The sequence below is a fragment of the Mycobacterium sp. 852002-51961_SCH5331710 genome (genome assembly GCF_001665535.1).
In the GTDB taxonomy this organism is placed as follows: domain Bacteria; phylum Actinomycetota; class Actinomycetes; order Mycobacteriales; family Mycobacteriaceae; genus Mycobacterium.
On the sequence record NZ_LZSQ01000120.1, the window covers coordinates 1 to 51354 of the forward strand.

Consider the following 51354-nt stretch of genomic DNA (forward strand, 5'->3'; position numbering starts at 1 on the left):
TTATCCTCTTCGTCGCACGGGTCTGATGTTTATATGATACTGTAACGGGGGGGGGGGTGGTGGGGGCTCGTCGTGGGCGAAGGCGAACGCCCCCGGCGCTGTCTCCCACAGGAGGTTGTCATCGTCCGCGGTCACATCGACCGGCACGTCATGCAACTCCCCATCCGAGGTACGCACGGTGGCGATGCCCTTGTATTCATTCCCTGACTTGTGAACCAACCTCACCTTTGTGACTTTCAAGCTGGGCAGATCGGGGTTGGAGTCGAGATCCTTCTGCATCGAAGACTGAACTGCTTCGGCGACGGCCTCGGCGGATTGCGGCGCTGACGTGGGGTTGGCTGGCTGCGGTGCTGTCGCAATCGTCGGCGGGGCGGGCGGGGTCTCCTGTCGCGGCCACAACACCGCCAACGTCACAGCCGAAGCGATACCAGCGGCACCAACGGCCAGGGCTGCGGGGACCACCCAATTTCGCTTGGCCGTGGCCGGTGCTGGCTCAGGCTCGACTGCTGACGTCGGGAAGTCCTCCGCAGGCCGCTGCCAGTGCGCACCCTCAATCGGCGGATACCACCCCGGATCCGACATGTTGCCCCCTGGGAAGTTTCTGTGAGGAACCGTACGCCGCTCCCGGTGGGGCCGTTGTCAAAACAACACGGCCTACCATAGGTCGGTGCGGGGTAGGACATGTTTGGCTCGGTGGTCCGGGTCAGCGCCACCCGTGTCACGCGTTTGACGACCACGGGGTGACCGTATCGGCCGGTGCCGAGCATCCCGGCGGAGATCGGCTCAGCGGCATCGTCGTGGCCGTCACGAGATGAAGTTCACGGTCATCTCGATCATCTGGCCCACGGCATGAAGGCCTTCACGATGAGCGCGATCATCTGACCCACGGCGATGAGGCCGTCCGTCGAGCCGGTGTCGATCACGACGAACACGGAGAACATCAGCACCAGCGCGACGACGGTGATGATCGTTATGGCGAGGTACTTCGAAAATGTATCCACACAGATTCGGGAGCGAAACTGCCTCGGCAACAGGTTTCAGCGGCGAAGGGATATTTCTCCCCGGACTGACCCTGTAATTTCGCCCGCGAGCACCCATATGGGGGCACCCTCTCGTCTGCCTCGCGTAACCCTGGTCCCAGGGGATTGACGGAGTCCGCGCGGCCGGACAACCTCGCCTTCAAGTGGGGCGACTGTGGACGTGTTGACGCCACGCCACCGCGATTAGCTGCTCCCCAAGATAATCAGGGCCACAAGGTACGTCTGCGACCTCGTCTTAGCAGGTCAGAGCATAACGCTAGCTAGTCTAGAATGGCCAGTTCCGTGGGGAACCGGGTGAGCAAGTCTGGAGCGTCGCGGCCGACGACGAGCGTGTCCTCGATTCGGACGCCGCCACGGTCGGGCAGATAGACGCCGGGCTCCACGGTCACCGCGGAGCCAGCAAGCAGTGTACCGACGGACGCGCCGCTGATCCCCGGCGCTTCATGGATCTGCAGGCCGACACCGTGCCCCAGCCCATGGGTGAAGTTCTCGACATAACCGGCGTCCGCGATGACCTGCCGCGACGCGGCGTCCACGTCCTTGCACGCGACGCCGGGGCCGAGCGCTTCGCGGCCGGCCTTCTGCGCGGTGGCCACCAGGTCGTAGATCTCGCGCTGCCAGTCCGCGATCGGCGCCAGCACGAACGTTCTGGTCATGTCGGAGTGATAGCCGCACACCAGCGCGCCGAAGTCGATCTTGACGAAGTCACCCGCGGCCAGCACGGCGTCGGTGGGCCGGTGATGCGGAATCGCCGAGTTCGCCCCGGCCGCCACGATGGTCTCGAACGACGGGCCGTCGGCGCCGTGTTCGAGCATCAGCCACTCGAGTTCGCGGGCGACCTCCTTCTCGCTGCGCCCGGCCCGCAGGCCGCCACGGTCGACGAGATCGCGCAGGGCCGCGTCCGCGGCCTCGCACGCCAACCGCAGCAGCGCGACCTCGCCAGCATCCTTGACCTCGCGGAGCGCCTCGACGGTCCCGGCGGCGCGCACCAATTCGGTCTGCTCGCCGGCCGCCTTCGCCAGGGCCGCGAACGCGTCGACGGTCACCACATGACTCTCGAAGCCGAGCTTGTGCACCCCGTCGGCGGCGGCGCGCCGCGCCAGATACGGGCCGCAGGCCCGCTCGATGACGATCTGAGCGTCGGGGGCCTGCTGCGCGGCCTGCGTGCGGTAGCGCCCGTCGGTGGCCAGCACCGGCGTTTCGTCGTCGGCCTTGATGAGCAGCGCGGCGTTGGAGCCCGTGAACCCGCTCAAATAGCGCACGTTCACCAAGTCCGATACCAACATGGCATCGATCTCGGATTCGGCCAGCCGCTCGCGCAGCCGGTGCCGACGCTGTGAAATAGTCACGGTCGATGACGCTACTCGCTAAGGTGAGGCCCCATGAGTAAGTGGTTGCTGCGCGGACTGGTGTTCGCGACCCTGATGGTGATCGTGCGATTGCTGCAGGGCGCGCTGATCAACGCGTGGGAGACCAAAGCCGGTCTGATCAGCGTCGTGCTGGTGGTTTTGTTCGCCGTCGCGGTGTTCGTGTGGGGACTGGCCGACGGCCGGGCCGACGCCCGGGCCAACCCCGACCCGGACCGCCGGGGTGACCTGGCGATGACCTGGCTGCTGGCCGGCCTGTTCGCCGGGATCGTCAGCGGCGCGGTGGCCTGGTTCATCTCGATCTTCTACAAGGCCCTCTACGTCGAGGCGCTGGTCAACGAGCTCACCACGTTCGCGGCGTTCACCGCGCTGGTGGTGTTCCTGATGGCGCTCGCCGGCGTGGCGCTCGGCCGCTGGCTGGTCGACCGCAGAGCCGACCAGACCCCGCATCTGCATCACGCAGGGGACGACGACCGTGCGGACACCGACGTGTTCGCCGCGGTCAGCCAGCCGGGCGCCGAGGAGACCACCACCGAGAGCGCGCCCCGCGAGGACCGGGCCTAGCCCTAGGCACAGCGTTCCGTGAACCCGGACGAGTTCTGCACGTCCGATCAGTGGAGCGTGCTGTCGTCCGCGGCATCGAATTCCCAACTGGCCGGGGTGCTCGGCGGCTTCCTGATCACCGCGATCGCGCTGCTGTTCGACAAGAACAGTCGCGAAGGCGTGCACACGCTCGCGCTGTTCTCCTCCGCCGTTCTGGTTCTCATGCTCGACAGCTTCCTGTTCAGCTTGATCACCGGCACGCAGGTGCCCGATGGCGCGCGGCGGGCGACGTGCGCGATCGCCTGGACTCAGGGAGCGGTGTCGACCGGGATGCTGGCCGCCGGGGCGACGGCCCTGTTCGGCGGGCTCGGGTGGATGCTGGCCAGCCACGCCGTCAACAAGGTGAGCGATCAGGACCCCGCCGACGTCCGCGCGTACTGCTTTTTGGCCGAACTCGGCGGCTGGCTGACCTTCGCGGCCGCGATGACGGCGACGCTGATCGTGTCCGAGACGTCGATCGATTATCTGCGGTTCATGTGGGGCCACCGACCCGAGGTGTGGATCGAGGGCACCATCGTCGTCGCGGCCGCGGCCTTCGTCATCACCGATTTCGCGCTGGTGTATCTGCGCACCCGAACGTTGCGGAAATCGTTGGCCGACACCGGCGAACCGACGCTGCTCGAGTTGCGCTCGATCAAGTTCGCGACGGTGGGCACGGTGGTGCTCGCCATTGCCGGGTCATGGCTCGCGGTCAGCCTGGCACGCATCCCCGAGGCCTGGCTCACCGCGCCTAATCCCGCGATCGTGCTTTTCGTGCTGATGCTGACGCTGGTGCTGCCGACGGTGATCTCGACCGCGATCTGCTACTCGGTCGCCAGTACCGGCGATTCGGGTTCCCCGTCGAGGCTGGCCAGGTACCGCAGGGCCAGCAGGTAGCCCTGCACACCGAGGCCGACGATCACGCCGGTGGCCACCGCGCTCAGGTACGAACGGTGCCGAAACTCCTCGCGCGCGTGGACGTTTGAGATGTGCACCTCGATCAGCGGTGCACTCAGCTCACTGCACGCGTCGCGCAGCGCGACCGAGGTGTGGGTCAGCGCGCCCGCGTTGAGGATCACCGGATCCCCCGCGTCGGCGGCCGCGTGAATCCATCCCAGCAGGTCCGCCTCGTTATCGCTCTGACGCACAACGGCTTTGAGCCCCAGGGCGTCGGCCTCGCGTTCGATGAGCGCCACCAGCTCGTCGTGGGTGGTGCTGCCGTACACGTCGGGTTCGCGGCGGCCCAGCCGGCCGAGGTTGGGACCGTTGAGCACCAGCACCGTCTGGGTCATGACGTCACCGCTCCTATTTCTGCGTAGGCCGCCGCCAGAAGTGACGGGTCGGGCCCCTCCAGGCGTCCCGGTTTGGCGAGCCCGTCGAGCACGACGAAGCGCAGTACGCCCGCGCGGGTCTTCTTGTCGCCGGCCATGTTCTCCAGCAACTCGCCGAACGCATCGGGGTCGTAGGTGATGGGCAGCCCCAGCGAGGTCAGCACGGAGCGGTGCCGGTCGGCGGTCTCGTCATCCAGGCGGCCCGCGAGCCGGCCGAGTTCGGCGGCGAACACCAGGCCCACCGAGACGGCGGCGCCGTGGCGCCACTGGTAGCGCTCGCGGCGTTCGATCGCGTGGGCGAGCGTGTGGCCGTAGTTGAGGATCTCGCGCAGTTGCGATTCCTTCTCGTCGGCGGCGACCACCTCGGCCTTGACCGCGATCGCGCGCCGGATCAGCTCGGGCAGCACGGTGCCCGCCGGATCGAGCGCGGCCTCGGGGTCGGCCTCGATCAGGTCGAGGATCCTAGGGTCGGAGATGAACCCGGCCTTGACGATCTCGGCCATGCCCGCCACGAGTTCGTTGCGCGGCAACGTCTCCAGCGTCGCGAGGTCGACGAGCACGGCAGCCGGCTGATGAAACGCGCCGACCAGGTTCTTGCCCGCGTCGGTGTTGATTCCGGTCTTGCCGCCGACCGCGGCGTCGACCATGCCGAGCAGCGTGGTCGGCACGTGCACGATGTCGATCCCGCGCAACCAGGTGGCGGCGGCGAAGCCTGCGACGTCGGTGGCCGCTCCCCCGCCGAGGCTGACGATCGCGTCCTTACGGCCCACCCCGATGCGGCCGAGGACTTCCCAGATGAACCCGACGACGGGCAGGTCCTTACCCTTCTCGGCGTCGGGGATCTCGATGCGGTGTGCGTCGATGCCCTTGTCCGCCAGCGCGGTTCGGATGACCTCGGCGGTCTGCGCCAAGGTCGGCTGGTGCAGGACCGCGACCTTGTGCCGGCCCTCGAGCACGCGCACGAGGTCGCCGAGCAGTCCGGTGCCGACGATCACCGGGTAGGGCGGGTCGACGAGCACCTCGATGGTGACGGGGTTGGCCACGGGTTCAGTCACGGTTGACCTTCGGATTGCGGGCGGCGACCGCCGCCGGTGACGGCGGGGCCTCGGTACTGGGTTCTGCGGTCAGCGACGACGGACTCCTGCGCCACGGCGAGCGGCGTTTGCGCCGCGATGGGTGGGAGCCGTCGGGGTTCTCCAGGCGGGTCACGATGTAGCGCACCACCGCGCCCGGGTTGCGCCGGTTGGTGTTGACCCGGATGGTCGCCACCTGGCGGTAGAGCGGAACGCGTTCGGACATCAGCGCTTTGAACTTCTCGCCGCGGTCGCCGCCCTCGAGCAGCGGACGCACGGTGCTCCCGCCGGTGCGGCGCACACCTTCGGCGGCGCTGATCTCCAGATAGATGACCGTGTGCCCGGTCAATGCCTCGCGCACGCCGGGTGTGGTGACGGCGCCACCACCCAGCGACAGCACACCGTCGTGGGTCTGCAACGCCGCGCGGATCACCTCTTCCTCGATCCGCCGGAACTCCTTCTCACCCTCGGTGGCGAAGATGTCGGCGATCGTGCGGCCCGTGGTCTCCTCGATCGCGGCGTCGGTGTCGAGCAGCGAGAGGTCGAGCGCCTTGGCCAGTCGCCGCCCGATGGTCGACTTGCCCGAGCCGGGCAGCCCCACCAGCACTGCGCGCGGCGCCATCAGCCCGAAGCCTGGACCCGTTGCGTGGCGGGCTCGCGCGCGGCCACCGCCCGCAGATAGTTGTCGATGTTGGCGCGCGTCTCGGTCAACGAGTCGCCGCCGAACTTCTGCAGCGCCGCGCGCGCCAGCACCAGCGCCACCATGGTCTCCACCACCACGCCCGCGGCGGGTACCGCACACACGTCCGAGCGCTGATGGATCGCGACGGCCTCTTCACCGGTGACCATGTCGACCGTGGCCAGGGCCCGCGGCACGGTGGAGATCGGTTTCATCGCGGCGCGCACCCGCAGCGGCTGGCCGTTGGTCATGCCGCCTTCGAGGCCGCCCGCACGGTTGGTCGAGCGCATGACGCCGTCCGGGCCGGGATACATCTCGTCGTGCGCGGCGCTGCCGCGGCGGCGTGCGGTCGTGAAGCCGTCACCGATCTCGACGCCCTTGATGGCCTGGATGCCCATCACCGCCGCGGCGAGTTGGCTGTCGAGCCGGTTGTCGCCGCTGGTGAAGGAGCCCAGCCCGATCGGGAGGCCGTTGGCCACCACCTCGACGACGCCGCCGAGCGTGTCGCCGTCCTTCTTGGCCGCCTCGATCTCGTCGATCATCGATTTCTCGGCGTCCTTGTCGAACGAACGCACCGGGCTGGCGTCGATGTCGGCCAGGTCGCCGGCCTGCGGCGGCGGGCCGTCGTACGGATCGGACGCCCCGATGGAGATGACGTGGGACAGCACCTCGACGCCCAGGGCCTCCTTGAGGAATGCGCGGGCGATGGTGCCGGCGGCGACCCGGGCCGCGGTCTCGCGGGCGCTGGCGCGCTCGAGCACGGGGCGGGCGTCGTCAAAGCCGTACTTGAGCATGCCCGCGTAGTCGGCGTGGCCGGGGCGGGGGCGGGTCAGCGGCGCGTTACGCGCGCTCTCGGCCAGCTCGGCGGGGTCGACCGGATCCGGGGCCATCACCGTCTCCCACTTGGGCCACTCGGTGTTGCCGATCTCGACCGCGATCGGGCCACCGAGCGTGACGCCGTGCCGAACGCCCGCCAGCATCGTGACCTGGTCTTGCTCGAACTTCATCCGGGCGCCGCGGCCGTATCCGAGACGTCGACGCGCCAGCTGCCCGGCGATGTCGTCCGAGGTGACGTGCACGCCCGCGACCATGCCTTCGACCACGGCCACCAGGGCGCGGCCGTGGGATTCACCAGCAGTGGTCCATCGCAACACGCGTCCCATCTTCCCACGTCGGCTGTCTGGCCCCGAATCAGCCGACGACCAGGCCCGCCAGAACCCGGCCGAGCTCGGCCGCGGCGTGGCGGTGCGCCGACCTCTGGTCCCCGGCGCGCGCGACGATCATCGCGGCCTCGCAGAGGGCGCCGAACAGGAAATGCGCCAGCGGCCCGGGTGGACGCTTGGCGATTCGGCCGGCTTCGACGGCGCGGGTGATGGCGAGCTCCATCATGTCGAGCAGCGGGGTCTCCAGGCGGCGCATCTCCTCCCAGCCGAGCGCGGTGAACCCGTCGAGCAGCACGATCCGCTGCACCCCCGGGTCGAGGCATTCGTCGAGGAAGGCCCGACACCCGGCGCCGAACGCGTCCCACGGATCCTTCTTGCGGCTGTACGCACGCTGATACGCCTCGGCCAGCGGCACCGCCATCCGCTCGACCTCGCGGGTGAACACGGCCTCGAACAGGCGGCGCTTTCCCTCGAAATGGTGATAGACCGCGCCCTTGGTCACCTGGGCCCGGGCCGCTACCGCGTCCAGCGAGGTCGCCTCGTACCCGTCATCGGCGAACAACGCCCGCGCGGCCTCGACGAGTGCGGCGGTCGTCGCCTCCGTCCGCTCCGCCTGGGTCCGCCTCGGGGCTCTCGCGCTCTGGTTCACAGCACTCGGTACACGCGGTAGTCGACGTGGTTGGGCGAGAGAATGTTGTAGCCCACCGCGACGACGCCGCCGAGCCACGCGTACCGCTCGTCGGACGTGGCGAACCTCGGCGTGGTACGCACGTAGGTCTCGTCGAAGTCGAGCACCTCTCCTCGCGCCAACCGGTCGAGGCCGTCGGCGGGGACCTTGATGATGCCCGCGCTCTCGACGTGGATGAGCACGCCGTCGTGCGTACGCAGCGTCACGCGGACGTCGACCCGGCCGTACCCGTCGTCGCCGACCAACAGCCAGTCGCCGCCGCCCGGCAGCAGCTCACCGCGAAGCCGCGGTCCGTCGACCGTGCCCCCGGTCGCGACGAACGTCATCCGCATGCCCGTGGTGGTCGGGATCGGTTGCGCCGGAAGCAGATCGACGTGCATGTCGAACAAGTGCTCCACCGGCAGGGCCGCCACGAGCGGCAATTGGTCGATCGCCGCGGCCGCGGTCACGAGCGGCCCCCGATCGCGGCCATCATCTGTGCGGAGTCGATGAACGAGTCCTTGCGGGCGACCAGGCCCTCGGGTGACACCACGACCACGTCGAGGCAGTCGAATCGGACGTCGCCATCGATCAACACCCAGTCGAGCACCCAATGGGCGTCGCCGTAGAGCACCCGGTTGATCTCGAACGCGAAGCCCGGGAACTGTTGAAAGACACCCGCGAACGCGTCTCGCGCGGCATCGCGACCGACGGCGGGCTCGGCGTCCAGGTGGGTCCAGAACCGCGTATCGGTGGTGTGCAGGTCGGCGATCGCATCGGGGTCGCGGGCGGCCCACGCGGCGAAGTACCGCTCGGAAAGGGCCTTCAGGTCATGAGAGTTATTTTGCATACTCGCAGTATGTACTAACATACTCCGGGTATGCAATAGTCTGTCGCCGAGCGGGGGCTAGAGCCGCGGCGGTCTCCGACGTTGTCATGAATCAAACATGGCCGTCACACCGCGGAAACACTTCGGCCTCAGAGTTTCTCCATGGATTCAAGATCGGCATTGACGCTGAGCATCGGTGTGCTCGGCGGACTCGCGGTGGCGCTCACCGCGGAGGTGATCACGGTCCCGATCTGGGTGGTCTTCCTGACGTGGGCCTCGTTCTTCTTCGTCGGTGGCGGAGTCGGCGGCTGGGTGCGGTCGCTGACGAGCAATCTGGCCGGCGTCGTGATCGCGTCGGCCAGCCTGTATGCCGGACATCTGTTGGGCGGCAGCCTGTTGGCGATCGCGGTCGCCGTCGGCATCGGCAGCGCGGTGATGGTGCAGGCGTCCTGGGTTCCGCTGCTGTCGACGACACCGGCGGTGGTGGTCGGGTTCGCGAGCACCGTCTCCACGGTGGCCGGTACGGGCAATGCGATCACCGTGACGTCGATATCGCATCCGGGCCTCGTCGCGGCGATGGCGTGCGTGCTGGGGGCGTCGTTCGGACTGTTGTCCGAATTCGTCGCGAAGGTGTTGACCCGCGAGACCGACCCGGCCCAGGCGAGTCCGGAGAGTTCCCCGACCACGGAAGGCAGCCCCGCGTAATGAAACTGCAGCACTATCTCGGTGGCCTCGAGGGGCTGCCGGAACCGCTCAATTTCGAGAAGCGCGTGTTCGTCGAAGAGTGGGAGAAACGCATCTTCGGAATCCACGTCGCGATGATGGGGCTGTCGAACCACCTCGGTTCGGCGCTTCCGCAGTACGCCATCGACCAAGTGCCCACCGCGTTCAAGGACGAGTGGACGTGGGCCGATCTGCGTACCGGCGCCGAGGCGATGAACCCGTTCGACTACTTCAAGTTCCGCTATTACGAGAAGTGGCTCGGCGGCATCACACAGTTCTTCATCGACAAGGGTTACGTGACCGAGGACGAATTGGCCGCGCGCAAGGAGGAATCGGCGACCGAGAGCGCCACCGCGGTCGATCCAGTGCCGGAGATCGACGACCAGGTCGTCGATTATCTACGCAGGGGTGACAGCCCCCGCCGCGACGTCGCACATCCGAAGTTCGCCGTCGGCGACTCCGTGCGGATCACCAACGTGCCCGCTGCCGCGCATACCCGCCTGCCGGGTTACCTCCGCGGTCGCGTGGGCACCGTGGAACGCATCTTCGAGGGCGACTACGCCTATTTCACGCACACCGGTGACGGCATCGGGGATCCGATGCCGATCTACATCGTCGCGTTCGATCCGCAGGAGCTGTTCGGCGAGCGCGCCGAGGGCGGCCCGCTGACGATCTACGCCGAGTTGTTCGAGGCCTACCTGGAAGGAGCCCGATGAGCGAACAGTTCCACTACCCCGACGACCGCGAGGTGTCCAGCGCCGCGAAAGTCGCTGCGCTGGAGTCGCTGTTGATCGAGAAAGGTGTGATCACCAATCAGACGGTCGACAAGGTGCTGTCGTACTTCGAATCGGAGATGACACCGCTCAACGGCCGCAAGATCGTCGTGAAAGCCTGGACCGACCCGGATTTCGCGGCCCGCCTCGTGGTCGACACGCCCGCCGCGATCGCGGAGCTGGACCTGCCCGAGGGCATGGCCGGTGCCGAGGGTGAGCACCTGCAGGCCGTCGCCAACTCCCCCGGCGTGCACAATCTCGTCATCTGCACGCTGTGCTCGTGTTTCCCCTGGCCGGTGCTCGGTCTGCCGCCGTACTGGTACAAGGATCCGGTGTTCCGCGCCCGCGCGGCGCGCGAGCCGCGCAAGGTTCTCGCCGAGATCGGTGTCGAGCTGCCCGAGGACACCGAGATCAAGGTCTGGGACAGCAGCGGGCACTCCCGCTGGTTCGTGATTCCCGAACGTTCGGCCGGCACCGAGCAATTCACCGACGAGGAGTTGATGGAACTGGTCACGACCGAATCCATGATGGGCGTCGCACTGGCGGGACCGGTCTCATGAGCCTGCACGAGACCTGCACCACCGACCGGGCCGCCCCGCAGTTCGATCACGACTGGCAGCGCCGCGCCTTCGGCCTGGCGCTGGCGTTGTCGGAGTTCCGCCACTTCGACTGGAGCGACTTCCAGCAGAGCCTGATCGAGACGATCGGTCAGTGGGAGGACACACCGCAGGCCGAGCGAGGCGACTGGGAGTACTACGACCACTGGGTCAGCGCCCTGGAGAAGGTGATTCACGATCACCATCTACTGACCGCGCCCGCCCGGATGACCGGAGACAGCCATGACTGACGCGACCGCCACCCGGGTCGAAGCCCGCGGACTGGTTGCGACGGCGTGGCTGACCGGGACGGCGTTCATGGCGTTGCTGATGCTGTATCTCGTCGGCCTCGACCAGGGCGCGACGTCGATCTTCGGATCCGACACCCACATTCACGAGTTCGTGCACGACGCCCGCCACCTGCTCGGGTTCCCCTGCCACTAGATCACCACGAGCGCGGTCGCCGCCGCCGCGGCCAGGCACATCGACAGTCCATGTGGTACAGGGCTATTCGATCGGCACAGCACGGCCCCGACGGCCCACACCGCCGTCACCAGCGGGGCGCCGAGCGCGGAGAGCGCCCACGCATCGACACCGAAAGAACCGGTCAACGCGCCGATGCCGATCGCGAGCTTGACATCGCCGGCGCCCATCGCCGTGGGGGCCACGAGATGCACCGCCAGGTAGACGGCGAACAGGGCCAGGGCGCCCGTCAAGGCCACCAACCCACGGCCCACGACAGACGCGAGAATCAGGATCGCGAGTGCGCCCGGCAGCGTCAGCCAGTTCGGCAGCCGACGCTGTCGGATGTCGAATGCGCTCAACGCCATCAGCCACGCCAGCACTGCGGCGCAGGCCACTCCCCCCACCTACGAAAGGCTAACCGGGATCGAGCGCCGCCCTCATCGCATCTTTGGGCGCTGGCATCCCGGTGAATTGCTCGACCTGGGCGTACGCCTGGTTCAACAACATCTGCAGACCGCCGATCACCCGGCCGCCCGCATCCTGCACCGCGGCGGCCAACGGTGTCGGCCACGGGTCGTAGATGGCGTCGAGCAGCACCGGGATCCGCGCGAAGACCGATGCGTAGACCGCGGCCGCGTCGGCGGGAATGGTGTTGACCATCAGGTCCGCGTCGGCGACCGTCGCGCCGATCTCGGCGCCGTCGATGTCGCACCACCGGCCGTCGACGCCCAGCCGCGTCGCCAGGTCCACCAGCGGTGCGGCCTTGTCCGGATTGCGGGCCGCGACGGTGATGCGCTGCACTCCGAGTTCGGCCAGCCCGACCACCACCGCGGGCGCCGTACCGCCGGAGCCGACCACGATGCCGTGGTTCGCCGCAACGCCCTCCAGAGCACCCGTCACGCCGTCGATGTCGGTGTTGTCGGCGCGCCACCCGGTCTCGATGCGCACGAGCGTGTTGGCCGAACCGACGAGTTCCGCCCGGGTGGTGCGCTCCTCGGCCACCGCGAGCGCCGCGAACTTGCCCGGCATCGTCACCGATACGCCCACCCACTCCGGGCCGAAACCCGTGACCAGTCCGGGCAGCCGCTCGGCCGTGCACTCGATGCGCTCGTAGGTCCAATCGTCCAGGCCGAGCGCCCGATACGCCGCCAGGTGTAGCTGCGGAGACCGGGAATGGGCGATCGGCGATCCGAGCACCGCCGCCTTACGGCTCACCGTGCGGAGTCGAGCACACCGTTGCGCCGGGCGAGCTCGATGTTCGCGAGATGCTGTTGATAATCCCTGGTGAACAGGGTCGTCCCCTTCATGTCGATGGTGACGAAGTACAACCAGTCGCCCGGCGCCGGATCCTCGGCGGCGGCCAGCGCGGCCGTGCTCGGCGAACAGATCGGGGTCGCCGGAAGCCCGGGCCGCACATAGGTGTTCCAGTCGTTGTGCTGGGCCCGGTCGGCGTCGGTGGTTGCCACCTCGATGCGGTCGAGCGGATAGTTCACCGTGGAATCGAATTCGAGCGTGCGGTTCTCGGCCAATCGGTTGTAAATGACCCGCGCCACCTTCGAGAAGTCCTCGGGCGTTGACTCGCGCTGTACCAGCGAGCCGACCGTCAGGATCTGATACGGCGACATGTCCATGGCCGCGGCCGTCTCGAGCAGGCCTCCGTTGGCGTATTGCGCTGCGCTGGTGGAGACCAGGTTGGCCAGGATCTCCTGCGGCTGCGCGGACGGGTCGATGTTCCACGTCCCCGCCGCGATCAACCCCTCGAGCCGGCGGTGGTCGTCGCCCATCGCCTCGACGGGGCCGACCGCCCAGTCGGCGACTCCCAGCGACGCCGGTGTCGCCTTTGCGGCCACGTTTTTCAACGCATCCGCAGACACGCAATGCCGCTGGCCGTCGAGGTCCACACACGTCGCCCTCGAGATCAGGGTGAGGATGCCTTCGGTGACGGCGTTGGTCTTCACGTCGCGCACATCGTCGAGCTGGCGCCCCTCGGGGATTGTCAGCTTACCGACGCGGTTCTTCGGATCCGACAGCCGCTCAACGGCATTGGCGGCCGGGATCTCGGTGCGCAGCTTGTAGTAGCCCGGCTGGATCGCCGAGATCGCGTCGTTGCCCTCGGCCGCGTCGACGAACGCGCTGGCGGTCGCGACGATGTTGTGCTCCTTCAGCGTCTTGCCGATCGCGGTGGTGGAGTCACCGTCGTGCACCTGGATCACGACGTCGGTGACGCCGCTGCCGGTGAAGTCGTTACCGCCGAACAGCGAATGCCACATCTTGGAGCCGAGGAACACCGCGCCGATCACGACCATGATGAGCAGGCCGACGGCCAGACCACCGGCCAGCCGGCGCTTGCGCCGGCTGCGCGCCGCCCGGATCCGCTCCGCGCGCGTCATCCGGCGCCGCGGCGGACCGACGGCCACCGGTTCGGCCCGCTCGCGGCCCCATTGGTTAGTCATTACCGACCTCTTCGTTGGTTAGTCATCACCGTGCGCGGCGACGTGCTCATCCGCTCCTCGCGTGCGCGCCGCGGTACGCCGCTGGTCCAACCAGTTCTGCAGAATGCCCACCGCCGCCGCTTGATCGATGACCGACCGCTGCCCCTTGGCGCGGACACCGGCATCGCGCAGCGAGCGCTGAGCCACCACCGTAGTGAGTCGTTCGTCGGCGAGGCGCACGGGTGTCGGTGTGATCCGCGCGGCGAGAGCGTCGGCAAGCGCGACGGCGTCCGAAGCCGAGGACCCCGAGCGCTCGGCGAGCGTGCGCGGTAACCCGACGATGACCTCCACCGCGTCGAGGTCGGCAGCCAACGCCGCGAGTCGCCGGATGTGCCGGTTCGTGCGGTCGCGCCGCACGGTCTCGACCGGGGTGGCGAGGATGCCGTCGGGGTCGCTGGCGGCCACGCCGATGCGCACACTGCCGACGTCGATGCCCATCCGGCGGCCGCGCCCCGGGTCCGGCGGGTTCAGTGAATCCCCTGGCCGATCCGGCAGACGATCGCCTGATGCTGCCGGCGCACGCGGATCGTCTCCCGTCGGTGTGGAATTCACGCCGCTAGCCCCGGTCGATCTCTGCTCGCAGTGCGGTCAGCGCTGCGTCGATTCCAGCTGCCCCCTTGCCGGAACCCTGTGCCAGATCGGCCTTTCCGCCACCACGGCCGTTGACCGCCGCGCCCAACGTCTTCACCAGATCGTTGGCGTTGAAGCCCAGATCCTGCGCGGCCGGGTTGACCGCGACCACGAAGGGGACGCTGTCGTTGTCCCCCTCGGCGATCAACGCGACGACGGCGGGATCACTGCCGAGCTTGCCGCGGATGTCACCGACAAGGGTGCGCAGGTCACCGGCCGACATCCCTCCGGCCATCCGCTGCGCCACGAGACGGACCTTACCGACAAGCTCTGCACCCGCGGCGGCATTCGCTGCTGCGGCGCGGGCGTTGGCCAGGCGCAGCCGATCGAGTTCCTTCTCGGCGGCGCGCAGCCGCTCCACCAGGTTCGCCACCCGCGCCGGCACCTCTTCCGACGGCACCTTCAACGTCGAGGCGAGCCCGGCCATCAACGCCCGCTCCTTGGCCAGGTGGCGGAACGACTCCAGGCCCACGTACGCCTCGACCCGGCGCACCCCGGAGCCCACCGACGACTCGCCGAGGATGGTGACCGGACCGATCTGCGCGGAGTTGTGCACGTGGGTGCCGCCGCACAGCTCCAGCGAGAACGGACCGCCGATCTCGACCACGCGAACCTGCTCGGGATACTGCTCGCCGAACAGCGCGATGGCGCCCATCGACTTGGCCTTCTCCAACTCGGTGGTGAACGTGTGGACCTCGAAGTCGGCTTCGACCGCCTCGTTGGTCACCTCTTCGATCTGGGTGCGCTGATCTTCGGAAAGCGCACCCTGCCAATTGAAGTCGAATCGCAGATAGCCGGGGCGGTTCAGCGAACCCGCCTGAACCGCGTTGGGCCCCAACACCTGTCGCAGCGCGGCGTGCACCATGTGCGTACCGGAGTGCCCCTGGGTGGCGCCGTGGCGCCACTTCGGGTCCACCGCGGCGACGACCGTGTCGCCCTCGACGAATTCGCCGGACTCCACGTTGACGCGGTGCGACCACAGGGTTTTCGCGATCTTCTGCACGTCGGTTACCGCCGCCTTGGCCGCCGTTGACGCACCCGATCCGCTGATCGTGCCCTCGTCGGCGATCTGGCCGCCGGACTCGGCGTAGAACGGCGTGCGGTCGAGGATCAACTCGATGCGGTCGGGAGGCGGGCCCCCACCGGCGGCCGAGCCGCCGAAACCGGCACCGTTGTGCGAAACGACGGGCACGCGCTTGCCGTCGACGAAGATACCGAGAATCCTTGCCTCGGAAGTCAACTCGTCGAACCCGGTGAACTCGGTCGGACCCGAGTCGACCAGGTCGCGGTAGGCCGACAGGTCCGAGTGCGCCTGCTTGCGCGCCGCGGCGTCGGCCTTGGCGCGCTGTCGCTGTTCGGCCATCAGCCCGCGGAAGCCCTCCTCGTCGACGGACAGCCCGTGCTCGGCGGCCATCTCCAGCGTCAGTTCGATCGGGAAGCCGTAGGTGTCGTGCAGCGTGAAGGCGTCCGAGCCGGACAGCACCGTCGTGCCCTTTGCCTTCGTCGCGGTGGCCGCCTCGTCGAACAGGCGCGAACCGGAGGCAAGCGTCCTGTTGAACGCGGTCTCCTCGGCAACGGCGATCCGCTCGATGCGGTCGAAGTCGGCCACCAGTTCGGGGTAGGACGGACCCATCGCGTCGCGCACGGTGGCCATCAGATCGGCCATGATCGGCTGTTCCACACCGAGCAGTTTCGCGGCGCGGATGATCCGGCGCAGCAGGCGGCGCAGCACGTATCCGCGGCCCTCGTTGCCCGGGCTCACACCGTCGCCGATGATGATGGCCGCCGTCCGGCTGTGGTCGGCGATGATGCGGTAGCGCACGTCGTCGGTGTGGTTGCCCTGCCCGTAGCCCCGGGGGGCGCGCGCAGCCACCAGGTCGATGGCCGGACGCAACAGGTCGGTCTCGTAGACGTTGTCGACGCCCTGCAGCAGGCAGGCGACGCGCTCGACGCCCATGCCGGTGTCGATGTTCTTCCGCGGCAGCGGTCCGAGGATCTCGAAGTCCTCCTTCGAGGTGCCTTCGCCGCGCTCGTTCTGCATGAACACGAGATTCCAGATCTCGATGTAGCGGTCCTCGTTCGCGACGGGGCCGCCCTCGACGCCGTACTCGGGCCCGCGGTCGTAGTAGATCTCCGAGGACGGCCCGCAGGGCCCGGGGATGCCCATGGACCAGTAGTTGTCGGCCATCCCGCGACGCTGGATCCGCTCGGGCGGCAACCCGGCGACCTGCTGCCAGAGCTCCATCGCCTCGTCGTCGTCGAGGTAGACCGTCGCCCACAGGCGTTCCGGGTCGAGGCCGTATCCGCCCTGGTCGACCGGGTTGGTCAGCAGCGTCCAGGCGAACTCGATGGCGCCCTTCTTGAAGTAGTCGCCGAAGGAGAAGTTGCCCGCCATCTGGAAGAAGGTGTTGTGCCGGGTGGTGATGCCCACCTCGTCGATGTCGGGCGTGCGGATGCACTTCTGGATGCTGGTGGCCCGCTTCCACGGCGGGCTCTGCTGCCCGAGGAAGTAGGGCACGAACTGCACCATGCCGGCGTTGACGAACAGCAGGTTCGGGTCGTCGAGTATCACCGAGGCGCTCGGCACCTCGGTGTGGCCCGCGTTCACGAAGTGATCGAGGAAACGCTTCCTGATCTCGTGTGTCTGCACGTCTGATACATCCTTGAAGTTTCGCTGGTACCTGCGACTATTCGACCGCACTACAGTACCGGTCGCGGTTGTCACGCCGAAAAGTCAACGATCGGGTGCGGCCTGCAGTGCCCTGGTCAGACTTCTCCGGGTGTCACCGACGTCACGTCAACCGCCGATGAAGCTCAGCCGGACCTTCCTTTTCGGGTTGTCGCGGTTGAGGTCGACGAGCACGATGCTCTGCCAGGTGCCGAGCTGCGGCTCGCCGTCCTCGACGGGCAGGGTCACCGACGGTGACACCAGCGCGGGCAACACATGGTCGGCGCCGTGTCCCGGCGAGCCGTGCGAGTGGCGGTAACGGTCGTCCCGCGGCAGCAGGCGTTCGAGCGTCTCGACGAGGTCGTCGTCGGAGCCCGCACCCGTCTCGATGATCGCCACACCCGCGGTCGCGTGCGGCACGAAGACGCTGCACAAACCGTCGCCGCGGCCGCCGCAGAACGAGCGCACCGCGTCGGTCAGGTCGATGATGCGGCGTTGGCCGGTCTCGATGTTCAGCACGTCGGAGTCCACGCCATCGAGCGTACGAGGCGGCTCGCCGAATTCGTTGTATCGGCCACCGCTCAAGAGGAAGCTGAGAGGTGGTCCGGCGGCGCCGCTGGGGCGCTGCCCCGAACAAAGGGGGACGCCGTGTACGCACGCTCTACCACCCTTCAAGCCCGCCCGTCGTCGATCAACGAGGGCATCGCGGTCATCCGGTCCGAGGTCATGCCCGCGCTGGAGGCCATGGACGGGTACATCGGCTTGTCGCTGTTGGTGGACCGGGAATCCGGGCACTGCATCGCGACCAGCGCCTGGGAGTCGGACGACGCACTGCGCGCGAGCGCCGAGCGGGCGGCCCCGTTGCGCGACCGAGCCGCCGACGTCCTCGGTGGCGAGGCGACGGTCGATCAGTGGCGGATCGGCGTCATGCACCGCGATCACCGCTCGGCGGAGGGTGCCTGCGTCCGGGTCACCTGGCTGCGGGTGCCCCGCGAGCACATCGCGCGCTCGATCGACTTCTACAAGACCGATGTGCTGCCGGCGCTGGAGGCGCTCGACGGGTTCTGCAGCGCCAGCTATCTGATCAACCCCGATTCAGGCCGGGCGGTGTCGTCGGCGACCTTCGACAGCCATGACGCCATGGTGGGCAACCGAGAGCAGGCCAGGGAGCTGCGCAACGCCCGCACCCGCGAACTGGGCGCCGACATCGTCGACCTCGGCGAGTTCGAGCTCGCGGTCGCACATCTGCGAATCCCAGAACTGGTCTGATCGCCAACCCGCGGAACCGTTTCGTTTATTGACGCCGGTGTCGGGGTATGTCAGCTGCACCCCGAGACCCTGGAGGAAACATGACCGTCACCGGCTTTCTCACCGCAATCGTCATCGGCGCAGTGATCGGCCTGCTCGCCCGCTTGATACTGCCCGGCAGGCAGCCCATCGGGATCATCGTGACCGTTCTCGTCGGCATCGTGTCGGCGCTGATCGGCACTTGGCTGGCCAACGCGCTCGGCCTGCCGACCGCCACGAAGGGTGTCGACTGGATCGAGTTGCTCTGCCAGCTGGTCGTCGCCGTCATCGGCGTGGCCATCGCGTCCGCGCTCATGGGGCGCAGGCGCACCGGCATGATGGGCGGCCGTCGCGGCGGCGTCCTGCGCTGACCTAACCACCCAGGCGATCCCGGCTGCGCCCCCCGGCAGCCGGGATCGCTTCTGTCACAGAACTTTCGACAACTCCGTTTTCAGCAGCTCGTCGAGTCTCTCGTAGCCTTCCGTCATCCCGCCCTCCATGCCGGAGGCCATCAGCGCGTCTCTGGCCTCGACGGTCGGGCAGATCGACCTGCCCCGCAACCTGCTGCGGCCACCGCCCAGATCCTCGAACCACAGGTACTCGATGTTGACCTGATCGGGCGCCCCCTCGAACTCGAACGTCTGCAGGATGAACTCGTTGTCGCGGACTGTGTGGAAGGTTCCGTTGAAGCCGTAGGCGCCGTCCTCGTCTTTGTGCGTGTAGCGATATCCGCCGTGGCTTCTGAACTCCCACTCCTCGATCGTCATCTCGAGCCGGCGCGGACCGAGCCACCGCTTGACCAGGTCGGGTTCGGCGTGCGCGCGGAACAGGGCCTCGACGGGTGCGTCGAATTCCCTGGTGAACTCCATGGCCAGGGTGTCCACCGGGGCCGTGAGGTCGAGTGCGTTGCTCATGTGTCGGTTCCTTTCTCAGTGGTGGCGGTCATGTCGGCCAGCAGGGTGTCCAGCCGGCGGTAGCTGCGTTCGGCGTCGAGCCGGTACCGGTCGATCCATGCGGTCAGCCGCTCGAGCGCGGCGGCATCCAGGTGTACGGGCCGACGCTGCGCATCGCGGGTCCTGGTGACCAGTCCCGCCTGCTCGAGCACCTGAATGTGTTTGGACACCGCCTGTTTGGTGATGTCGAACGGTTCGGCGAGCTCGTTGACCGTCGCCGGTCCCCGCGACAGCCGCGCCACGATGGCGCGCCGCACGGGGTCGGCCAGTGCAAGGAATGCGCGGTCGAGCCGGGACTCCTCATCGCCATCACGCTCCAATAATCAACCTCTATTTTGATCAACGTTTTGGTTGAATACCAACGTAGACGCCGTTCGGCGGGGTGTCAACGGTCGAATCAGCGCTTGCGACGGATGATCGCGCGCAGCTTGTCGAGCCGGGTGGCGATCTCGCGCTCGGCACCGTGAGAGGTCGGCCTGTAGTAATCGACGCCGACCAGCTCGTCGGGTGGATACTGTTGAGACACAACGCCATCGGGGTCGTCGTGGCTGTACTTGTACCCGATCGCGTTCCCCAGCTTCTGCGCGCCGGAGTAGTGGCCGTCGCGCAGATGCGGTGGGACCATCCCGGCCTTCCCCGCCCGGATGTCGGCCATCGCCGCTCCGAGCGCAGTGGTCACCGCGTTCGACTTGGGTGCCGTCGCGAGATGCACCGTGGCGTGCGCGAGCGTGAGCTGCGCTTCGGGCATGCCGATCAGCTGCACGGTCTGGGCGGCGGCCACCGCGGTCTGCAGCGCGGTCGGATCCGCCATGCCGATGTCCTCGCTGGCCAGGATCATCAACCGCCGCGCCACAAACCGCGGGTCCTCCCCCGCGACCAGCATCCGCGACAGGTAGTGCAGCGCCGCGTCGACGTCGGAGCCGCGGACCGACTTGATGAACGCGCTGATCACGTCGTAGTGCTGATCGCCATCGCGGTCGTAGCGCACGGCGGCCTTGTCCAGCGACTGCTCGATGGTCTCGACCGTCACCTTCTCGCCCGCCTCGGCGGCCACCTCGAGCGCGGTCAACGCGCGGCGGGCATCGCCCGCGGACAGCGATACCAGCAGGTCCACGGCTTCGTCGGTGACCTCGACCCGGCCCGCGAGGCCGCGAGGGTCGTCGATGGCGCGGCGGACCAGCGTGCGCACCGCGTCGGCGTCGAGCGGCTGCAGTTGCAGGATCAGCGACCGCGACAGCAGCGGGGCCACGACCGAGAACGACGGGTTCTCGGTGGTCGCCGCGACCAGCGCCACGACGCGGTTCTCGACCGCGGACAGCAGCGCGTCCTGCTGTGTCTTGGAGAACCGGTGCACCTCGTCGATGAACAGCACCGTCTGCTCGCCGTATGCGGCGGCGCGCCTGGCGACGTCGATGACGGCGCGAACCTCTTTGACCCCCGCCGACAGCGCCGACAGGGCCTCGAATCGGCGGCCCGTGGCCTGTGAGATCAGCGACGCGAGCGTGGTCTTACCGGTACCCGGCGGCCCGTAGAGGATGACCGAGGCCGCACCGGAGCCCTCGACCATCCGGCGCAGCGGCGAGCCCGGCTGCAGCAGGTGGTCCTGCCCGACGACCTCGTCGAGCGTGGCCGGCCGCATCCGTACCGCCAGCGGTGCCGACGCACCGACGGCACCAGCCGCCGGCGTGGGGGCCTCACCGGGGACGTCGAACAGACCGTCGGACACGCCTTCTGCTTACCACGCCGTCACGACGCGGGTTGCGTGACGAAGTCGATGAGCTCCTCCACGCGCCCGATCAGCGCGGGTTCCAGGTCGTTCCAGTCGCGCACCCGCTTGCGGATGCGCTGCCAGGCGCGCGCGGTGTCGGCCTGGCCGGCCGCCGGCCAGCCCAGTGCCCGGCACACGCCGGTCTTCCAGTCGACGCCCTTCGGCACGACGGGCCATCGCTCGACGCCCAGCCGCTCGGGTTTGACGGCCTGCCAGATGTCGATGAACGGATGGCCGACGACCAACGTGTGGGGTCCGCCCGGGCCGCGTCGGACCGCGTCCGCGATCCGGGCCTCCTTCGAACCCGCCACCAAGTGGTCGACGAGCACGCCGAGCCGGCGGCCGGGCCCGGGCCGGAAGTCCTCGACGATCGCGACGAGATCGTCGACGCCGCCGAGGTGTTCGACCACGACCCCCTCGATCCGGAGATCGTCGCCCCAGACCTGCTCGACGAGTTCGGCGTCGTGTCGGCCCTCGACGTAGATGCGGCTGGCCAGCGCGACCTTCGCCCGCGCGCCGTGCACCGCCACCGACCCGGACGCGGTGCGGGTCGTCTTGGGCGCGGACTTTTTCGGCGCGGTCAGGATCACCGGCTTGCCGTCGATCAGGTAGCCCGGCCCGATCGGGAACGGCTTGCGCCGTCCGTTGCGGTCCTCGAGTTCCATCCGGCCGTACTCGATCCGCACGATCGCGCCGACGTATCCCGTCTGCGCATCCTCGACGACGAGGCCGATCTCGGCCGGTTGTTCGGTGGAGCGGGCCCTGCGCTGGTGCGGGTTGTCGGCCAGGACGTCGAATCCATATCGATCAGCCACCGGGCGATCCTAGGGCCGCGTCCGCGACAGCCCACGACGGCGCGCCCGGCGCGTCGGCGACAATGCGGGGCATGACGGATCTCGCTCGATACGGACCATGGGCGGTGATCGCCGGCGGTTCCGAAGGCGTCGGCGCCTCGTTCGCCCACCGACTTGCCGACGCGGGGATCAACCTCGTGTTGATCGCACGGAAACCCGACGCGCTCGAGCGCACGGCCGAGGACTGCCGCCGCAGCGGTGTGGAGGTTCGAACGCTCGCCGTCGACCTGACGGATTCCGATGCGCTGCAGCGCACCGCGGGCGTCACCGACGACATCGAGGTCGGCTTGCTGATCTACAACGCCGGCGCCAACACGTGCAGCGAGCAGTTCCTCGACGGAGCGCTCGACGACTTCCAACGGGTGATCGACCTGAACATCGGCACCATGCTGGCGATGGTGCAGCACTTCGGCCGTCCGATGCGTGAGCGCCGCCGCGGCGGAATCCTCATGGTGGGCTCGATGGCCGGTTACCTGGGTTCGGTGCGGCACACGGTCTACGGCGGGGTGAAGGCGTTCGGCCGCATCTTCGCCGAGAGTTTGTGGCTCGAGCTGCGCGAGTACGACGTGGACGTTCTCGAACTCGTTCTCGGCGTGACCCGCACACCCGCGATGGAGCGGGTGGGCCTGAACTTCGATGTGCCCGGGCTGCGAGTGGCCGAACCCGAGGACGTCGCGCGAGAAGGTCTGGAGCAGTTGGCCAACGGGCCGGTGTACGTGGCGGGCGGTAACGCCGACGACGTCGCCCGCCGTAACGATCCCGACCGCGCGAAGGTGGTGCTGGGCACCGATCGGATGATGCGCAAGTTGTTGGGCGAGAGGGAAAGCCGATGACCGAGCTGGCGGACCTGGAGCGGCGTCTCCGCCGCATCGAGGACGAGCGTGCGATCGAGCGGATGATCGCGTCCTACGGGCCCCTGGTGGACGCGGGTGAAGCCGATGCGGCAGCGGATCTTTGGGCAGAGGACGGCAGTTACGACGTCGAGGGGTGGCACATGGCCGGACGCGACGAGGTCGCGGCGATGGTGCGCTCGGGCGCACACCAGGGCTTGATCCGCCGCGGCTGCTGCCACTTCCTGGGACCCGCGGTGGTCACCGTGGACGGCGACGAGGCGGTGGCGATCTGCGATTCGGTGTTGGTGACCCGCCACGACGACGGCTTCGCGGTATCGCGGGCGGGCGCCAACCACTTCCGGTTGCGGCGCAGCGACGGACGATGGGCCATCATCGAACGGCGATCCCGTCAGCTCGACGGCAGTGCCGAGGCCCGCGAACTGCTGGCCGACGGCATCACCCCTGGGTGACCTCTTCGACGACCGTGTGGATGAAACGCATCTTCTCGAGGACCGGAGCAGGCAGCACGAACGGGTAGAGATCTTCCTTGCCCATCGAGCGGTTCAGCATGTTCAGTGCCCATGACAGGGGTATCCACATTTCGATGATCGCGTCGAAGCTGCTTGGGCCCAACACCTTTCGCTCGAATGTCGCGGCAGCGGGCGCGACCCCGAAGGCCGCCGCCGTGTCCTGGGTGTCGCGGATGTGCAGGTAGTGCGCGAACGTCTCCGCCCAGTCCTCGGCGGGATGCATGGTGGCGTAGGAGGAGACGAAGCTCTTCCCCCAGTTGTCGGGCGGGCCTTCGTTGTAGTGGCGGTCAAGGGCCGCTTGGTAGTCGGCGTCGGGATCGCCGAACAGTTCGCGGAACCGGGCGTCGTATTCGGGTGACACGCTGACCAGGCGGTAGTAGTAATAGTGCCCGACCTCGTGGCGGAAATGGCCGAGCAGTGTGCGGTACGGTTCGCCCATCGCCTTGCGCAGCTGCTCGCGGTGTACGTCGTCGCCCTCGGCGAGATCCAAGGTGATTACGCCGTTTTCGTGGCCCGTGAACACTTTGTGGTGCTCGCTGGAGAGCAGGTCGAAGGCCAGGCCGTAATCGGGGTCCTCGTCACGGCCGATGATCGGCAACTTGAGTTCGTGCAGTTCGACCAGCAGCCGCCGCTTGGCGCGTTCGGCGTCGGCGAATGCCGCGAGCGCCTTGGTGTCGGAGTCCTGGGGTCGGGTGCGGGTGAGGCTGCACGCTTCGCACAGCTTGTGGTCGGGCGTCTTCTCCACCAGCCAGTTGCATTCGGCCAGATGCATGTTCGCGCACAGCTGGTACTTGTCGCCGTCGACGAAGCCGGCCTGGCTCTGCTCTTCCCCGGAGGCGATGACCAACAGCGCCATGTCATCGAGCGAGAATCCGAGCGGCCGACCACACGACAGGCACAGCGAGTTCTCGAACGCGAGGCGCTGACCGCAGTTGGGGCACAGGAAGTCACGCATGCAGCACGCCCCCCTCGAACGGTTCGACGTCAACCGCGACGTCGATCTCGCTGCTTTGCGAATCGGTGTAGATGATGCCACGCAAGGGTGGGACGTCGGCGTAGTCACGTCCGTATCCGACGGTGATGTAGCGCTCGTCGACCATCTGGTCGTTGGTGGGATCGAGCCCCAGCCACTGGTTCTGCGGTGTCCACACGGCGGCCCATGCGTGGGTCGCGTCGATACCGATCATCCGTTCCTTCCCGGGGGGTGGATCGGTCGCCAGATATCCGGACACATAACTGGCGGCCAACCCATTGGCGCGCAGGCAGGCGATGGCCAGCCGTGCAAAGTCCTGACATACCCCTTCGCGTGCCGCCAAAACCTCGCTGGCCTGAGTCGACACCGTCGTCGACCCCGAGCGGTAGGTGAAGTCGGAGTAGATCCGGTGCGTCAGGTCCCGCAGCGCCTCGATCAGAGGTCGTTCGGGCTCGAAACTCGGTGCCGCGTAATCGCGTAGGGCCGGTGTGATCTCGGGCGGCTGCAGGTCGAGGGTGAACTCGGTGGCCAGCGCCGCCTCCGCGCCGACCGGGCGGGCGATCTCCCACGGCGCCAACGCCGAACCGGCCCCGTACAGGGTCGGCGGCGGCGGATCGACCTCGACGACCGAACGGCTGGTCACCGACAACGTCTGGTGACGTTCGGTGACATGGAAGTACGAGCTGATGTTGCCGTAGACGTCGCGGCTGGTCGAGCTGTCCGCGGCGGGTGGATCGATCTCGAGTTCGTGCGACAGGCCGCGCTGACGCGCGGTGTCTCGGGGAGTGAGGAATCCTCGGCCGTAGGAACTCGTGACATCGGCGGCGTAGCGGTACACCGTGCGGTGGGTGATGCGGTAGGTGCGGCTGGCGGCCGACGACGTCGGACCGTCCGGAAAGGCGGTCACGGCATCAACCTCCGCTCGTCCGGGCCCCACAGATGCTGCATACCGCCGGGCAGCGACAGATGCGTCGCGGTGATCACGTTCGACAGTTCGCGAAGGTCGCGGTGCATACCGTCGAGCAGGGCGGCGAGCTCGGTGCGCCGACCGTCGGCGATCTCCTCGAGGTCGTCAGGGTCGAGCCGCCGCAGCCGGGTACCGATCTCGTCGACCATCCGCTCGGGGCGTGATGAACCCGAGGAGCCCGGCAGCGCCTTGAGTCCCGTGCGCAGCCGCTCCAGCTGGTAGGCCAGCGAGCGCGGATTGTCGATGTCGAACAGCACCAGTTCGGCGACCGCGGAGACGCTGACCTTGCCCAGCATCCGCCGTCGGTAGATGACCGATGACTCACACACCACGAGCGTCGATTCGGTGATGGTCTGCTCGGCACCGGGACTGCGCGCGGTGGTCAGCGTCGCACTCAGCAGCGCGGTGAGGTTGAGCCCGCGTTCGATGCGTTTGCCGATGTCCATCATCGTCCAGCTGACGTCGCGGATCATCGACTCGGCCGCCACACCCGAGAGCGCCAACATGCCCGCGAGGGTGAGGTTGGTGGCCGCCGTGAGGAACGCATCGCCCTCGGCCTGCGAATCGGGAGGCTCGTAGGCCGGACGTCCCGTCGCGGGTGGATGGAGCAGCGCGCGTTCGACAGCGGCCAGCACCATCCACGTGTCGTTGGACATCTGGTCGCGCACCGAACGGGTGACCAGCCCGAGCCGCTCGACCGAGTGCGCCAGCGACCCCGGGCGGTGCCGGTCGGCGGTCAACGACCACAGCGTCGACTGCGCGGTGGCGACCATCTCCGCGTAGTCGCCGTCGGCGCCGGTGTCGGTGCCGGTCAGGTGGCCCAGTGCGGTCAGCAGCACGGGCACACACTCGCTGCCGTCCATGTCTCGGCGGTAGCGGAATTCGTGATAGCGCTCCCTGGTCACGGTCAGCAGCCGCGCCATGTGCTCGGCGCGTTCGGCGTAGCGCCCCGCCCAGAACATGTCGGCCAGCACGCGCGGCGAGCTGACTGCCCGCGTCGCGCTCGGCGTGATCGCAGGCAGCTCGACCGGCGGCAGCCGGTCCACGGTGACCCGCTCAGGCGTCCGGACCCAAACATCCTTGGCCGCAACGGTGTTGAGCGTGTATGCCGCATCGCCGGGTGCCAGCACATAACCGAGCCCGCCGATCATCGGCGCGTAACCGTCGCGCTGAGCGACCGTGAACAGCCGCATGCCGACGTTCGTCGCCGAGAGCCCGCCCAGGCCCACAATGCTTGGCGCGGAGGAGAACTGCGGAAGTTCCTGGCCGACCCACTGCCACGGTGTGGCTTCGATGCACGAGGCGAGCTGCGTGCGCTGTTCGGTGGACAGCGCAGGACCGACGATCGCTTGCCCGCCCGTCACCGGTTTGATCAACAGTGACGGCAGGTGGGCCAGCAGGTGCGAGCGTTCCGTTCCGATGCCACCCCAGTACATCGGTGCGGTGTCGAGCACGGGCGACTCGCCGAGCAGCCGTTCCGAGAGCTGGGGCAGAAACCGCTGCAGCCCGGGGCTTTCCAGGATGCCGCTGCCGAGGGTGTTGACGACGGCCACGGTGCCGCGGCGCAGCGCCTCGACGAGGCCGGCGACGCCGAGCCGCGAGTCGGAACGCAGATCCAGCGGGTCGGCCCAGTCCGCGTCGACGCGGCGCAGCACCACGTCGACGCGCTTGAGCGTGCCCATCGACCGCATCCACAGCTTGCCGTCGCGCACCACCAGGTCGGCGCTCTCGACCAGGGGGAAGCCCAGGACGCTCGCCAGATACGCCTGGTCGAACGCGGTCTCGGAGTGGATGCCCGGGCTGAGCACCACCACCATCGGTTCCTCGGCCGACTCCGGGGCGGCGTCGATGAGCGCGAGACGGAGCGCCTGCGCCCACGGCGACGCGGGCCGCGGGCCGATCCGTTCGTAGAGGTCGGGTACGGCGTGCGCGACGACGCGCCGGTCCGCCAGCGCGTAGCCCGCGCCCGACGGCGCCTGTGTCCAGTCGGCGTTGACCGCGAAACTGCCGTCGCCGACACGGCTGACGTCGCAGCCATGCAGGAACAGCTGGTGGCGCCCGGGAACGTCGACGCCTCGCGCGGCCCGCACATAACCGGGGTGGGCGAAGAGAAGTTGGGCGGGCAGCACGCCGCTGGTGATCGACACCTGGGGCCCGTAGAGATCGGTGAGCACGGCGTCGAGCAGCCGGGAGCGCTGCAGCAGACCGGATTCCAGCGTGTTCCACTCGGTGGCCGAGATCACCAGGGGCAGCGCGTCGAGATGCCACGGCCCCGGATCGGCGGGTTCGTCGCCGTTGGTGCCGGGCTGGCCGACCACCGAACCATGGCGGTCGACCTGGACGTAGGTGATGCCGTCGTTGTCGACCAGGCTGCGCACCACGTCGCGCAGCTGCGCCAGACCGGGGCGACCACGCTCGGCTACACATTCGGCCAGTTCCTGCCACGCCGGGCGGATATCGCCTGCGGGGTCGACGAACTCGTCGTAGCCGCTACCTGCACCCGGTCGGACATCGAACAGCGCCTGCTGGACGCGCGCAGTGCGGTATCTCCCCAGCAGGTCGTCGGGAACATTCGGTGCCGGAAGTGCCATCAGTGCAGAACCGTAACCGGTCACCCCGGGATGCGGCGCGGCGCGCTGTGCCTCCGGTCGGCCAGCCGTCGCGTCCACAGCACGAGCACACCGGCCAGCACGATCGCGACCAGGTTGACCGCCAGCTGCGATGCGGACTTGGCCGCGATGTTCCAGTCCCCGACCGTGCCGGCGACGACCGCGAAGCCCGCGGCGGGCACGGTCATGACCGAGATGAAAACACCCACGAGCGCAGCGGATTTCGAGGTGATCAGCGACAGCATCCCGGCCGTGCCGGCGAGGAACGCGACGACGAACGACAGCGGGCCGACCTGGAAGATGAAGTCGACCTCGTCCAGTTCGCTGGTGCTGGTGACAGTGATCCAGCCGATCGCCTCGCCCGCCAGGACCGCGGCCGATGTGACGAGCATCGCGACCGGGAACCCGACCAGCAGCGCCAGCGCAGCGCGTCGTGCGAGGTACCTCCGGCGGCGCACCAGCGACACGGCCAGCGCCGCCAGCGGTCCGAACTCGGGGCCCACCACCGTCGCACCCACGACCGTGACCGGCGAGTCGGTCACCACACCGATCGAAGCGATCAAGCAGGCCACACACAGGAAGGCCAGGAAGGTGACGTTCAGACTCGATTCCTCGCGGGTGCGCACCGCCAATTCGTCCCACACCACCGCGTCGGCGGGATCTCCGTCGGCCTCGTCCTCGGCGCGGTACGCACGGGCCGAGAGCACGGTGTCGACGAAGTCGAGGGTGATCGCACCGCGGTCCTTGACCCGCAACTTCTTGAGCGCGTCGATGACCTCGTTGGCCGACTCCCTGGCGATGTCTGCGGTGATCTCGTCTCCGCGCGGTTCCACGGCGGCGTCGCGGTGAATGACGATGTGGGTGACGCCCGGGTTGTCCTGAAGGACGGCCATGACGGCGTCGCGCTCATCCGTCGGCGAGATGACGCGCAGATGCAGCACATCGGCACCCTACGCATCGCGCGCAGGCTCGCGTCGCCGAACGGGCGGGTTCACCGCTTCAGCCGCACCGCCAGTTCGTCGGGCGGTACGGGGTGCCCCTCGGCGCACCGGATCTCGACCGTGGCCTCCGCGCCGCACCCCTGGTGCGCCAGGCGCAGCGGTGTGCGGTTGGGCAGGTGGCGCCTGCCCCACTCGAACATCGCCCAGACCACCGGCATGAACTCCCGGCCGGCCTCGGTGAGCACGTACTCGTCGCGGCTGCGCTGGCCCGGCTCCTGGTAGGGCTGCCGCTCCAGCAGACCGGCCTCGACGAGATCCGAAAGCCGCGACGCCGCGGCGGCTTTGGTGATCCCGACCCGGCGCCAGAAATCTTCGAACCGAGTGGTGCCGTAGTACGCCTCGCGCATGATGAGCATCGCCGACTTCGTGCCCAGCACCGCCATCGTCTTCTCGATCGGACACTCCCCGACCGCCGACCAGGCGTCCCGGTCGGCCAGCCTCCCCTGCAGAACTGTCATGGAATTCACCCTACCCCTGAGTTGTTCCATCTATACCTAGCTGGTATAGCTGGGTATAGACAAGTTCACTCAGCGTGGAGGAGGCAGCAATGTCCGGATTCTCGGGTCGGGACGCCGTGATCGTCGGAGCGGTTCGCACCCCGATCGGCAAGGGCAAGCCGAACGGAGCGCTGCACGACGTGCTGCCCGTTGACCTGCTCGCACACAGCTTGAGGGAACTGGTGGCCAGGACGGGGATCGACCCGGTGCAGATCGACGACGTCATCGCCGGGGCGGTCACCCAGGTCGGCGACCAGGCGGTCAACATCGCGCGCAATGCCCTTCTGGGGGCGGGATTCCCGGAGTCGGTGCCGGGCACGACGGTCGACCGTCAGTGCGGCAGCAGCCAGCAGGCCATCCACTTCGCCGCCCAGGGCGTGATCTCGGGCGCATACGACATCGTCGTCGCCGCCGGGGTGGAGTCGATGTCGCGGGTGCCGATGGGTTCGAGCGTGCTGCCGGGCAGCGATCCGTTCGGTGCGATGGCGCAGCGGTATCCCGAAGGCCTCGTGCCCCAGGGCATCAGCGCGGAGTTGATCGCCGCGAAGTGGGGTCTCTCGCGTCAACAGCTCGACGAGTTCTCCGCGGGCAGCCACGAGAAGGCCGCCGCCGCGACCAAGGAGGGCCGCTTCGACGACGAGCTGATCCCGGTCAACGGCCTGACCACCGACGAGATCATCCGGCCCGGTACGACCGTCGACACGCTCGCCGCGCTGAAGCCGGCGTTCTACAACCCCACTTACGAACAGCGCTTCCCGCAGATCGGTTGGGAGATCACCCCGGGCAACTCCTCGCCACTGTCCGATGGCAGTGCGGCGGTGCTGATCACCACGAGCGAGGTGGCCGCACGACTCGGCCTGCGTCCGCTCGCGCGCATCCACTCGATGACCGTCGTCGGGTCGGATCCGCTCTACATGCTGACGGGTGTCATCCCCGCGACGGAGAAGGTGCTGCAGCGTGCCGGGCTGACGCTCGCCGACATCGACCTATTCGAGGTCAACGAGGCGTTCGCGCCCGTCGTCCTGGCCTGGGCGCAGGAAGTCGGAGCCGATCTTGCCAAGACGAACGTCAACGGGGGCGCGATCGCGATCGGTCATCCGCTGGGCGCCAGCGGCGCGCGGATCATGACCACGATGGTCAACGCGCTCGAGCAGCGCGGCGGCCGCTACGCGTTGCAGACGATGTGTGAGGGTGGCGGGATGGCCAACGCCACCATCATCGAGCGCCTCTGAACCGATCAGGCTCGGGCGAGCTCGAAGACCGGGATGACCCGGCTGGTCTTGGCCTGGTACTCGCCGAACACCGGCGTGATCTCGACCAGCTTCGGGTAGAGCTCATCGCGCTCCTCACGGGGCAGCTCACGGGCGGCGGCGTCGTATTCGCCTGCGCCGATCTCGACGCGGACCCGCGAATCGGCGCGCAGATTGTGCACCCACGCCGGGTCCTTGTCGGCGCCGGCGTACGACCCGACGACGTAGATCCTGTCGTCGACGTCAAAGTACGCCAGCGGCGACACCCGCGGCTGGGACGACTTCGCGCCGGTGGTGTGCAGCAGCAGAAGGTTTGCGCCCTCGAACGGTCCGCCGACCTTGCCGCCGTTGGCGCGGAACTCCTGCACGACGCCCGCGTTGAAGTCGTTGATGTTGTCGATCTCGGTCATTCCCTCTCCAAGTCCCGGCAGACGCCCCGGTATTCCGCACCCGCATAATCGACGACCATGCGGGTCATCGTCACGGGCGGTAACAGCGGCGTGGGCAAGGCCACTGCGGCGGCTCTGGCCGCCGACGGGCACCGCGTGGTGATCGCCTGCCGCGACGTCGACAAGGGCCGCCGGGCCGCCGACGAGATCACCGGAGATGTCGAGGTGGCCGCCCTCGATCTGGCCGACCTGTCCAGCGTGCGCTCGTTCGCCGGGTCCGTGGAATCCGTTGACGTGCTGGTGAACAACGCCGGCGTGATGGGGATGCCGTTGACGCGGACGGTCGATGGCTTCGAGGCCCATATCGGCATCAACCACCTCGGCCACTTCGCGTTGACGTGCCTGTTGGCCGACCGGATCACCGACCGGGTGATCTCGGTGGCCAGCGCGACATACCTGTTCTGCAGCCTGCACCTCGACGACCTGAACTGGCAGCGGCGCACGTACTCGAAGTGGAGCGCCTACGGCGAATCCAAGTTGGCCAACCTGCTGTTCGTCGCGGAACTGGCCCGCCGCGGTGTGCGTGCGTACGCGACCGACCCCGGCGCGACGGACACCGACATCACCCGATCGCTGGGCATGGGCGAGCACCGGCGCATTCGGCGCCTGATGCACACCCCTGCCCAGGGTGCACGGGCCACGCTGCAGGCGGTGACGACGGATCTGCCGAGCGGTACGTATCTGGCGCCGCGCTTCAACCAGATCGGCAGGCCGAAGGTGACGCGGTTGCGGCCCAAGGCCGTGGATCCGATGAACGCGCGCCGGTTGTGGGACGCGTCGGCCGAACTGACCGGTTGCGACTGGCCGGCCTGATCACTCCTTCTGCCGCCACCAGGCCACGATGTAGAGCACCATCGCCGCCGCCAACGCGATCAGCACCCACAAGACCACCGCGAGATCGATCCACGCGCCCGCCGGCGGCGCGCCGGGCAACAGGTTTCGCAGCGGAACCACCGCGAACAGCATCGCCGCGAACCAGGTTGTCAACGGCGGCAGAAACTTTCGACGACCGAGCACCGTCTCGATCGCCACGAACAGCGCGGCCGCCGGCAGCGCGATCAGCACCAGCAGGACCCCGATGTCGAATGCGAGCGCTCCCCTGGTGCGCTCGGTGCTGAAACGGATCGTCGGCACCGAGTCGGCGCTGCCGTGCTCGGTGCGCACGTCCCACCCGTTGATCTGCCCCGCGACGATGACGGGCGCCACGATCGGGCGGGGTTGCGCCCCGCCGCCCACGAAGGCCTGCACGCCGATGATGTCGGTGGTGAAGGTGTCGAACGGCCAGTTGTCCGGATCGCCGACCGCGACCAGTTGAGTCGTCGTGTCATTTCCGGAGAGCGTGGGATGCACGTAGATCAACTCGCCCGAACTGCTTCGGGAGGTCAACCGGATCGTGACGTCGTCGGTTTCGGCTGCCTGCGGTTCGGGGCCCGGGTGCAGCAGGACGTCGGCCACCAAACGGTTCTGGATCGCGTTCATCTCGCGTAACCGGATGATGACGACCGTCTCTCCGGTGACCGACGGTTCGGAGAACTGGAAGTGACGAGGCGCGGGCTCCAGCAGCGCGTAGCCGATCAGGGAGCCGACGTAGACGGCGATGACGGCCACCACCGTCGTCACGACGGTGATCCGCCGTCGCCGACTCCCGGCCGAACCTGTCGTCGGCGAGACCACACCTGTCACGCGCGGATCGTAGCCCGCCGCAACCGGATCCGGTGGAGTTCGGGTCAGTCGGCCTTCGGCTTGGCGTCGATACCGGACTCCTTGCGCTGCTGCGCCGTGATCGGGGCGGGCGCTCCGGTCAGCGGGTCGACACCGCCGCCGGACTTCGGGAACGCGATCACTTCGCGTATCGAGTCCGCACCGGCGAGCAGCGCGGTGGTGCGGTCCCACCCGAACGCCAGGCCGCCGTGCGGTGGGGCGCCAAAGGTGAACGCCTCCAACAGGAATCCGAACTTCTCCTCGGCCTCGGCCTTGTCGATACCCATCACCGCGAACACCCGCTCCTGAATGTCGCGGCGGTGGATACGGATCGAGCCGCCACCGATCTCGTTGCCGTTGCAGACCACGTCGTAGGCGTCGGCGAGCACCGCGCCGGGATCGGTGTCGATGCGGTCCTCGAACTCCGGCTTCGGGGCGGTGAACGCATGGTGCACCGCGGTCCAGGCGCCGGAGCCGACGGCGACGTCACCGTGTGCGGTTGCCTCGTCGGCGGGCTCGAACAGCGGCGGGTCCACCACCCAGGTGAACGCCCAGGCGTCGGGATCGATCATGTCGAGCCGCTTGGCGATCTCGATGCGGACCGCGCCGAGCAGCGCGCGCGAGCTCTTCGCCGGGCCGGCCGAGAAGAACACGCAGTCACCGGGCTTCGCGCCGACGTGGGCGGCCAGGCCGTCGCGCTCGGCGTCGGACAGGTTCTTGGCCACCGGACCACCCAGCGTGCCGTCCTCGGCGACCAGCACGTAAGCCAGTCCCTTGTGCCCGCGCTGTTTGGCGAAGTCCTGCCAGGCGTCCAGCGTGCGCCGCGGCTGGGAGGCGCCGCCGGGCATGACGACGGCCCCGACGTACGGCGCCTGGAACACCCGGAACGGGGTGTCCGAGAAGTACTCGGCGCACTCGACGAGCTCGAGACCGAACCTCAGATCGGGCTTGTCCGAACCGAACCGGCGCATGGCGTCGGCGTAGGTGATCCGCGGCAACGGAAGCGGGACGTCGTAACCGATCAGCCGCCACAGCGCCGCGACGACCTCCTCGGCGACCGCGATCACGTCCTCGGAGTCGACGAAGCTCATCTCGAGGTCCAGCTGGGTGAACTCGGGCTGGCGATCGGCGCGGAAGTCCTCGTCGCGGTAGCACCGCGCGATCTGGTAGTAGCGCTCCATGCCCGCGACCATGAGCAGCTGCTTGAACAGCTGCGGGCTCTGCGGCAGCGCGTAGAACGATCCCGGCTGCAGCCGTGCGGGCACCAGGAAGTCGCGCGCACCCTCCGGGGTCGAACGGGTCATCGTCGGCGTCTCGATCTCGACGAAGTCGTGGCGCGCCAGCACCTCGCGCGCGGCGGCGTTCGCCTTGGAGCGCAGCCGGATCGCGTGGCCCGGCCCGTCGCGGCGCAGGTCGAGGTAGCGGTACTTGAGGCGCGCCTCCTCGCCGGCCTGCTCGTCGAGTTGGAACGGCAGCGGCGCGCTCTCCCCTAGGACGGTCAGCGAGGTCGCGTTGACCTCGATCTCGCCGGTCGCGATCTCCGGGTTGGCGTTACCTTCGGGGCGGATCTCCACCACACCGTCGATGGCGATGCAGAACTCGGCGCGCAACCGGTGCGCCGCCTCCAGGACTTGACCCTTCTCAAGGCCTTCGCGGAACACCACCTGCGACACTCCCGACGCGTCGCGCAGATCGATGAAGATGACACCGCCGTGGTCGCGGCGACGTGCCACCCAGCCGGCCAACGTCACCTTCTGACCGGCGTCGGCGGGCCGCAACGATCCGGCGGCATGACTGCGCAACACTCAAACTCCTGAGGAAATCGCCTGACAAGACAACTGCCCAAGTGTAGAGGGGCCGAATTCGCCGGTAACTTGGCGCTGTGGATGAGCGCTCGCGCGAAGACCCTGGCTCTGCGACCCGTATCGCCCTCGTCGGACCCGGTGCGATCGGTTCGACGGTCGCCGCCCTGCTGTATGCGGCCGGCCACGCGGTGACTCTGTGCGGCCGCACGCCGCGCGACTCCATTGAGGTCGTCTCCGACGACCGCGCCCCGATCGTGGTGCCCGGTCCGGTGCAGACCGACCCGACCGTCGTCGACGGGCCGGTCGACGTGGTGCTGCTGGCGGTGAAGGACACCCAGAACGAGCAGTCGGCCGGATGGCTGGCGAAGTTGTGCGACGAACGCACCGTGGTGTGCGCGCTGCAGAACGGCGTCGAACAGGTCGAGCGCGTCGGTCGCTACTGCCCGGCGTCGACGGTGGTGCCTGCGGCCGTGTGGATTTCGGCGGAGCCGACGGCGCAGGGTCTTGTGCGGCTGCGCACGGGTGCGCGTCTGGTGCTGCCGGACACCGCGGCGGCGCGGACGTTGGCGGATCTGTTCGACGGCAGCGCCGTCGCGGTCGAGATCGATCCGAACTTCCTCGACGCGGCGTGGCACAAGCTTCTGGTGAACGCCGTCGTGGGGTTCATGGTGCTCAGCGGCCGCCGGTCGGGCATGTTCCGCCGCGACGACGTCGACGGCCTGGCCCGCCGCTACCTGGCGGAGTGCCTCGCGGTCGCGCGTGCCGAGGGCGCGAACCTGGGCGACGAGGTGATCGACGACATCGTCGGGCTGCTCGCGAAGTCGCCGGAGGACATCACGACCTCGATGCTGACCGACCGCGAGGCCGGGCGGCAGCTCGAGTGGGACATCCGCAACGGCGTGATCGCCCGCAAGGGCGCCGCGCACGGGCTGAGCACGCCGATCAGCGAGGTGTTGGTGCCGCTGCTGGCGGCGGCGAGCGACGGGCCCGGATAACGGTACGAGCGGCGCTGTACGGCGATATCGTTTTTCGTCACCGATTGAGCCACGCCCTCCCGGAGGCGGCGGATGGACGTACCGGCGCGCTGCCCTACATGTGCTACCGAAGCGCGTGTCGGAGCCCGGTTCTGCGACGGGTGCGGAACCCGGCTGGACCAACCTCATGTCGCCGAGTACAAGCAGGTCACGGTGCTGTTTGCGGACGTGGTCCGGTCCATGGACATCGCCGCGGCGCTAGGGCCGGAGCGGTTGCGGGAACTGATGACGGAGCTCGTGCTGCTCGCCACAACCGTCATCCGTCACTATGACGGCACCGTGAATCAATTCACCGGCGACGGAATCATGGCGCTGTTCGGTGCTCCGAGAGCGCTGGAGGATCACGCGCGTCATGCATGTCTGGCGGCGCTCGACATCCAAGAACAGGTGCGGGCCTTGGCCGCGGAAACCGCTCGCCGGTACAACATCGCCCTGCAGCTGAGGATCGGGCTCAATTCCGGACTGGTTGTCGCTGGCGACATAGGCCCCGAGGCTCTTGCGTACACGGCGGTCGGCGAGCACGTCGGGATGGCCCAACGGATGGAATCGGTCGCGCCGCCTGGCGGAGTCATGCTCAGCGAATCCACGTCGCGATTGATGGAAAACGTCGCGCAACTCAGCGATCCTCAACCCCTCCACATCAAGGGATCGACCGAGCCGGTGATGGCGCGTCGGCTATTGGCTGTCGGCAAGCATCGCCGCACGGGCCAGCGGACGACCCCACTCGTGGGCCGACAGCGAGAAATGCTGCTCATAGAGACGGCGCTCGATGAGGCGCTCCGCGGCCGAGGACGGGTCATCGGCATCGAAGGCGCGCCTGGTATCGGTAAGAGCCGCATTGCTCAGGAAGCCGTCGCAAGGGCCACCCAGCGCGGCCTCGACATCGTCTCGACGTATTGCGAATCCCATACCAGCAAGATTCCGTTCTTCGCCGCTGCGGAGCTGCTGCGCTCGTTCTTCGGCGTCGACGGGTTGGAACCAGCCGAAGCTGCGGTCAGGATCCGAACCAAGGTGCCGGAGGCCAACCGCGAGGATCTCGACCTAATGCACGATCTGCTCGGCATCGTCGACCACGGCGCTGGCAGCGGTATCGACCCAGACGCCCGCGGGCGTCGGCTCATCGGATTACTCCACGCGGCTCTCATGGCACGCACCGAACCCGCCGTATACGTCATCGACGATGCGCAATGGATCGACGCCGTCAGCGAGTCGATGCTCGCCGAGCTTTTCTCCGCCGTCCCGAAAACCCCTGCGCTGGTGCTTATTACGTACCGCCCCCATTACCACGGTGAGCTGAGCGGAGCGGGCAGCTCAGCCGTGATTACCGACATGGTCTCGCTGAGCCCACTGGACCGCTCACGCACATCTGCACTCCTGACTGAATTGTTGGGGTCGGACCCATCGGTGGCGCAGATTGCCGATCGCATTGCCCACCGCAGCGCCGGCAACCCGTTCTTCGTCGAGGAGATCGTGCGTGATCTGTCTGAGCGCGGGATTCTCGACGGTCGCCGCGGTGCCTATACCTATCACGGCGAGGGCGACGTCAGCGTTCCGCCGACCGTTCAGGCCACCATCGCCGCCCGCATCGACCGTCTGGGTGCAGCGGCCAAGCGAACGCTCAACGCGGCGGCCGTAATAGGGTTTCGGTTCCGTGACCGGCTTCTCAATGCACTCGATGTCAGCGAGGTCGCCGAACTGGTGGACGCCGAACTCATCGAACCCGTGTCGCCGTCCGATTACACGTTCCGCCATCCACTGATTCGCGCGGTCGCCTATGAGTCCCAACTCAAATCGAGCCGTTCGCACTTGCACCGTCTGGTCGCCGCCGCCATCGAGAACCAGGACCCATCGTCGGTGGACAAGAACGCTGCACTGATCGCCACTCACCTGGAGGCGGCAAATGACCTGCCCGAGGCCTTCGGCTGGCACATGCGGGCCGGCAACTGGTTGCGGCTTCGCGACATCGGCGCGGCCCGGATGAGTTGGGTGCTGGCACGTCAGGTTGCCGACCGCCTGCCCGCCGATGACCCCGACCGCTCGACGATTCGGATAGCACCGAGAACGTGGCTGTGCGCAACGGTGTGGCGTGTCGGAGGCAGCCTTGATGACGTCAAATTCGATGAACTGCGCAGACTTACGGACGCCGTGGGGGACAAGCGGTCGCTGGCAATGGGGATGATCGGACAGGTGCAGATGCTGAACTTCCACGGGGAGTTCCGTGAGGCGTCCCGGCTCGCGTCTGAGTATGCGAGCACTTTGGATTCGATAGGCGATCCCGAACTGACTGTCGCCTTTCTCGTCACCCCGATTATTGCGAAGTGGAACGCCGGCGAGATCTCCGAAGCGATACGGCTGTCCCAACGAGCAATAGACCTCGCGGACGGCGACCCAACCATGGGAAGCCTGGTCATCGGTTCACCACTCGCCTTCATGTTGGCACTGCGTGGCTCTGCCCGATGCTGTCTGGGGATCGCGGGGTGGCGCGACGACTTCGACCGCGCAATCACGATCGCCCGCAGCGTCGACCCGTTCACGTTCTGCGTCGTCGTGCAGTTCAAATACATCGCGGTCTTGAATTGGGCACTGCTGGCCGACGATGTCGCGCTGCGGGACACGGCAGAAGCGATGGAGATCGCGACGCGGGGTGCCGACGACTTCACGCTGGCGAATGCCGAATTCGCGCACGGCCTGGTGCTCGTACGTCGCGGCGGTACTGACCGCGAACACGGCTTCGATCTGCTCGAGCGGGCGGCCCGGTTGGCACGCGAACACCGGTACACCATCATTGCGGCGTGGTGCCGCGACCTCGATGTCGCGGCAGAGATGAACCGGACTATGGAGTACCAGAGCGCAGTTGAGCTCGCCGAACGTGTTCTGGAGGAGGAACTGGGCAGCGGCGAGCGCATCAATGTCGGTTGGAGCACGACCGTCCTCGTCGAAGCGCTTCTCGGCCGCGCATGCTCGGGCGACCTCGACCGGGCACAGGAAGCGGTCGACCGGTTGGCGGCCATACCGGCCGAACCCGGCTTCGTGTACCAAGAGTTGCCCGTGATGCGACTGCGAGCGTTGTTGGCCGAAGCCCGCGGCGACGACGAGGCCTATCGCGCATTTCGCGACAGCTACCGCACCCGCGCGGAGTCCACGGGCATGGAAGGCCACATCGCGATCGCCCGCGAAATGGACTAGACACTGTCCTCTACTGTGTGTGGTCATGCACCCGTGTGAACGCGTCGACCTGGGGTTCATCGAGACCGCGCCGTTCCGGTTCGTCAGCACCGTCGAGCTCGCGATCACGCCCGAGCAACTCTTCGAGGTGCTCGCCGATGCAGAGTCCTGGCCGCACTGGGCCACGGTCATCACCGAGGTGACGTGGACGAGCCATGAGCCGCGCGGCGTGGGCACCACCCGCACCGTGAAGATGCGTGGCGGCATCGTCGGCGACGAGGAGTTCCTCGCGTGGAAGCCCCACAGCCACATGGCTTTTCGGTTCAATGAGGCGTCGACCGGGAGCATCGCGGCGTTCGCCGAGGATTACCGGGTGGTGCAGACGCCGCAGGGCTGTCACCTGACGTGGGTGATGGCGATGAAGCCCAACGGCGTCGCCGCGCGGCTTGGGATGTCGCTGGGCAAGCCTGTGATGGGCGCGATGTTCCAGAAGTTCCTCTACAACCTGCGCGACTACTCCGCCAAGCGCTTCGCGACCTAGTACAGCCCCGCCCAGGCCTCTCGTCGCGCGGCGTCGGGATCGAAGACGACGGTGTCGCGCGCGGACAGGATGATCCGGGTGCAACGCCGTTCGGCGTCATAGGCGGGCCAGTCGTGTCCATTGGACCAGTGGATCTCACCGCTGTCCCACCCCTGAGCCGCAAAGTCGAGCCACGCCCGTTGCATGCGCCGACCGACCGCCGGCTGCAGCCGCCGCCCGAGCGGATGGATCCTGCGCCCGAGATACGAGGTGTAGCTGTGCTGAATGTGCACGATCTCGCTGCCGTGCGTGGCGCCCAGGCCGAGCATGCGCAGGCTGAAACCGAAATGGTCGAAGCGGTACATGTGGGTCGGGGCCTGACCGCTGTAGGCATCGGCGAACGCCCACGTGGGACCGCCGAACATCACGTCCGAGGCGAACGCCAGCAGGGCGCTTCGGCGCGGGTAGCGGGGATAGGCGGCCAGCACGCGCTGTTTGGCGTCGGGCGCGACGCGGGCGAAGTAGGCGTCCACGGCCGCCGCGGTGGTGGGCAGCATCGGGGGTTTACCCCAGGCGAACATCGATGCTTCGTGGCTGTTTGTTCCGATGATCAGCGGCACCCGCCGCATCGCCCCGGCGCGCGCGGCATCCAGCGGATGACGCGGGAGTAGGTCGACGCCGTGGGTCAGCCCGTATGCCAACGTCGGGGTGGCGGCGGCACTTTCCAGCTGCAGCCTGCCCGCCGCGCGACGCAGTTCACGCTGCGGTAGCCCTTTGACCTCCGAGACCGGCACGCCGAGCCGCCGCACGAACTCGTGGGCCCGCTGGGCCCGGGACTCTCGGTCGGCGATCAACGGCAGCGCCGGGCTCTGCGCGATCGCGCGGCTGAACAGACCCTCGGCCGCGGGGCTGGCGAGCAGCGCGAGCACCGACGTGCCGCCCGCGGACTCGCCGAACACCGTCACCCGCGACGGGTCGCCTCCGAACGCCGCAATGTGGTCGCGGATCCACCGCAGCGCGGCGATCTGGTCACGCAGGGCGAGGTTGTCGTCGAAGCCGTCGCCCAGATCGCCGAGCTCGAAGCCGCCGAAGACGCCGATGCGGTAGGTGATGTTGACGACGACCACGTCGCCGTTGGCCGCCAGCCGCGAGCCGTTGTACAGCTGAAACTGACCGGCACCGAAGACGAATGCGCCGCCGGGGATCCACACCATCACCGGTAGCGACGCGCTGGTGTCGGGCGACCACACCGTCAACGTCAAGCAGGCCTCGTCGCGGACCTTGGGGTCGTCGCGACCGCCGCCCACGAACGACTTGCCCTGCGGCGGCAGCGGCCCGTGCTCGACCGCGTCACGCAAGCCCGTCCACGGGCGCTTCGGCTCAGGAGCGCGGAAGCGCCGTTCCCCCACCGGCTGCTCGGCGTAGGGCACACCGCGCCACACCCCGACGCCGCCCTCGGTCGTGCCGCGCAGATCACCGAGGCCGGTGTGGACGACGACCGAATGTCCGACAACGGTGGCCACGGGCGAATCGTAGTGTGCAAAGCTGAACGCCATGACCTTCAACGAAGGTATGCGGATCGACACCAGCACGACCTCGTCCAGCGGTGGCGGAGGCGGCCCCGGCCGGGGCATCGCGCTCGGCGGCGGCGTCGGTGGCCTGCTCGTCCTCGTGGTGGCGCTGTTCCTCGGCGTCGACCCCAGCTCGGTGGTGCCCCAGCAGGGCCAGTACGACAGCCAGGGCGTCGAGTCGCCCGGCTTCGACCTCAACCAGTGCAAGACCGGCGCGGATGCCAACACGATCCCCGAGTGCCGGGTGGTCGCGACCGGCAACTCGCTCGACGGGATCTGGCCCCAGCTGCTGCCGGACTACACACGCCCGCGCGTCAGGCTCTTCACCGGAAGCGTCGACACCCGGTGCGGCCCGGCCACCAGCGACGTGGGGCCGTTCTACTGCCCGGTGGATCAGACCGCGTATTTCGACGTCGACTTCTTCAACGTCCTGCGCGACCAGTTCGGTTCCAGCGGTGGGCCGTTGGCGCAGGAGTACGTCGTCGCCCACGAGTTCGGCCACCATGTGCAGAACCTCACCGGCGCACTGCGGAACTCGCAGGGCCCCGGCGCGGCGGGACCCACCGGCGGCGGAGTCCGCACCGAACTGCAGGCCGACTGCTACGCCGGCGTCTGGGCGCACTATGCCGCGATCACCAAGCAGGAGGGCACCGACGTCACGTTCCTGGAGCCGTTGACGGACAAGGACATCGCCGACGCGCTGTCGGCCGCGGCATCGGTGGGCGATGACCGCATCCAGCAGCAGGCCACCGGTCGGGTGAACCCCGAGGCGTGGACGCACGGGTCCGCGGCGCAGCGGCAGAAATGGTTCACCGAGGGCTACCGCACCGGTGATCCGAAGGCGTGTGACACATTCTCGACGAATGACCTCGGGTAGGACACCCACGGCCGTCGACGCCGTCGCCGAACGATATCTGGACACCCTCGCCGAACTCGACCCCTGCGCTGCAACGGATATGGGCATCGCGGGTCACGACGAGGAGATCACCGACTACTCCCCCGAAGGCGTCGCCGCGCGTGCCGACGCCGCACGCCGCACGTTGCGCGAACTGTCCGAGGTGACACCCACCGACGCTGTCGACGAGGTGACCGTCGCCGCGATGCGCGATCGCCTCGGCATCGTGGTCGAGCTCAACGACGCCGGGCTCGACGTCGGTGAACTCAACGTCATCGCCTCTCCCCTGCAGTCGATGCGCGACGTGTTCGACCTGATGCCGACCGACACCGACGACGACTGGGCGGTGATCGCGCGCCGGCTATCGCGGCTGCCCGACCGTGTCGCCGGATACGCCGAGGCGCTGCGCGCCGCGGTGGCCGACGGGCATCCGCCGGCGGTGCGCCAGGTCGTGCGCGGTATCGACCAGGCCGCGAGCATCCAGCACCTGCTCGTCGACATGGTCGCGAACGCCGTCCCCGAGAACGCAACGCTGCACGACGATCTGCAGCAGCACGCGGCCAACGCCGCCAACGCCTATCGGGAGCTCGGCAGGGTCCTCGGCGACGACATCGCCCCGTATGCGCGCGCCGAGGACGCCGTGGGCCGCGACGTGTACCGGTTGTGGTCGCGGTCGTTCCTGGGCGCCGAGGTCGACTTCGACGAGACGTACCAGTGGGGTTTGGAGCTGCTGGAAAGCATTGTCGCCGAACAGGAAAAACTCGCCCAGCAGTTGTATCCGGGGACGTCGGTCGCCGACGCGCTGCGGCGCCTGGACACCGAGGAGCGTTATCTCGTCCACGGCGTCGACGCGCTGCAGGCCTGGATGCAGGACCTCTCCGACCGCGCGGTCGATGCGCTCGCCGACACGCATTTCGAGATCGCCGAATCTCTGCGCCGGCTGGAGTGCCGGATCGCGCCGACCCACACCGGCGGCATTTACTACACCGGGCCGTCGGAGGACTTCAGTCGTCCGGGCCGGATGTGGTGGTCGGTTCCGCACGGCGTCGACACCTTCCACACCTGGCAGGAGACGACGACCGTGTTCCACGAGGGCGTGCCGGGACACCACCTGCAGATCGGCCGCGCGGTCGTGCGCGCCGACCAGCTCAACCGGTGGCGGCGACTGGGCTGCTTCGTATCGGGCCACGGTGAGGGCTGGGCGCTGTACGCCGAACGGTTGATGGCCGAGCTCGGGTGGCTCGACGACCCGGGCAACCGCATCGGAATGCTTGATGCGCAACGTTTCCGGGCCGCACGCGTGGTCATCGACATCGGCGTGCACTGCGGGATGACCGCACCAGACGGCGCGGTGTGGGACGCCGAGAAGGCGTGGAATTTCCTGGTGTCACACAGCGCGATGAACGAGGAGCACCTGCAGTTCGAGCTCGACCGCTACCTCGGGTGGCCGGGTCAGGCGCCGTCGTACGCGATCGGCCAGCGGATCTGGCAACGGCTGCGCGACGACGTGGTGGGCCGCGGCGTGTCGCTCAAGGAGTTCCACGACCGCGCCTTGGACCTGGGCGGGTTGCCGCTCGATGTGCTCCGCTCCGCGCTGACGCGCGATTTCGCCTCCGGCTGAGCCTCTTTCGTCGCACGTTCACACGCCCTAGCGTGGATGCATGGAGTCCGTGACCGTCACGCCGAATCTGACCATGCTCGTCGTCAACGGATGGCAGGTCTACGCCTGGCGCGACGGTGACTCGGTCACGCTGATCGACACCGGGGCGCCGGGTTCCGGCGCCGCGATCGCCGAGGCGGTACCCGGAATCGACCGGATCGTGTTGACGCACGGGCACGTCGACCACATCGGCTCGGCGGCCGAACTGCACAGCACGACCGGGGCTCCCGTCGTGGCCGGCGCCGGTGACGCCGCGGCCATCCGCGACGGTGCGCCGCTGCCGCCACCGGTTTTCGAGGACTGGGAAGTGCCGATCCACGAGCGCGTCGCCGCGGGATTGCCCGATGCGGCCGACCCCGTCCCCGTCGACCGAGAACTGCGCGACGGCGACATCCTCGACTTCGGCGGCGGCGCGGAGGTGCTGGCGATACCGGGGCACACCGAGGGCAGCATCGCGATCCACCTTCCGCAGCACGGTGTCCTGCTCACCGGGGACACCATCGCCAATGTCGGAACGCTCATGCTCGGCACCTTCAACCAGGACCGCGCCTGCACGGTTGCGTCGTTCCGCCGGCTCGCCGCCCTCGACGTGGATACGGCGTGTTTCGGACACGGCGAGCCGATCATCTCCGGTGCCGGCGCCCGGCTTCGGGAGGTCGCGGCCGCGTTGACCTGACGCGAAACCGAACCGCCCCCATCCAAAACGCCCGGCGGGTACCGTCACCCGTGGCCGAAGGAGACACCCATGCGCGTCGCAATCGCTGGAGCAACGGGAAACATCGGCGCTCGCACCGCCGCCGCGCTCGAACGCGACGACCACGAGGTCGTCCGCATCAGTCGCTCACTCGGTGTCGACCTGATGTCCGGGGAGGGACTGGACGCCGCGCTCGCCGGAGTGCAGGCGGTCGTCGACACGGTCAGCGCACCGCCGATAGACCGCGACCGCACCATCGAGTACTTCGGCACCACCACGCGCAATCTGCTGGCCGCCGAGCAGCGCGCGGGTGTCGGCCACCACGTCTTGTTGTCGATCGTCGGCATCCATGACGTCGAGGGCAATCCGCACTACGCGGGCAAGCGGGAACAGGAGCGGCTCGTCGCCGAGGGACCGGTGCCGTGGACGGTCGTGCCCGCTACGCAGTTTCACGATTTCGCGGCCATGGTCGCCGGCTGGTTCGAACAGGACGGGGTGTCGGCCATCGCACCTCTGCTCGTGCAGCCGATCGCGCCCGACGACATCGCGCAGGTGCTCGCCGAGGTCGCCGTCGGAGCGCCGCAGGGCCGCCATGTGGATGTCGCCGGTCCGGAAACTCAGGATCTGGTCGACATGGCACGCCGGACACTGGCGGTGAGGGGGCAGCAACTGAAGCTCGTTCCGACCTGGTCGGGCATGTTCGGGCTGTCGATGGCCGGAAATGTGTTGCTACCGGCCGAGAATGCCCGCATCGCCCCGACGACGTTCGACGACTGGCTCGCCGCCGGCGCCAACTGATCAGGAGACCCGATGACGAATTCCGACACCCCGCTCGCCGGGAAAGTGGCGTATGTGACCGGCGCCGCCCGCGGCCAGGGCCGCCAGCACTGCGTGCGCCTGGCGCGTGCCGGGGCCGACATCGTCGCGATCGACGCGTGCGGACCGGTCGCCGAACACAACGGTTACCCGCCGGCGCTGCCCGAGGACCTGGCCGAGACGGTGAGCCTCGTCGAAGGTGAGGGCCGCAAGATCGTCGCCGACCGGATCGACGTCCGCGATCTCACAGCACAGCAGCGGATGGTCGCCGACGCGATCGAACAGTTCGGCCGCCTCGACATCGTCGTCGCCAACGCCGGTGTGATGAATTGGGGTCGGCTGTGGGAGATTTCGGCCCAGCAGTGGCAAGAGGTGCTCGACGTCAACCTGACCGGCGTGTGGAACACGATCAAGGCCGTCGTCCCGCCGATGATCGAGGCGGGCAACGGCGGGTCGATCATCACAATCAGCTCGGCCGCCGGCATCAAGGCCGTCCCCGGCTGTGGCCACTACTGCGCCAGCAAGTTCGGCGTCGTCGGGTTGACCAACTCGCTCGCGGTCGAGCTCGGCGAGTTCGGCATCCGGGTCAACTCGGTGCATCCGTACGGCACCGACACCCCGATGGGCAACGACACGTCGATGTGGCAGATCTTCGCCGACCATCAGAACTACATCCACAGTTTCTCGCCCGGCGCGCTGTCGACGGAGTCGTTGGCGGACCCCGATCTGGTCTCCGACATCGTGGTGTGGTTGGCCAGCGACGCGTCGTCTCTGCTGACGGCGGCCCAAATCCCCGCCGACAAGGGCTATCTCAAGATTTGATCCCGCGAGCAGACGCGAAACTGCCTTTTTTTCGCCGCAAAACGGACAGTTATGCGTCTGCTCGCGGTGGTTTACTGCGCCGAACTACAGGCGGGACTGCTGCTTGATCGCCGTATCGGTGGTGCGCAGCGGGCGGATCAGCGCGTCCTGGGTGAACGACGCGATCAGCTCACCCGCCTCGGTGTGCACCGTGCCGCGCACATAGGACATCCCCGCGCCGACCTGGGTGCTCTCGTGTCCGTACAGCAGCCATCCGTCCCATTCGAACGGCTCGTGGAAGCTGACCGAGACCGTCATCGGCGCGGTCGACACGGTGATGTGCGACTGCGCGGTGCCGATACCTTCGTGGGCGCGCATCGTCGTCGAAATGCCAAGGTGCCCGGTGAGGTACGCGACCAGCGCCTTGGACAGCTCGTCGCGGTCGGGGGTCATGTCGTAGTGCACCCAGGCGTACAGCTCCGGCGGGCCGACCTCGTCGGGGCTGTTGACGTCGACCACGTCGACGAGCCGAATCTCTCTTCCCGGCATGGCCATCCCGGCGTCGTTGGCCTCCGACGGCGCCTTCACCTCGGGCCGCGGAACCGCGTGGCGGATGACGTCCTCCGTTGGCACGTCGGTCAGCACGGTGATGGTGATGCAGCGCTTTCCGTTCTGCTTGGCCGCGACGACAGCCGTTGCGGTGGAACGGCCTTCGTTGACGACGTCGATCTCCAACTCGACCGGACCGGCCGCGACCATGACCGCCCGCGAGAACACCGCGTGCACCGAACGCACCGACTTGCCCTCGAACCGCTTGGCCACCGCCACGACGGCCTGTGCGAGCACCTGCGTGCCCTCGACCACCTGTCGGTCGTCCTCACCGGCGGGCCCCGTCTCGGCGATGAACCGGTTCTCCCCGTCCGGCCGGACGTCGAACAGGTCGAGCATGGTGTCGACGGTCCACTGCTGTTGCGCTGAGTCAGTCGTCATGACAAGGAACAGTAACCGAGCTTCTGCAAAAGCGGTAACGTCGTTACCAGTCAATCCCGAGCCGGAAGGTGGCGACCATGGCCAAGCCGAGCGGACGAGCGGCCGCGGGCGCCACACGCACGGCCGAGTCCGCCGACGCCGATCCCCGGCCCAAGCGCTTCATGAAGTCGGCATTGGCCATCCTTGGCGAGACCGGGCGCACCGACTTCACCGTGCTCGAGGTCGTCGAGCGCTCGAAGACGTCGCTGCGGTCGTTCTATCAACACTTCTCGACCAAGGACGAACTGCTGCTGGCGCTGGTCGACAAGATCATGTCCGAGTCGACACGCCGGTGGCGCGAGGACACCGCCGACCTGCCGGCCCCCACGGCCCTGCGCGTCCTGATCGACCGCATCTGCACCCCGCCGGAGACCACCACCCAGGACAAGGTGAACCGCGGCCTGACCAACTACAACGACCGCCTCGCCGAGACGCTGCCGCGTGAGTACGCCCGGGTGCTCTCACCGGTCTTCGAGCTGATCAAAGACATCATCAACCGCGGCATCGCCGAGGGCGTGTTCCGCTCCGACATCGACATCGATGCCCGGGCCGCGCTGATCATGCAGTCGTCGCTGGGGGCGATTCGGCTGCAGGTGCTGGGCGCGGAGCTCAGCGGCGTGCCGGTCGGCGCCGACGACATCTACGACTTCTGCCTGAGCGGGCTCACCGGGTCCGGCAACCGGGCCTGACCTGCGCCGCGCTCGCCGAGAACCAGCCTCTCCAGGGCTGCTGTTTCTGCTGGTCCGAACGTGGTAATGTCATTACCACCAGCCGCCAAGCAGACTTCCAGGAGGCGAAAATGACACGCCAGCTGCCCTATCCGGTGTTCGACGCCGACAACCACTTCTATGAGCCCAAGGAGGCGCTGACCAAGTTCCTCCCGGACCACCGCAAGCACGTCATCGACTACATCGAGGTCCGCGGCCGCACCAAGATCATGGTGCGCAACCAGGTCAGCGACTACATCCCGAACCCCACGTTCGAGGTCGTCGCGCGGCCCGGCGCGCAGGAGGAGTACTTCAAGCACGGCAGCGGCGGCAAGAGCTTCCGCGAGGTGATGGGCAAGCCGATGAAGGCAATCCCGGCCTTCCGCGAGCCCGGCGCCCGGCTCGAGGTGATGGACGGCCTCGGCCTGGACTACTCGCTGATGTTCCCGACCCTGGCCAGCCTGGTCGAGGAACGGATGAAGGACGATCCCGAGCTCATCCTCGACGTCATCCACGCGCTCAACGAGTGGATGTACGAGACGTGGCAGTTCAACTACGAGGACCGGATCTTCTCCACCCCGGTGATCAACCTCGGCATCGTCGACCGCGCGCTCGAGGAACTCGAGTGGTGTCTGGAGCGCGGCACCAAGACGGTGCTCGTCCGGCCGGCCCCGGTACCGGGTGTGCGCGGCACCCGCTCGTTCGGACTGCCCGAGTTCGACCCGTTCTGGGACGCCTGCGTCAAGGCCGGCATCCCGGTGTCGATGCACGCCTCGGATTCCGGATACGCCGAGTACCTCAACGACTGGGAACCCGCCGACGAGTATCTGCCGTTCAAGCCGACGGCGTTCCGGATGGTGTCGATGGGCAAGCGACCGATCGAGGACTCCATGGCCGCGCTGGTGTGCCACGGCGCCCTGACCCGCAACCCCGATCTGCGCATCCTGTCCATCGAGAACGGCGCGGACTGGGTGCCCTACCTGTTCAAGCAGTTCGAGGGCGTCTACAAGAAGATGCCGCAGGAGTTCCCCGAGAATCCGATCGAGGCGTTCAAGCGCGGGGTGTATGTCGCGCCGTTCTGGGAGGACGACTTCGCCAAGATGGCCGACCTCATCGGGGTCGACCGGGTGATCTTCGGTTCGGATTGGCCGCACCCCGAGGGGCTGGCCGAGCCGACGCACCTGATCGACGACCTGCAGGGCCTCGACGAGGAGGGCCAGCGGAAGGTCATGGGCGGCAACATGATCGAGTTGTTCAAGGTGCCCAACGAAATCGTGCACAACCCGGACGTGCCCGCGCTCGTCATCCCCGCCTGAGCCCAGGCACCGTCGCGAAACGTGCGTGTCGGTCGTCGACACGCACGTTCGCACGATTACGAAAAGAGAGCCCGTGACCGACAGCGCGAACAATGGCGCGAATCCCGAGGTGCTGCTCTTCGCCTCGACGACGCAGTCCTTCCTCTCGAAGGAAGTGCCGCTGAGCCGGATACGCGAGATGCACGATGCCGGAACCACATTCGACGTCGACTGGTGGCGTCGGGCGGTCGAACTCGGCTGGACCAGCCTGCTGGTGCCCGAGGAACTCGGCGGCGGCAGCGTCTCCGGCAACGGCGTCAAGGATCTGGCGCTGGTCGCCGAGATCGCGGGCAAGACCGTCGCTCCCGGTCCGTTGCATCCGGTCAGCACCGTCCTCGCGGGACTGGTCGAGGCGTCCGACGGCCACGAGGATGCCATCGAAGCGTTGATCGCCGGCGAGTCGATCGCCACTTGGGCCGTGTACGAGCCCGGGCAAGCGTGGTCCCCCCTGACTCCGTCGACCACCGCGACCGCGACGGCCAGCGGGTTCCGTATCGACGGTGTGAAGGACCGCGTGGAGGCCGGTGCGGACAGCGGATTGTTCCTGGTGACAGCGCAATCCGACAACGGTGTCCGGCAGTTCCTGGTGCCTGCGGACGCGCCGGGTGTGAGCGTGGAACCGCAACGCTCGATCGACATGGTCAAGCGCTACGCGCGCGTGCAGTTCGACGGTGTCGAGGTCGACGGCGGCACGGCGGTCGGCACCGCCGAGCAGACGCCGGAGTTGATCGAGCGACAGTCTCAGATCGCCGCCGTGCTGCAGTGCGCCGAGGTGATCGGCATCCTGGACACGGTGCTGGCCTTCACCATTCAGTGGGGTTTCGACCGGCACAGCTTCGGCCGTCCCCTGGGTTCGTATCAGGCGCTCAAGCACAAGTACGCCGACCTCAAGATCTGGTTCGAAGGCTGCCGCGCCACCACCAACGCCGCGGTGGCCGAGGTGGCCGCGCGCAGCCCGGCTGCGGCGATGGCCGTCAGCGTCGCGAAATCCTATGTGGGCGAATACTCTCCGGGCATGTTGCAGCTGTGCGTGCAGTTGCACGGGGGCATCGGGGTGACGTGGGAACACGATCTGCACCTGTTCCTGCGGCGGGCCACGCTGTACCGCTCGCTGTTCGGCACCCCCGAGGACCACAATCTGCGCGTCTACTCGCTGACCAAGGATTCGGAGCAAGCGTCATGACCGAGACGACATCCGCCCCGGCCACCACCGCGGAGTCGGTGGAGGAGTTCGCCGCCCGGGCCCAGGCCTGGCTGGCGGAGAACATGCCGTCGATCGATCCGAACAACCCACCCGAGCACGATCGCGGCGAAGAGGAGCCGTGGCACCGGGCGCGGGAACTTCAGAAGCGGTTGTGGGAGGGCGGATTCGCCGGGATCTGCTTTCCGAAAGAGTACGGCGGGCTCGGCTTGCCGATCGCCTACCAAAAGGCGTTCGACCAGGTGTCGCGCTGCTACGAGATGCCGGTCATCCTCAACACCCCGACGTTCACGATCTGTGCGGCCACCATCCTCGACACCGGCAGCGAGGAGCAGAAGCGTCAGCACATCTCCGCGGCCCTGCGCGGCGAGGAGGTGTTGGTCCAGCTGCTGTCGGAGCCGAGTGGCGGCTCCGACCTGGCCGGTGTGATCACCCGCGCCGACCGCAAGGGCGACAAGTGGGTCATCAACGGCGCGAAGACCTGGAGCACAAGCGCTTTCGCCGCCGACTACGGGTTGATGCTCGCGCGCACCGACTGGGATGTGCCCAAGCACGAGGGCCTGACCATGTTCCTGGTGCCGATCGACAGCCCCGGGATCACCTTGCGCCGCATCAAACAGGTCAACGGGTCGGTCGAGTTCTGCGAGGAGTTCTTCGACAACCTCGAGCTCGACGACGACGCCGTCGTCGGTGAGGTCAACGCGGGCTGGCACGTGGCGTCGCGCCAGCTCTACCACGAGCGACGCGCGGTTGGCGGTGGCTCCGAGTTCGCGAGCGGCATCGGCGCGGAGGGTAAGTCCGATGTGCCGATCAACTACGTCGACCTGCTGGAGAAGGTCGGGCAGCCCGACAACGAGCGTCTCCGCGCGATGGCCGGCCGGGCTCTGGTGCACCGGGCCGTCCGCGAACAGTTGATCGACCACGTGTACCACGGGGTCCTCGACGGTTCGCTGCCTCCGGCGGCGGGATCGATCATCCGCATCGCGCACGCCGACATCCACCATCTCGAGTTCGACACCGCCCTGGCCATCACCGGCAGCGCGGGCGTCGTCGACGTCGACGGTGACCTGATCCGTTACGGCGAGCGGTATCTGGGCCGACAGGCGGCCGCGCTCGGCGGTGGTACCACCGAGATCGCACGCAACATCATCGGCGAGCGCGTGCTGGGCTTCCCCCGCGAACCCGCCGCCGATCGCGGCGTGCCGTTCAAAGAGGTCAAGCGCAACCGGGGCTGAGTCCCTCCGCGAGCAGACGCAAAACTGCCTCAAATGCGGGGCGGTTTCTAGTGCTCTAAGCAACAGCTGTCGGTGTGGACGGGTTGGAGAGTAGTTCGTCGAGTGCTTCGGCCCGC

Annotated in this window: 53 protein-coding genes and 1 pseudogene; 25 read left to right on the plus strand and 29 right to left on the minus strand. The window is 68.0% G+C overall.

Going from position 1 to position 51354, the window contains the following annotated elements; translation table 11 throughout:
- Positions 1-833: 833 nt before the first annotated feature.
- Both A5752_RS27575 and A5752_RS22345 read right to left on the minus strand, forming a co-directional pair.
- Positions 834-1001 (minus strand): hypothetical protein, encoded by a 168-nt coding sequence (locus A5752_RS27575; RefSeq protein WP_156614109.1) that lies wholly within the window; start codon positions 999-1001, stop codon positions 834-836.
- Between the two features lie 299 nt (positions 1002-1300).
- Positions 1301-2389 (minus strand): M24 family metallopeptidase, encoded by a 1089-nt coding sequence (locus A5752_RS22345; protein ID WP_067090362.1) that lies wholly within the window; start codon positions 2387-2389, stop codon positions 1301-1303.
- Positions 2390-2422: 33 nt separating this feature from the next.
- On the opposite strand from A5752_RS22345, the gene A5752_RS22350 reads away from it, so the two are divergent.
- Together A5752_RS22350 and A5752_RS22355 are read left to right on the plus strand one after the other, a co-directional pair.
- On the plus strand, positions 2423-2971 hold the full coding sequence (locus A5752_RS22350) for a B-4DMT family transporter (protein WP_067090363.1): 549 nt from the start codon (positions 2423-2425) through the stop codon (positions 2969-2971).
- Positions 2972-2989: 18 nt separating this feature from the next.
- Positions 2990-3886, plus strand: a complete 897-nt coding sequence (locus A5752_RS22355; RefSeq protein WP_067090366.1) for a hypothetical protein — start codon at positions 2990-2992, stop codon at positions 3884-3886.
- On the opposite strand, the gene aroQ is transcribed toward A5752_RS22355, so the two are convergent.
- The 7 genes and pseudogenes from aroQ to A5752_RS22390 all read right to left on the minus strand — a co-directional run bounded on the left by aroQ (position 3814) and on the right by A5752_RS22390 (position 8752).
- Positions 3814-4281, minus strand: a complete 468-nt coding sequence (gene aroQ / locus A5752_RS22360; RefSeq protein ID WP_067090369.1) for a type II 3-dehydroquinate dehydratase — start codon at positions 4279-4281, stop codon at positions 3814-3816. The two genes, A5752_RS22355 and aroQ, sit on opposite strands and share 73 nt — an antisense overlap.
- Positions 4278-5363 carry a 3-dehydroquinate synthase gene (aroB, locus tag A5752_RS22365; protein ID WP_067090372.1) on the minus strand — a complete coding sequence of 362 codons (1086 nt, stop codon included), beginning with the start codon at positions 5361-5363 and terminating at the stop codon, positions 4278-4280. The genes aroQ and aroB overlap by 4 nt, the downstream gene beginning before the upstream one ends.
- A gap of 136 nt (positions 5364-5499) precedes the next feature.
- Positions 5500-6015, minus strand: a pseudogene (locus tag A5752_RS22370) (shikimate kinase); the annotation flags it as partial.
- Complete coding sequence (aroC, locus tag A5752_RS22375) at positions 6015-7226, minus strand: chorismate synthase (RefSeq protein ID WP_067090494.1); 1212 nt, start codon at positions 7224-7226, stop codon at positions 6015-6017. The gene aroC and the pseudogene A5752_RS22370, both read right to left, overlap by 1 nt.
- 37 nt (positions 7227-7263) lie before the next feature.
- Positions 7264-7884, minus strand: a complete 621-nt coding sequence (locus A5752_RS22380) for a TetR/AcrR family transcriptional regulator (RefSeq protein ID WP_067090377.1) — start codon at positions 7882-7884, stop codon at positions 7264-7266.
- Complete coding sequence (locus A5752_RS22385; protein WP_067090380.1) at positions 7881-8372, minus strand: DUF3237 domain-containing protein; 492 nt, start codon at positions 8370-8372, stop codon at positions 7881-7883. Before A5752_RS22385 ends, A5752_RS22380 begins: the two co-directional genes overlap by 4 nt.
- Complete coding sequence (locus tag A5752_RS22390; protein ID WP_067090383.1) at positions 8369-8752, minus strand: nuclear transport factor 2 family protein; 384 nt, start codon at positions 8750-8752, stop codon at positions 8369-8371. The genes A5752_RS22385 and A5752_RS22390 overlap by 4 nt, the downstream gene beginning before the upstream one ends.
- A gap of 141 nt (positions 8753-8893) precedes the next feature.
- On the opposite strand from A5752_RS22390, the gene A5752_RS22395 reads away from it, so the two are divergent.
- From A5752_RS22395 to A5752_RS22415, 5 genes are read left to right on the plus strand one after another with little or no spacing between them, the layout of a single operon-like run.
- On the plus strand, positions 8894-9436 hold the full coding sequence (locus tag A5752_RS22395; RefSeq protein WP_067090386.1) for a DUF1097 domain-containing protein: 543 nt from the start codon (positions 8894-8896) through the stop codon (positions 9434-9436).
- The gene (gene nthB, locus A5752_RS22400; RefSeq protein WP_067090389.1) at positions 9436-10170 is read left to right on the plus strand and encodes a nitrile hydratase subunit beta; all 735 of its coding nucleotides are present in this window, start codon (positions 9436-9438) and stop codon (positions 10168-10170) included. The genes A5752_RS22395 and nthB overlap by 1 nt, the downstream gene beginning before the upstream one ends.
- Positions 10167-10787, plus strand: a complete 621-nt coding sequence (gene nthA / locus A5752_RS22405) for a nitrile hydratase subunit alpha (protein ID WP_067090392.1) — start codon at positions 10167-10169, stop codon at positions 10785-10787. Before nthB ends, nthA begins: the two co-directional genes overlap by 4 nt.
- A complete protein-coding gene (locus A5752_RS22410; protein WP_067090394.1) occupies positions 10784-11074 on the plus strand; it encodes a nitrile hydratase accessory protein in 291 nt (96 codons plus the stop codon). Before nthA ends, A5752_RS22410 begins: the two co-directional genes overlap by 4 nt.
- The gene (locus A5752_RS22415) at positions 11067-11267 is read left to right on the plus strand and encodes a CbtB domain-containing protein (protein ID WP_067090397.1); all 201 of its coding nucleotides are present in this window, start codon (positions 11067-11069) and stop codon (positions 11265-11267) included. Before A5752_RS22410 ends, A5752_RS22415 begins: the two co-directional genes overlap by 8 nt.
- Here A5752_RS22415 and A5752_RS22420 read toward each other — a convergent pair.
- The 6 genes from A5752_RS22420 to A5752_RS22445 form a co-directional block, all read right to left on the minus strand.
- Complete coding sequence (locus A5752_RS22420; RefSeq protein ID WP_082964020.1) at positions 11264-11692, minus strand: prepilin peptidase; 429 nt, start codon at positions 11690-11692, stop codon at positions 11264-11266. The genes A5752_RS22415 and A5752_RS22420 overlap by 4 nt on opposite strands.
- Positions 11693-11702: 10 nt before the next feature.
- A complete protein-coding gene (locus A5752_RS22425; RefSeq protein ID WP_067090399.1) occupies positions 11703-12503 on the minus strand; it encodes a shikimate dehydrogenase in 801 nt (266 codons plus the stop codon).
- On the minus strand, positions 12500-13741 hold the full coding sequence (locus A5752_RS22430; protein ID WP_067090402.1) for an endolytic transglycosylase MltG: 1242 nt from the start codon (positions 13739-13741) through the stop codon (positions 12500-12502). The genes A5752_RS22425 and A5752_RS22430 overlap by 4 nt, the downstream gene beginning before the upstream one ends.
- An 18-nt stretch (positions 13742-13759) precedes the next feature.
- Entirely contained in the window at positions 13760-14332 is a 573-nt protein-coding gene (gene ruvX, locus A5752_RS22435) for a Holliday junction resolvase RuvX (RefSeq protein WP_067090404.1), read from the minus strand.
- Positions 14333-14336: 4 nt separating this feature from the next.
- Positions 14337-17060, minus strand: coding sequence for an alanine--tRNA ligase (gene alaS, locus A5752_RS22440; protein WP_067090407.1), 2724 nt, complete (start codon positions 17058-17060; stop codon positions 14337-14339).
- Positions 17061-17207: 147 nt separating this feature from the next.
- Entirely contained in the window at positions 17208-17609 is a 402-nt protein-coding gene (locus A5752_RS22445; protein ID WP_067090409.1) for a secondary thiamine-phosphate synthase enzyme YjbQ, read from the minus strand.
- A gap of 117 nt (positions 17610-17726) precedes the next feature.
- On the opposite strand from A5752_RS22445, the gene A5752_RS22450 reads away from it, so the two are divergent.
- The gene (locus A5752_RS22450) at positions 17727-18347 is read left to right on the plus strand and encodes an antibiotic biosynthesis monooxygenase (RefSeq protein WP_067090412.1); all 621 of its coding nucleotides are present in this window, start codon (positions 17727-17729) and stop codon (positions 18345-18347) included.
- A gap of 80 nt (positions 18348-18427) precedes the next feature.
- Positions 18428-18736, plus strand: a complete 309-nt coding sequence (locus A5752_RS22455; protein WP_067090414.1) for a GlsB/YeaQ/YmgE family stress response membrane protein — start codon at positions 18428-18430, stop codon at positions 18734-18736.
- A 54-nt stretch (positions 18737-18790) separates the two neighbouring features.
- Here the strand turns inward: A5752_RS22455 and A5752_RS22460 are convergent, their stop codons facing one another.
- The 4 genes from A5752_RS22460 to A5752_RS22475 form a co-directional block, all read right to left on the minus strand.
- Positions 18791-19279 (minus strand): SRPBCC family protein, encoded by a 489-nt coding sequence (locus tag A5752_RS22460; protein ID WP_067090418.1) that lies wholly within the window; start codon positions 19277-19279, stop codon positions 18791-18793.
- On the minus strand, positions 19276-19638 hold the full coding sequence (locus A5752_RS22465) for an ArsR/SmtB family transcription factor (protein WP_067090421.1): 363 nt from the start codon (positions 19636-19638) through the stop codon (positions 19276-19278). Before A5752_RS22465 ends, A5752_RS22460 begins: the two co-directional genes overlap by 4 nt.
- 77 nt (positions 19639-19715) lie before the next feature.
- A complete protein-coding gene (locus A5752_RS22470; RefSeq protein ID WP_067090424.1) occupies positions 19716-21044 on the minus strand; it encodes a replication-associated recombination protein A in 1329 nt (442 codons plus the stop codon).
- A gap of 20 nt (positions 21045-21064) precedes the next feature.
- Entirely contained in the window at positions 21065-21901 is an 837-nt protein-coding gene (locus A5752_RS22475; protein WP_067090428.1) for a DUF3097 domain-containing protein, read from the minus strand.
- Between the two features lie 71 nt (positions 21902-21972).
- Between A5752_RS22475 and A5752_RS22480 the strand changes: the two genes are divergently transcribed.
- Together A5752_RS22480 and A5752_RS22485 are read left to right on the plus strand one after the other, a co-directional pair.
- Positions 21973-22773, plus strand: coding sequence for an SDR family NAD(P)-dependent oxidoreductase (locus A5752_RS22480; protein ID WP_067090431.1), 801 nt, complete (start codon positions 21973-21975; stop codon positions 22771-22773).
- A complete protein-coding gene (locus A5752_RS22485) occupies positions 22770-23243 on the plus strand; it encodes a nuclear transport factor 2 family protein (RefSeq protein ID WP_067090434.1) in 474 nt (157 codons plus the stop codon). Before A5752_RS22480 ends, A5752_RS22485 begins: the two co-directional genes overlap by 4 nt.
- Here the strand turns inward: A5752_RS22485 and A5752_RS22490 are convergent.
- The 5 genes from A5752_RS22490 to A5752_RS22510 are packed head-to-tail and all read right to left on the minus strand — an operon-like array spanning position 23230 to position 29311.
- A complete protein-coding gene (locus A5752_RS22490) occupies positions 23230-24258 on the minus strand; it encodes a zinc-binding metallopeptidase family protein (protein ID WP_067090436.1) in 1029 nt (342 codons plus the stop codon). The two genes, A5752_RS22485 and A5752_RS22490, sit on opposite strands and share 14 nt — an antisense overlap.
- On the minus strand, positions 24251-25183 hold the full coding sequence (locus tag A5752_RS22495; protein ID WP_067090439.1) for a transglutaminase family protein: 933 nt from the start codon (positions 25181-25183) through the stop codon (positions 24251-24253). Before A5752_RS22495 ends, A5752_RS22490 begins: the two co-directional genes overlap by 8 nt.
- Positions 25180-27834, minus strand: a complete 2655-nt coding sequence (locus tag A5752_RS22500) for a circularly permuted type 2 ATP-grasp protein (RefSeq protein ID WP_067090500.1) — start codon at positions 27832-27834, stop codon at positions 25180-25182. The genes A5752_RS22495 and A5752_RS22500 overlap by 4 nt, the downstream gene beginning before the upstream one ends.
- Positions 27835-27854: 20 nt before the next feature.
- A complete protein-coding gene (locus A5752_RS22505) occupies positions 27855-28793 on the minus strand; it encodes a DUF389 domain-containing protein (RefSeq protein ID WP_067090442.1) in 939 nt (312 codons plus the stop codon).
- A gap of 50 nt (positions 28794-28843) precedes the next feature.
- Positions 28844-29311, minus strand: a complete 468-nt coding sequence (locus A5752_RS22510) for a winged helix-turn-helix transcriptional regulator (protein ID WP_067090445.1) — start codon at positions 29309-29311, stop codon at positions 28844-28846.
- Positions 29312-29400: 89 nt separating this feature from the next.
- Between A5752_RS22510 and A5752_RS22515 the strand changes: the two genes are divergently transcribed.
- Positions 29401-30582: a thiolase family protein gene (locus A5752_RS22515; RefSeq protein WP_067090448.1), complete on the plus strand. Its 1182-nt coding sequence runs from the start codon at positions 29401-29403 to the stop codon at positions 30580-30582.
- Between the two features lie 5 nt (positions 30583-30587).
- Here the strand turns inward: A5752_RS22515 and A5752_RS22520 are convergent, their stop codons facing one another.
- Entirely contained in the window at positions 30588-31010 is a 423-nt protein-coding gene (locus A5752_RS22520) for a nitroreductase family deazaflavin-dependent oxidoreductase (RefSeq protein WP_067090451.1), read from the minus strand.
- Positions 31011-31067: 57 nt separating this feature from the next.
- Between A5752_RS22520 and A5752_RS22525 the strand changes: the two genes are divergently transcribed.
- Positions 31068-31862: an SDR family NAD(P)-dependent oxidoreductase gene (locus A5752_RS22525; protein WP_067090454.1), complete on the plus strand. Its 795-nt coding sequence runs from the start codon at positions 31068-31070 to the stop codon at positions 31860-31862.
- Here A5752_RS22525 and A5752_RS22530 read toward each other — a convergent pair whose 3' ends face one another.
- Complete coding sequence (locus tag A5752_RS22530) at positions 31863-32732, minus strand: DUF8686 domain-containing protein (protein ID WP_231983484.1); 870 nt, start codon at positions 32730-32732, stop codon at positions 31863-31865.
- A gap of 44 nt (positions 32733-32776) precedes the next feature.
- Positions 32777-34555, minus strand: coding sequence for an aspartate--tRNA ligase (gene aspS / locus A5752_RS22535; protein ID WP_067090457.1), 1779 nt, complete (start codon positions 34553-34555; stop codon positions 32777-32779).
- A 77-nt stretch (positions 34556-34632) separates the two neighbouring features.
- On the opposite strand from aspS, the gene A5752_RS22540 reads away from it, so the two are divergent.
- The 3 genes from A5752_RS22540 (at position 34633) to A5752_RS22550 (ending at position 39295) form a co-directional block, all read left to right on the plus strand.
- Complete coding sequence (locus A5752_RS22540; protein WP_067090459.1) at positions 34633-35550, plus strand: oxidoreductase; 918 nt, start codon at positions 34633-34635, stop codon at positions 35548-35550.
- Between the two features lie 72 nt (positions 35551-35622).
- Positions 35623-38775: an ATP-binding protein gene (locus A5752_RS22545; protein WP_067090462.1), complete on the plus strand. Its 3153-nt coding sequence runs from the start codon at positions 35623-35625 to the stop codon at positions 38773-38775.
- 25 nt (positions 38776-38800) lie between these two features.
- Positions 38801-39295 carry an SRPBCC family protein gene (locus A5752_RS22550; protein WP_067090506.1) on the plus strand — a complete coding sequence of 165 codons (495 nt, stop codon included), beginning with the start codon at positions 38801-38803 and terminating at the stop codon, positions 39293-39295.
- On the opposite strand, the gene A5752_RS22555 is transcribed toward A5752_RS22550, so the two are convergent.
- Positions 39292-40797 carry a carboxylesterase/lipase family protein gene (locus A5752_RS22555; RefSeq protein WP_231983485.1) on the minus strand — a complete coding sequence of 502 codons (1506 nt, stop codon included), beginning with the start codon at positions 40795-40797 and terminating at the stop codon, positions 39292-39294. The genes A5752_RS22550 and A5752_RS22555 overlap by 4 nt on opposite strands.
- A gap of 31 nt (positions 40798-40828) precedes the next feature.
- Between A5752_RS22555 and ypfJ the strand changes: the two genes are divergently transcribed.
- The 5 genes from ypfJ (at position 40829) to A5752_RS22580 (ending at position 45732) form a co-directional block, all read left to right on the plus strand.
- Positions 40829-41722, plus strand: coding sequence for a KPN_02809 family neutral zinc metallopeptidase (gene ypfJ / locus A5752_RS22560; protein ID WP_067090467.1), 894 nt, complete (start codon positions 40829-40831; stop codon positions 41720-41722).
- Positions 41709-43361 (plus strand): DUF885 domain-containing protein, encoded by a 1653-nt coding sequence (locus A5752_RS22565; protein ID WP_067090469.1) that lies wholly within the window; start codon positions 41709-41711, stop codon positions 43359-43361. Before ypfJ ends, A5752_RS22565 begins: the two co-directional genes overlap by 14 nt.
- 40 nt (positions 43362-43401) lie before the next feature.
- Positions 43402-44076 carry an MBL fold metallo-hydrolase gene (locus A5752_RS22570; RefSeq protein WP_067090471.1) on the plus strand — a complete coding sequence of 225 codons (675 nt, stop codon included), beginning with the start codon at positions 43402-43404 and terminating at the stop codon, positions 44074-44076.
- A gap of 69 nt (positions 44077-44145) precedes the next feature.
- On the plus strand, positions 44146-44892 hold the full coding sequence (locus A5752_RS22575) for an SDR family oxidoreductase (protein ID WP_067090474.1): 747 nt from the start codon (positions 44146-44148) through the stop codon (positions 44890-44892).
- 12 nt (positions 44893-44904) lie between these two features.
- Positions 44905-45732: a mycofactocin-coupled SDR family oxidoreductase gene (locus A5752_RS22580; protein WP_067090477.1), complete on the plus strand. Its 828-nt coding sequence runs from the start codon at positions 44905-44907 to the stop codon at positions 45730-45732.
- Positions 45733-45816: 84 nt separating this feature from the next.
- On the opposite strand, the gene A5752_RS22585 is transcribed toward A5752_RS22580, so the two are convergent.
- Complete coding sequence (locus tag A5752_RS22585; RefSeq protein WP_067090480.1) at positions 45817-46701, minus strand: acyl-CoA thioesterase; 885 nt, start codon at positions 46699-46701, stop codon at positions 45817-45819.
- A gap of 77 nt (positions 46702-46778) precedes the next feature.
- On the opposite strand from A5752_RS22585, the gene A5752_RS22590 reads away from it, so the two are divergent.
- The 4 genes from A5752_RS22590 (at position 46779) to A5752_RS22605 (ending at position 51238) form a co-directional block, all read left to right on the plus strand.
- Positions 46779-47429 (plus strand): TetR/AcrR family transcriptional regulator, encoded by a 651-nt coding sequence (locus tag A5752_RS22590; protein WP_067090482.1) that lies wholly within the window; start codon positions 46779-46781, stop codon positions 47427-47429.
- A gap of 110 nt (positions 47430-47539) precedes the next feature.
- On the plus strand, positions 47540-48763 hold the full coding sequence (locus A5752_RS22595) for an amidohydrolase family protein (RefSeq protein ID WP_067090485.1): 1224 nt from the start codon (positions 47540-47542) through the stop codon (positions 48761-48763).
- 73 nt (positions 48764-48836) lie between these two features.
- Complete coding sequence (locus A5752_RS22600; RefSeq protein ID WP_067090488.1) at positions 48837-49985, plus strand: acyl-CoA dehydrogenase family protein; 1149 nt, start codon at positions 48837-48839, stop codon at positions 49983-49985.
- Positions 49982-51238: an acyl-CoA dehydrogenase family protein gene (locus tag A5752_RS22605; protein ID WP_067090491.1), complete on the plus strand. Its 1257-nt coding sequence runs from the start codon at positions 49982-49984 to the stop codon at positions 51236-51238. Before A5752_RS22600 ends, A5752_RS22605 begins: the two co-directional genes overlap by 4 nt.
- The last annotated feature ends 116 nt before the right edge of the window (positions 51239-51354 follow it).

Bases quoted from the DNA above. Each gene is read 5' to 3' on its own strand.
- A5752_RS22545 (WP_067090462.1), top strand. From the start codon at position 35,623: ATGGACGTACCGGCGCGCTGCCCTACATGTGCTACCGAAGCGCGTGTC.
- A5752_RS22550 (WP_067090506.1), top strand. From the start codon at position 38,801: ATGCACCCGTGTGAACGCGTCGACCTGGGGTTCATCGAGACCGCGCCG.
- A5752_RS22430 (WP_067090402.1), bottom strand. From the start codon at position 13,741: ATGACTAACCAATGGGGCCGCGAGCGGGCCGAACCGGTGGCCGTCGGT.
- aroQ (WP_067090369.1), bottom strand. From the start codon at position 4,281: ATGACCCAGACGGTGCTGGTGCTCAACGGTCCCAACCTCGGCCGGCTG.
- A5752_RS22500 (WP_067090500.1), bottom strand. From the start codon at position 27,834: ATGGCACTTCCGGCACCGAATGTTCCCGACGACCTGCTGGGGAGATAC.
- A5752_RS22590 (WP_067090482.1), top strand. From the start codon at position 46,779: ATGGCCAAGCCGAGCGGACGAGCGGCCGCGGGCGCCACACGCACGGCC.
- A5752_RS22585 (WP_067090480.1), bottom strand. From the start codon at position 46,701: ATGACGACTGACTCAGCGCAACAGCAGTGGACCGTCGACACCATGCTC.
- A5752_RS22485 (WP_067090434.1), top strand. From the start codon at position 22,770: ATGACCGAGCTGGCGGACCTGGAGCGGCGTCTCCGCCGCATCGAGGAC.
- A5752_RS22595 (WP_067090485.1), top strand. From the start codon at position 47,540: ATGACACGCCAGCTGCCCTATCCGGTGTTCGACGCCGACAACCACTTC.
- A5752_RS22520 (WP_067090451.1), bottom strand. From the start codon at position 31,010: ATGACCGAGATCGACAACATCAACGACTTCAACGCGGGCGTCGTGCAG.
- A5752_RS22575 (WP_067090474.1), top strand. From the start codon at position 44,146: ATGCGCGTCGCAATCGCTGGAGCAACGGGAAACATCGGCGCTCGCACC.
- A5752_RS22525 (WP_067090454.1), top strand. From the start codon at position 31,068: ATGCGGGTCATCGTCACGGGCGGTAACAGCGGCGTGGGCAAGGCCACT.
- nthB (WP_067090389.1), top strand. From the start codon at position 9,436: ATGAAACTGCAGCACTATCTCGGTGGCCTCGAGGGGCTGCCGGAACCG.
- A5752_RS22395 (WP_067090386.1), top strand. From the start codon at position 8,894: ATGGATTCAAGATCGGCATTGACGCTGAGCATCGGTGTGCTCGGCGGA.
- A5752_RS22415 (WP_067090397.1), top strand. From the start codon at position 11,067: ATGACTGACGCGACCGCCACCCGGGTCGAAGCCCGCGGACTGGTTGCG.
- A5752_RS22515 (WP_067090448.1), top strand. From the start codon at position 29,401: ATGTCCGGATTCTCGGGTCGGGACGCCGTGATCGTCGGAGCGGTTCGC.
- A5752_RS22350 (WP_067090363.1), top strand. From the start codon at position 2,423: ATGAGTAAGTGGTTGCTGCGCGGACTGGTGTTCGCGACCCTGATGGTG.
- A5752_RS22570 (WP_067090471.1), top strand. From the start codon at position 43,402: ATGGAGTCCGTGACCGTCACGCCGAATCTGACCATGCTCGTCGTCAAC.
- A5752_RS22455 (WP_067090414.1), top strand. From the start codon at position 18,428: ATGACCGTCACCGGCTTTCTCACCGCAATCGTCATCGGCGCAGTGATC.
- A5752_RS22480 (WP_067090431.1), top strand. From the start codon at position 21,973: ATGACGGATCTCGCTCGATACGGACCATGGGCGGTGATCGCCGGCGGT.
- A5752_RS22565 (WP_067090469.1), top strand. From the start codon at position 41,709: ATGACCTCGGGTAGGACACCCACGGCCGTCGACGCCGTCGCCGAACGA.
- A5752_RS22605 (WP_067090491.1), top strand. From the start codon at position 49,982: ATGACCGAGACGACATCCGCCCCGGCCACCACCGCGGAGTCGGTGGAG.
- A5752_RS22460 (WP_067090418.1), bottom strand. From the start codon at position 19,279: ATGAGCAACGCACTCGACCTCACGGCCCCGGTGGACACCCTGGCCATG.
- A5752_RS22410 (WP_067090394.1), top strand. From the start codon at position 10,784: ATGAGCCTGCACGAGACCTGCACCACCGACCGGGCCGCCCCGCAGTTC.
- A5752_RS22390 (WP_067090383.1), bottom strand. From the start codon at position 8,752: ATGCAAAATAACTCTCATGACCTGAAGGCCCTTTCCGAGCGGTACTTC.
- A5752_RS22510 (WP_067090445.1), bottom strand. From the start codon at position 29,311: ATGACAGTTCTGCAGGGGAGGCTGGCCGACCGGGACGCCTGGTCGGCG.
- ypfJ (WP_067090467.1), top strand. From the start codon at position 40,829: ATGACCTTCAACGAAGGTATGCGGATCGACACCAGCACGACCTCGTCC.
- A5752_RS22580 (WP_067090477.1), top strand. From the start codon at position 44,905: ATGACGAATTCCGACACCCCGCTCGCCGGGAAAGTGGCGTATGTGACC.
- nthA (WP_067090392.1), top strand. From the start codon at position 10,167: ATGAGCGAACAGTTCCACTACCCCGACGACCGCGAGGTGTCCAGCGCC.
- A5752_RS22490 (WP_067090436.1), bottom strand. From the start codon at position 24,258: ATGCGTGACTTCCTGTGCCCCAACTGCGGTCAGCGCCTCGCGTTCGAG.